Annotated in this window: 45 protein-coding genes and 2 tRNA genes; 15 read left to right on the forward strand and 32 right to left on the reverse strand. The window is 32.8% G+C overall.

Annotation, left to right across the window (positions count from 1 at the left end):
- Positions 1–6 precede the first annotated feature (6 nt).
- On the forward strand, positions 7–99 hold the full coding sequence (locus IU405_RS15860; protein ID WP_410896734.1) for an integrase core domain-containing protein: 93 nt from the start codon (positions 7–9) through the stop codon (positions 97–99).
- 261 nt (positions 100–360) lie between these two features.
- Here the strand turns inward: IU405_RS15860 and IU405_RS01625 are convergent, their stop codons facing one another.
- The 11 genes from IU405_RS01625 to IU405_RS01675 all read right to left on the reverse strand — a co-directional run bounded on the left by IU405_RS01625 (position 361) and on the right by IU405_RS01675 (position 10,381).
- Positions 361–1,611 carry a type II toxin-antitoxin system HipA family toxin gene (locus tag IU405_RS01625; RefSeq protein ID WP_197436883.1) on the reverse strand — a complete coding sequence of 417 codons (1,251 nt, stop codon included), beginning with the start codon at positions 1,609–1,611 and terminating at the stop codon, positions 361–363.
- A gap of 57 nt (positions 1,612–1,668) precedes the next feature.
- A complete protein-coding gene (locus tag IU405_RS01630; protein WP_197436884.1) occupies positions 1,669–1,959 on the reverse strand; it encodes a helix-turn-helix domain-containing protein in 291 nt (96 codons plus the stop codon).
- Positions 1,960–2,290: 331 nt separating this feature from the next.
- Positions 2,291–2,545, reverse strand: a complete 255-nt coding sequence (locus tag IU405_RS01635) for a GIY-YIG nuclease family protein (RefSeq protein ID WP_197436885.1) — start codon at positions 2,543–2,545, stop codon at positions 2,291–2,293.
- A gap of 45 nt (positions 2,546–2,590) precedes the next feature.
- A tRNA-Val gene (locus IU405_RS01640) sits at positions 2,591–2,668 on the reverse strand.
- Between the two features lie 259 nt (positions 2,669–2,927).
- Entirely contained in the window at positions 2,928–4,136 is a 1,209-nt protein-coding gene (locus tag IU405_RS01645; protein ID WP_197436886.1) for a bifunctional folylpolyglutamate synthase/dihydrofolate synthase, read from the reverse strand.
- A 42-nt stretch (positions 4,137–4,178) separates the two neighbouring features.
- Positions 4,179–4,994: an energy transducer TonB gene (locus IU405_RS01650; RefSeq protein WP_197436887.1), complete on the reverse strand. Its 816-nt coding sequence runs from the start codon at positions 4,992–4,994 to the stop codon at positions 4,179–4,181.
- Positions 4,994–5,386, reverse strand: a complete 393-nt coding sequence (locus IU405_RS01655) for an ExbD/TolR family protein (RefSeq protein ID WP_197436888.1) — start codon at positions 5,384–5,386, stop codon at positions 4,994–4,996. The genes IU405_RS01650 and IU405_RS01655 overlap by 1 nt, the downstream gene beginning before the upstream one ends.
- Before the next feature lie 87 nt (positions 5,387–5,473).
- Entirely contained in the window at positions 5,474–6,163 is a 690-nt protein-coding gene (locus IU405_RS01660) for a MotA/TolQ/ExbB proton channel family protein (protein WP_197436889.1), read from the reverse strand.
- Between the two features lie 346 nt (positions 6,164–6,509).
- Positions 6,510–7,907 carry a sodium:proton antiporter NhaD gene (nhaD, locus tag IU405_RS01665; RefSeq protein ID WP_197436890.1) on the reverse strand — a complete coding sequence of 466 codons (1,398 nt, stop codon included), beginning with the start codon at positions 7,905–7,907 and terminating at the stop codon, positions 6,510–6,512.
- Between the two features lie 12 nt (positions 7,908–7,919).
- Positions 7,920–9,152: a Glu/Leu/Phe/Val dehydrogenase dimerization domain-containing protein gene (locus IU405_RS01670; protein ID WP_197436891.1), complete on the reverse strand. Its 1,233-nt coding sequence runs from the start codon at positions 9,150–9,152 to the stop codon at positions 7,920–7,922.
- A gap of 164 nt (positions 9,153–9,316) precedes the next feature.
- Entirely contained in the window at positions 9,317–10,381 is a 1,065-nt protein-coding gene (locus IU405_RS01675; protein WP_197436892.1) for an anhydro-N-acetylmuramic acid kinase, read from the reverse strand.
- Positions 10,382–10,565: 184 nt separating this feature from the next.
- Here IU405_RS01675 and IU405_RS01680 point away from each other — a divergent pair, with 184 nt between their 5' ends.
- The 8 genes from IU405_RS01680 to IU405_RS01715 all read left to right on the forward strand — a co-directional run bounded on the left by IU405_RS01680 (position 10,566) and on the right by IU405_RS01715 (position 23,921).
- On the forward strand, positions 10,566–11,708 hold the full coding sequence (locus tag IU405_RS01680; protein WP_197436893.1) for an acyl-CoA dehydrogenase: 1,143 nt from the start codon (positions 10,566–10,568) through the stop codon (positions 11,706–11,708).
- 456 nt (positions 11,709–12,164) lie between these two features.
- Entirely contained in the window at positions 12,165–13,160 is a 996-nt protein-coding gene (locus IU405_RS01685; RefSeq protein ID WP_197436894.1) for an outer membrane beta-barrel protein, read from the forward strand.
- Positions 13,161–13,205: 45 nt separating this feature from the next.
- Positions 13,206–14,516, forward strand: a complete 1,311-nt coding sequence (locus IU405_RS01690; RefSeq protein WP_197436895.1) for an ammonium transporter — start codon at positions 13,206–13,208, stop codon at positions 14,514–14,516.
- 109 nt (positions 14,517–14,625) lie between these two features.
- Entirely contained in the window at positions 14,626–14,964 is a 339-nt protein-coding gene (locus tag IU405_RS01695) for a P-II family nitrogen regulator (RefSeq protein ID WP_197436896.1), read from the forward strand.
- 9 nt (positions 14,965–14,973) lie between these two features.
- Positions 14,974–16,206 carry an ammonium transporter gene (locus tag IU405_RS01700; RefSeq protein ID WP_197436897.1) on the forward strand — a complete coding sequence of 411 codons (1,233 nt, stop codon included), beginning with the start codon at positions 14,974–14,976 and terminating at the stop codon, positions 16,204–16,206.
- 216 nt (positions 16,207–16,422) lie between these two features.
- Entirely contained in the window at positions 16,423–20,934 is a 4,512-nt protein-coding gene (gene gltB / locus IU405_RS01705) for a glutamate synthase large subunit (protein WP_197436898.1), read from the forward strand.
- 4 nt (positions 20,935–20,938) lie between these two features.
- Entirely contained in the window at positions 20,939–22,402 is a 1,464-nt protein-coding gene (locus tag IU405_RS01710) for a glutamate synthase subunit beta (protein ID WP_197436899.1), read from the forward strand.
- A gap of 238 nt (positions 22,403–22,640) precedes the next feature.
- Positions 22,641–23,921 carry an FAD-dependent oxidoreductase gene (locus IU405_RS01715; RefSeq protein WP_197436900.1) on the forward strand — a complete coding sequence of 427 codons (1,281 nt, stop codon included), beginning with the start codon at positions 22,641–22,643 and terminating at the stop codon, positions 23,919–23,921.
- Positions 23,922–23,967: 46 nt separating this feature from the next.
- Here the strand turns inward: IU405_RS01715 and IU405_RS01720 are convergent, their stop codons facing one another.
- The 5 genes from IU405_RS01720 to IU405_RS01740 all read right to left on the reverse strand — a co-directional run bounded on the left by IU405_RS01720 (position 23,968) and on the right by IU405_RS01740 (position 25,868).
- Positions 23,968–24,384: a CBS domain-containing protein gene (locus IU405_RS01720; RefSeq protein WP_197436901.1), complete on the reverse strand. Its 417-nt coding sequence runs from the start codon at positions 24,382–24,384 to the stop codon at positions 23,968–23,970.
- A gap of 132 nt (positions 24,385–24,516) precedes the next feature.
- A tRNA-Arg gene (locus tag IU405_RS01725) sits at positions 24,517–24,590 on the reverse strand.
- Entirely contained in the window at positions 24,581–24,829 is a 249-nt protein-coding gene (locus tag IU405_RS01730; RefSeq protein ID WP_197436902.1) for a GIY-YIG nuclease family protein, read from the reverse strand. The genes IU405_RS01725 and IU405_RS01730 overlap by 10 nt, the downstream gene beginning before the upstream one ends.
- Before the next feature lie 122 nt (positions 24,830–24,951).
- Positions 24,952–25,401 carry a GatB/YqeY domain-containing protein gene (locus IU405_RS01735; protein WP_197436903.1) on the reverse strand — a complete coding sequence of 150 codons (450 nt, stop codon included), beginning with the start codon at positions 25,399–25,401 and terminating at the stop codon, positions 24,952–24,954.
- A gap of 17 nt (positions 25,402–25,418) precedes the next feature.
- On the reverse strand, positions 25,419–25,868 hold the full coding sequence (locus IU405_RS01740; protein WP_197436904.1) for a retropepsin-like aspartic protease: 450 nt from the start codon (positions 25,866–25,868) through the stop codon (positions 25,419–25,421).
- Positions 25,869–26,020: 152 nt separating this feature from the next.
- On the opposite strand from IU405_RS01740, the gene IU405_RS01745 reads away from it, so the two are divergent.
- On the forward strand, positions 26,021–26,482 hold the full coding sequence (locus tag IU405_RS01745; RefSeq protein ID WP_197436905.1) for a Na(+)-translocating NADH-quinone reductase subunit F: 462 nt from the start codon (positions 26,021–26,023) through the stop codon (positions 26,480–26,482).
- Positions 26,483–26,542: 60 nt separating this feature from the next.
- On the opposite strand, the gene nqrF is transcribed toward IU405_RS01745, so the two are convergent.
- The 6 genes from nqrF to IU405_RS01775 all read right to left on the reverse strand — a co-directional run bounded on the left by nqrF (position 26,543) and on the right by IU405_RS01775 (position 32,659).
- A complete protein-coding gene (gene nqrF, locus IU405_RS01750) occupies positions 26,543–27,850 on the reverse strand; it encodes an NADH:ubiquinone reductase (Na(+)-transporting) subunit F (RefSeq protein ID WP_197436906.1) in 1,308 nt (435 codons plus the stop codon).
- 4 nt (positions 27,851–27,854) lie between these two features.
- Entirely contained in the window at positions 27,855–28,583 is a 729-nt protein-coding gene (gene nqrE, locus IU405_RS01755) for an NADH:ubiquinone reductase (Na(+)-transporting) subunit E (protein ID WP_197436907.1), read from the reverse strand.
- Positions 28,584–28,663: 80 nt separating this feature from the next.
- Entirely contained in the window at positions 28,664–29,311 is a 648-nt protein-coding gene (locus IU405_RS01760; RefSeq protein WP_197436908.1) for an NADH:ubiquinone reductase (Na(+)-transporting) subunit D, read from the reverse strand.
- A gap of 3 nt (positions 29,312–29,314) precedes the next feature.
- On the reverse strand, positions 29,315–30,103 hold the full coding sequence (locus tag IU405_RS01765; RefSeq protein WP_197436909.1) for a Na(+)-translocating NADH-quinone reductase subunit C: 789 nt from the start codon (positions 30,101–30,103) through the stop codon (positions 29,315–29,317).
- Between the two features lie 2 nt (positions 30,104–30,105).
- Positions 30,106–31,305, reverse strand: a complete 1,200-nt coding sequence (locus IU405_RS01770; protein ID WP_197436910.1) for an NADH:ubiquinone reductase (Na(+)-transporting) subunit B — start codon at positions 31,303–31,305, stop codon at positions 30,106–30,108.
- A gap of 4 nt (positions 31,306–31,309) precedes the next feature.
- Complete coding sequence (locus IU405_RS01775; RefSeq protein ID WP_197436911.1) at positions 31,310–32,659, reverse strand: Na(+)-translocating NADH-quinone reductase subunit A; 1,350 nt, start codon at positions 32,657–32,659, stop codon at positions 31,310–31,312.
- Positions 32,660–32,859: 200 nt separating this feature from the next.
- Here IU405_RS01775 and IU405_RS01780 point away from each other — a divergent pair, with 200 nt between their 5' ends.
- The 3 genes from IU405_RS01780 to IU405_RS01790 are packed head-to-tail and all read left to right on the forward strand — an operon-like array spanning position 32,860 to position 35,622.
- Positions 32,860–34,077: a DUF5103 domain-containing protein gene (locus IU405_RS01780; RefSeq protein WP_197436912.1), complete on the forward strand. Its 1,218-nt coding sequence runs from the start codon at positions 32,860–32,862 to the stop codon at positions 34,075–34,077.
- A gap of 46 nt (positions 34,078–34,123) precedes the next feature.
- On the forward strand, positions 34,124–34,510 hold the full coding sequence (gene apaG, locus IU405_RS01785; RefSeq protein ID WP_197436913.1) for a Co2+/Mg2+ efflux protein ApaG: 387 nt from the start codon (positions 34,124–34,126) through the stop codon (positions 34,508–34,510).
- 44 nt (positions 34,511–34,554) lie between these two features.
- Positions 34,555–35,622 (forward strand): DUF3667 domain-containing protein, encoded by a 1,068-nt coding sequence (locus tag IU405_RS01790; protein ID WP_197436914.1) that lies wholly within the window; start codon positions 34,555–34,557, stop codon positions 35,620–35,622.
- Here the strand turns inward: IU405_RS01790 and IU405_RS01795 are convergent.
- Complete coding sequence (locus tag IU405_RS01795; protein ID WP_197436915.1) at positions 35,597–36,307, reverse strand: NRDE family protein; 711 nt, start codon at positions 36,305–36,307, stop codon at positions 35,597–35,599. The genes IU405_RS01790 and IU405_RS01795 overlap by 26 nt on opposite strands.
- 369 nt (positions 36,308–36,676) lie before the next feature.
- Here IU405_RS01795 and pruA point away from each other — a divergent pair, with 369 nt between their 5' ends.
- The gene (gene pruA, locus IU405_RS01800; protein ID WP_197436916.1) at positions 36,677–38,302 is read left to right on the forward strand and encodes an L-glutamate gamma-semialdehyde dehydrogenase; all 1,626 of its coding nucleotides are present in this window, start codon (positions 36,677–36,679) and stop codon (positions 38,300–38,302) included.
- Positions 38,303–38,534: 232 nt separating this feature from the next.
- Here pruA and IU405_RS01805 read toward each other — a convergent pair whose 3' ends face one another.
- Positions 38,535–41,834, reverse strand: coding sequence for a reprolysin-like metallopeptidase (locus IU405_RS01805; RefSeq protein WP_197436917.1), 3,300 nt, complete (start codon positions 41,832–41,834; stop codon positions 38,535–38,537).
- A gap of 65 nt (positions 41,835–41,899) precedes the next feature.
- Here IU405_RS01805 and lipB point away from each other — a divergent pair, with 65 nt between their 5' ends.
- Complete coding sequence (gene lipB / locus IU405_RS01810; RefSeq protein ID WP_197436918.1) at positions 41,900–42,601, forward strand: lipoyl(octanoyl) transferase LipB; 702 nt, start codon at positions 41,900–41,902, stop codon at positions 42,599–42,601.
- Between the two features lie 283 nt (positions 42,602–42,884).
- On the opposite strand, the gene IU405_RS01815 is transcribed toward lipB, so the two are convergent.
- From IU405_RS01815 to IU405_RS01850, 8 genes are all read right to left on the reverse strand, one after another.
- On the reverse strand, positions 42,885–43,871 hold the full coding sequence (locus IU405_RS01815) for a hypothetical protein (RefSeq protein WP_197436919.1): 987 nt from the start codon (positions 43,869–43,871) through the stop codon (positions 42,885–42,887).
- An 18-nt stretch (positions 43,872–43,889) separates the two neighbouring features.
- The gene (locus IU405_RS01820) at positions 43,890–45,155 is read right to left on the reverse strand and encodes a hypothetical protein (RefSeq protein ID WP_197436920.1); all 1,266 of its coding nucleotides are present in this window, start codon (positions 45,153–45,155) and stop codon (positions 43,890–43,892) included.
- A gap of 45 nt (positions 45,156–45,200) precedes the next feature.
- The gene (locus tag IU405_RS15865) at positions 45,201–45,920 is read right to left on the reverse strand and encodes a toxin-antitoxin system YwqK family antitoxin (protein ID WP_410896736.1); all 720 of its coding nucleotides are present in this window, start codon (positions 45,918–45,920) and stop codon (positions 45,201–45,203) included.
- Entirely contained in the window at positions 45,824–46,099 is a 276-nt protein-coding gene (locus IU405_RS15600; RefSeq protein WP_231749452.1) for a hypothetical protein, read from the reverse strand. The genes IU405_RS15865 and IU405_RS15600 overlap by 97 nt, the downstream gene beginning before the upstream one ends.
- Positions 46,100–46,822: 723 nt before the next feature.
- The gene (locus IU405_RS01835; RefSeq protein ID WP_197436921.1) at positions 46,823–49,321 is read right to left on the reverse strand and encodes a beta strand repeat-containing protein; all 2,499 of its coding nucleotides are present in this window, start codon (positions 49,319–49,321) and stop codon (positions 46,823–46,825) included.
- 28 nt (positions 49,322–49,349) lie between these two features.
- Positions 49,350–50,144: a DUF3050 domain-containing protein gene (locus IU405_RS01840; protein WP_197436922.1), complete on the reverse strand. Its 795-nt coding sequence runs from the start codon at positions 50,142–50,144 to the stop codon at positions 49,350–49,352.
- A gap of 2,703 nt (positions 50,145–52,847) precedes the next feature.
- Positions 52,848–53,591 (reverse strand): LytR/AlgR family response regulator transcription factor, encoded by a 744-nt coding sequence (locus tag IU405_RS01845; RefSeq protein ID WP_197436923.1) that lies wholly within the window; start codon positions 53,589–53,591, stop codon positions 52,848–52,850.
- Between the two features lie 69 nt (positions 53,592–53,660).
- Entirely contained in the window at positions 53,661–57,281 is a 3,621-nt protein-coding gene (locus tag IU405_RS01850) for a response regulator (RefSeq protein ID WP_197436924.1), read from the reverse strand.
- Positions 57,282–57,671 lie beyond the last annotated feature (390 nt).

Genomic DNA, 57,671 nt, shown 5'->3' on the forward strand with positions numbered 1-57,671 from the left:
AAAGATATAAGTCAAGAGTGGATAAACGATTACAATTACAATAGACCACATAAATCACTTAAAAATAAATCACCAATTGAATACAGATTAAATGAATAAAAATTCTATTTTTGAATGGATCGAATTTAAGGGAAGCTTACAATTGACCGAACGAATCCTTTCGTGTGGTTTATAAAATTACAACAGAAATTTCTATATTTACAATATCTAAAATTGCAATGATGAGTAGAAATTATAAATTTCATAATCCAGATGGTTTGTATTTTATTTCTTTTGCAGTTGTAGGTTGGCTGGATGCCTGCCTGCCGCAGGCAGGTTCAATAATTTATCAATCGAACTCCCATTAAAATAAATTATTTTTTAAAAATTAAATGCTTTTTCCATTAGTTCTTGCTCGCTTCTTGGAATACCTATTTTGCTAGCTTCCTCTTTCCAATGTTTGACACTTTCCAGTACTTCATTAATTATGACATCCATTTGTTCTTTGTTTAATCTAAAATAATCACCGACTGTTTTAGCTAGATTAAAATCTAGAGCATTGTTATCTGTATCTATATTTAGCGCTAAACCGTCTTTGTCAATCGATGGGTTGAGATCGTAAGCTGGAGATAAAATCCAACCTCCATCTGTTAGAATAAAACCATGATTCCTTAAATGGTCGTCGGTATTGGAAATGGCTATATTGAAGATTATTCTACGCCATAACTGATGCAAGTTTTCTTCTATATGAACTCCATAATTACTTATGAATTCTGCTAAATCTAAATAACTTGCTGCATTGTCGCGAATGGTGTCTTCATTATTACTCGTCATGGTCATGGCTGATGCAAAATGGATGCGTTCGCCTTTTTCGCGATCAAACCGTTTGGTAAAAAAAGTATTGTAATTTCCTGCAACCTTTTCAATGCTACAAGGCGACATCTTGATTCCCCCTTTTGTGGCTAATATATAGGCAAGGTATTCCCAAGATGCTTTGTCAATGATATCGTTTTTTGATGGGAATTTAGCAATCCAAAGTTCTTTATTTTTGTCTAAAATGTTGGCTTTTGGTCTTGCTCCACCCAATGAAGAACCTGGAGCCATTAATATAGCCAACCATTTTTTTGCTTCGTCATTATTATCCCCATTTTCAAAGCTATTGGCCGCCTGTTGTAATTCTCTAATTGAGGACCATGGCGGTGTAGGTGTTTCATTATTATTGTCTAGAAAAGGTCCCTCTATAGCTGTTTTGAATCGTAAAGCTCCCATACGACTTTCATCGTATACCCCCAATAAATAGTCAATGTCGTATAATGTTGGTATTTTTTCATTTTTCTCTTTGGCTAATTGTGCTACCCGTCGTTTCATTAGTGTACGCCCCCAAGTGTCGGGCATACTGTCTAGGAAGACACCGAAATTTTCTTTACCATTTGGGTATTGTTGTCCGCTATACAATTGAATGTTGGGATCTAATAGGAAGTGATTTCCGGAAGTAAGCCATTGTTTGTCGTATTCAAAACTAAAGGCTTTCTTTCCTTTTGCAAAATGAGCAGCGAGTGTACCAATACATTGAGGTTCGGTCATTCCTACCCAATGTGCGTAAACGTATATGTCGAATTTATTTTGTGCCATTTGCTCTCCTCTATCAATGGTCTAGGCTTCAACAAGCTCAGCCTGACCAATGATTTCTTATTTTAATAATTCTAAATCTTGTAATTTTCTACCTAATTCATCATCTGCAGCTAGTTTTAGAAAATCATCTTGAAGTCCTAATACTCTTAGCACATTAAAATATGCACCAATTGCTACACTAGAATTTCCTTTTTCTATTTGGTATAAAGTAGTTCTAACAATATCTGCTCTTTCAGCTACTTGTACAGCTGTTAACTTACGCCTTTTTCTAGCCAATTTTATATTCTCACCCATTTGTTCTAATATGATGAGATACTTTGGAAATATTGTTTGTTTTTTTCTGCTCATTTTTACAAATGTTCATTAATATGAACAAAAATAATGTTTTTGTATAAAATAACAAACATTTTTGTAAGTTATTTTTGCTTTGTGCTATTACCATCAATTGTATCTACTATTCTTTTATCTATAATTTTAGATAGTAGAAGTTAGATAGTAGAGGTTAGATATAAAATTGTTTTTTAGAAATAAAAAAACCTCAACAAATTGTTGAGGTTTTTTGGTGGGCAATAGCTTGTTCCGAATGAAATTCGGAAAGGGATTCAGCTTGTCCAGCATTTATTTCGGGAACCCCCCGAACTCTCCCGAGTTTAACTGGGGATGCTCTGAACAAACCGAACTAATTACCCTTAGATTGTATCAACTTTTCTAAAAGCGCTCTACTTTTCCAACTCTTTAACTGTCGTTCACGAACTAAACCTTCATTTTTTGATGCGTAGGTTTCCGAATAACAAACCTCCCAATCTTTCGCTCTTGATGTAAAACCTGTATGATTAGACAAATGACTTTTCAGTCGTTCTTCTATATTTTGGGTACTACCAATGTAAAATTTATCTAATTTAGTTGAATAAAGAATGTAGACATAATAACTCATAGCGTTTTAGAAATAAAAAAACCTCAACAAATTGTTGAGGTTTTGTGGTGGGCAATGAGGGATTCGAACCCCCGACCCTCTCGGTGTAAACGAGATGCTCTGAACCAACTGAGCTAATTGCCCTTTTTATTTTGATTCCTAAGGTAAGGAATTTTAATTGCTATTTGATCCCGACTTCTCCCGATGGAATAGGGATGATATGAACCAACTGAGCTAATTGCCCTTTTTATTTTGATTCCTAAGGTAAGGAATTTTAATTGCTATTTGATCCCGACTTCTCCCGATAGAATCGGGATGCTCTGAACTAACTGAGCTAATTGCCCTAAGCGGATGCAAATATAATACAGATTTTAATTCTACCAAAAGAAAAAGTAAATTTATTTTACACTACTTCTGCAACTACAAAGGTGCTCCCTCCTACATAAATGATATCTTGTTGATTTGCAGATTTTAAGGCAGCATTCAAGGCTTTCTTTACAGAAGAAAAAGTTTTTCCTTGTAAGCCAAAAGTTGCTGCTTGTTGTTGTAAAACAACTTCCGAAAGTCCTCTTGGGATGTTGGGTTTGCAAAAATAATACTGTGCGTTCTTAGGGAAAAAGGGGAAAATATCTGCTACTTTTTTATCAGAAACCACCCCTAAAACAATGTGTAATATTTCATACTCTTGACGAACTAGTTGATTCAGTGCTATTTGCAATCCTTCTTTGTTGTGAGCTGTATCGCAAATTACTGTTGGGTGTTGCTGTAAAATTTGCCATCTCCCTTTCAGTTGCGTATTGTTTACGACATTTTGCAAGCCTGCTTTGATGTTTTCATCAGAAATTGAAAACCCTTGTAGTTTTTTGATGGCAGCAAAAGCTGTTTTGGTATTTGATTGCTGATAATCGCCCAACAAATCAGACGTGTACATGGTGGTATCTTCAGAAGCAAATTGAATACTTGCCTTCATTTCAGCAGCTTTCTTTAGAAATACAGAGGCTACTTCTTCTTGATATTCCCCAATCACTACAGGGATATGTTCTTTGATAATGCCCGCTTTTTCACCTGCAATTTCAGGCAATGTTTCTCCCAAAAACTGCATATGGTCATAGCCAATATTCGTAATAACAGCTACCAGTGGCGTGATGATATTGGTGGAATCCAATCTGCCCCCTAATCCTACTTCAACAACAGCAATATCTACTTTTTCATTGGCAAAATAATCAAAGGCCATGCCTACAGTCATCTCAAAAAAAGATAGTTTTTGCGATTCTAAAAAATCTTTGTGAGTGTTGACAAATGCTGTCACTGATCTTTTCGGAATTTCTTTGCCATTGATGCGTATCCGTTCTGTAAAATTCTTTAAATGCGGAGAAGTGTACAAACCCACTTTATAGCCTGCTTCTTGTAAGATGGATGCCAACATGTGACTTGTAGAGCCTTTTCCATTGGTGCCACCTACGTGAATGGACTTGAATTTTTTCTCAGGAAAACCCAATTCTTTTGAAAAAGCAAGGGTATTCGTCAAGTCTTTTTTAAAAGCACTTTCTCCCACTCTTTGAAACATGGGCAATTGTGCAAACATCCATTGTAAGGTTTCTTGATAGTTCATAAAATGATTGCAAATTTTGGAATATATCGCAAAGATACTAGATTATTTAGACAGAGTAAACTTGTAAATAATGGTGCCTATTTGTTTGATAGGTGCATTGCTATCTGGATTCCATGTAGTTTTTAGCGCTGCTTCTTTGGCTGCTTTCATCAGACATGGAGCTGTGTTTGTGGTGTCTTTAAAACCTGGCTCTGCATTGAAAACCTTGCCTTTTCTATCCACTTCAATTCTTACGACCACAGTTCCTTCTTCTTGGCAATCAGGTTGCACAGTAGGTTTTGATTCCGCTTTTCTTCCTGATAAATTATAATTCCCCCCATCAGAATTGTTATTTCCATAGTATTTACTGGAATTTGGGTCGCCTTTATCAGTTCCTTTGACACCGTCTTTGGTATCATCTCCTTCGCCTTTTTGCTTTCCATTAGTTGTATTGGGATTCAACAAACTGTTGAGGGCATCTTGTGCTTCTTTAGAGGGTTTTTTAGGTTCTTCATTTTGAACTTCCTTTTTCACCACCTCTTTTACAGGGGCTGTTTTGGTTTCTTTTTTTTCAACCACCATGACTTCTTTCGAAGTTTCATCCGAAATTATTTTTTCTTGAATCACTTCTTTGGGAGTTTCTGTTACTTCCTCCTGTTCTTTGTCTAGGGTTTCATTTTCTGTAGGATTTTGCTTCACATCTTCTACAGGTTCGCCAAAACCAACATTGCTATCTCCAAAATTAATTGCCAAACCATATTCTTCAGGAGGATCCAAATAGTTCATTCCGAAATTGAATACGATGAAAAGCAAAGAAGTCACTAAAAGTAGCGTGATTGCTGCTGATTTTTGTTTGTGTTTGGTATCTAACAATGGCATTAGTTTCCTTTTACGGCTAAAATCATTTTTAGCTTGTTTTTATTGGCAATATCAATCACTTTCATCACATTTTCATACGCTGCCTCTTTGTCTCCACGAATGATGATGGTTTTCTTTTTATCTGCCCCTACACTTTTCAAAATTTCGCTCTCTAACTCAGTTTCCAATACATTGGTTTTATCAATATAAAACAACGCATCACTTGAAATGGAAACAGCCACAGCAGTATTGTTTTCTGTTTTTCCGCCTGCTTTTGGGAGCAACACATCAATAGCACTTACCGTAACTAAAGTTGATGTGAGCATGAAGAATATCAGTAATAAAAATACAATATCCGTCATGGATGACATGCTGAAAGAAGGATCTATTTTATTTCTGCCTCTTAGGTTCATAATCTATATTCAAGATTTAAAATTTAAAATTCAAAGTTTTTTTGAGATGATGTCAACTTTTAACTTTGAATTTAAAATTTTGAATTATTACACTGGTTCATTCAGCAAATCTAAAAACTCCACTGATTTTGCTTCCATTTGATACACCACTTTATTGGTTCTGACCACCAAATGATTATAGGTTACATAGGCAATAATCCCTACAATCAATCCTGCAACTGTCGTTGTCATAGCTGTATACAATCCGTCAGAAAGCATTTTGATGTCAATTTGCCCACCTGCATTCGCAATTTCGTGAATAGCAATAATCATACCAATCACGGTTCCTAAAAACCCAATCATGGGTGCTGCTCCAGAAATGGTCGCCAATACACTCACATTTTTTTCCAGTTGATAAATCTCTAGTTTTCCTGCAGTTTCAATGGCGGTATTGATGTCGTCCAATGGTTTCCCAATTCTTGAAATTCCTTTATCAATCAACCGTGCAGTAGGAGTATTTTTACTTTTACACAAATCTCTGGCACCCTCTAAATTTCCTTTTAAAATGGCGTCTTTGATTTGGTTCATGAAATTTTTATCCTCTTTAGAGGCTGCTTTGATCGCGAAAAAGCGTTCAAAATAAATGTAAAGCGCTACAATCAATAAAACAAAAAGAATACCAATGATGATTTGTCCGCCCAAACCACCACTTACAATAAGATCGTATATGGAAAGTGTTTTTTCTACGGAAACAGGCTCTGCAATTTCTTGTAAATTATCTTGAAAAAATGAATTCATGTATTTTTTGATTTGTGTATTGTAATAACGATATGTTGTTTTTTAAATTGTTTGAGAGTGATTGTTTTTAGGTTTTAGGTTTGATGTATAAAAAAATTCAAGAATTTAACTTGTTGGGTATGGCTATTTTATTGAAAGATTTTTTTTTTGCCACGAATTCACAAATTTTACATAATTCATAAAAATAATTGTTTTCATCTTTGATGAAAATTCGAATTTATTGAATTGGTAGTCATAAAAAATTCGTGAATTCGTGGCAAATTAATTTTGAAATTCAATTACACCCACTAGATTCAAGAATTGAATAGTTCAATATACATTCTTGAATCTTTCAAACCATTCCTATTTAAAACAAGGTTCTTGTGATCATGAACGTTGCTGAACCGACTACAAAACCTATGAGCGCCAACCAAGCAATATTTTTCAAATACCAGAAAAAATCTATTTTTTCCATTCCCATAGCTACTACTCCAGCAGCAGAACCAATGATCAACATGCTTCCTCCTGTACCTGCAGCAAATGCAATGAAGTGCCACAACTCGTTGTCTAAAGGCTCAGAAAACATTCCTAAACTGGCTGCTACTAAAGGCACATTGTCAATAACCGCTGAACCAACACCTAATAACATCACCACCAAATCAGAAACACCTTCACCATGCAATTCTGTTCCTAGCATAGGTACTGTTTGTTTTAAAGTCGTAGCGAAGTTGAATAAAATTCCCAATGATTCCAACGCGGCAACTGCCATCAAAATACCTAAGAAAAATAAAATACTTGGCATTTCGATTTTTGACAACGAATGATGTACAGGGCCATGTGTGGCATGTTGATTGGATTCTTCTAACGTATTGAAATCAGTCAAGGAGAATTTTCTTCTACTGAAAATTTCGGCAAAGGTTGCTACAACTCCTAATGACAACATCATCCCAACATAAGGAGGTAAATGTGTAATGGTTTTAAATATGGGAACAAAAATAATTGCACCCAAACCTATGAATAGCATTTTACCACTAAACTTACTTTTCGGTTTGTCTTCTTCATTTTCATCAAACTCAATTTCACCTTTGAAAGCTGGCATAAAAGAAGCGATGAATGCTGGCACAGCCATACATAATAATGAAGGAAGAAATAAATATTCTATTAATTTTAAGGTACTCACTTTATCACCAATCCAAAGCATAGTGGTCGTTACATCCCCAATTGGAGACCAAGCTCCACCAGCATTTGCCGCAATGATGATCAAGCCTGCAAACCAAATGCGTTCGTCTCTACTTTTTACGATTTTTTGCAAGATGGAAATCAGTACAATCGTTGCTGTTAAATTATCAATAATTGCGGATAATAAAAAAGCCAATCCAGAGAACATCCATAATAATTTCTTTTTACTTTTAAATCCTACATAGCCTTTGATGGTTGAAAATCCGTCAAAATAATCAATGATTTCTACAATTGTCATGGCACCTAACAAAAACACTAAAATTTCGGCTGTTTTTCCTAAATGATGCAACAAGGTTTCCTCTACCAAATGGACTTTTTCGTCATGCAGTAAAGCCCCAAAACCTTCTACCAAACTATGGTTGCTAGAATCAAACCATGTTGAAAATGAATCAATTCCAAGCGAAACAACTGCCCAAATAACAGCCATCATCACTAAAGCTGGAATTAATTTGTCTAATTTTAAATTGTGCTCGAGGGTAATGGCTAAATATCCGATGATAAATACTCCAATAATTAATGACTCCATAGGTACGTGTGTTTAAATTTTAATCAATTCTTTTAATGCTATTTCAAAAGCGGTTTCGCTAATGCTTGTTTTTGAAGCGCTTTTAGCAAAGGTTTTTTGCAACGCTTTTTTAATTATTTTTGAGGTATCCTCAAAAATAGCTTTGTCTGTCATTTCCACTTTTCGTTCCATAAAGTAGGCGAAAACTCTTGCCATGCCACAATTGGAAATAAAATCGGGAATCAAACTTACTTTCTTATCGGTATCTTCCATGATAGAGCCAAAGAAAATTTCTTTGTCTGCAAAAGGTACGTTTGCTCCGCAAGAAATCACTTCCAATCCCGATGTAATCATTTGATTGATTTGAGATTGCGTAATCAATCTTGATGCGGCGCAAGGTGCGAAAATCTCACAAGGAATTTGCCAAATTTGCTCATTGATTTCTTGAAAAGGAATCATATTTTCTGCTACTAAGGTATTTCCTTTTTTGGCTAAAAAGAGTGCTTTGATTTCTTCGAATGTAAATCCTTCCTCTTTAACCAATCCTCCATCTCTATCAATAATCCCCACAACTTTTACGCCCATTTGCGATAAATAAAAAGCGGCGGCTGAACCAACGTTCCCATAACCTTGCACAACTGCTCTTTTTCCTTTTACAGTTCCGCCATAAATAGCATAATAATGTTTTACTGCTTCTGCGACACCAAAACCAGTAATCATATCTGCCACTGTATATTTTCTTGCAATATTTGGAGACAGTTTTGCATCTTCAATCACTTTGATGACGCCATGACGTAACTGTCCAATTCTATTGATTTTATCAGCTTCTGTTGGTTTAAAATGCCCGTTGAAAACACCTTCTTGCGGATGCCAAACTCCACTTTCTTCAGTAATCGGAATTACTTCGTGAATTTCATCTACATTGAGGTCACCTCCTGTACCGTAATAACTTTTTAGCAAAGGCGCCACAGCTTTGTACCAACGTTCTAAAACACCTTTTTTTCTAGGATCGTGAGGATTGAAATTGATGCCTGATTTTGCACCACCTATAGCAGGTCCTGAAACGGTAAATTTCACTTCCATGGTTTTTGCGAGCGATACTACTTCGTTCATATCTAAGCCTTCACGCATTCGTGTACCACCACCTGCTGCACCACCTCTTAGAGAGTTGATGACTGTCCAACCTTCAGCCTCTGTTTCAGCATCTTTCCAGTGAAAAACGATTTCTGGTTGTTTGTTTTCGTATATTTTTAATAAATCTTTCATGTTGACGTTTCTAAAATTCCATTTTACATTGTTTGTTTTTCTGAAGCATTTTTTTATCTCAGGAAAAGCTAACGTTGATTCATTGTCTCTTTTTAAAAAATTTATTAATTCTACACTTTACGCACAAACTTACAGTAAAAAAAATGATTGCTAAAATTTTTTATTTATTGGTTTGGATAAAAAATAACTCCCGAAGAATGGTTTTTTCGAGCACCCGTAACAGAACTCAAACAATTAATCTGATTATCAACACGTAACAATCCTAGAAATGCAAAAATGAGTGCTTCTTTGAATTCGATGAGTTTCTTGTCAGGTATGATGAATTCACATTTCTTTAAGAATTGTATTCTTTCTACGATGTAAGAATTGTAAGTTCCACCACCTGTGCAAAGTATTTTTTTTCCATCAGCAATTGTTTGAGAGATTTGCCAAGCAATATGATCAGAAAACGTCCGTAAAATAGTTTCTGGAGGTGCGTTTGATTTTTTAAGCAAAGGAAAAATTAGGGATTGAACCCATTCTATTCCCAATGATTTTGGCGGATTTTTTGCATAAAATTCCAGGGTATTTAAGGCGTTGAAAAGCGATTCATCAAAAGTCCCTGATGCAGCAATACTGCCTTCAGCATCATACTCAAACCCCAATTGTTGCGCATAAAAATTCAACACCACATTGACAGGACAAATATCAAAAGCCATTCTTTTTCCTTGATTGTTGAATGAAATATTGGCAAAACCGCCTAAATTGAGGCAATAATCAAATCCTGAAAATAATAATTCGTCGCCAATAGGAACCAAAGGTGCTCCTTGACCACCCAAAGCCACATCTTGCGAACGAAAATCACAGACTATTTTTTGGCGCGTTTTGTTAGCAATCGTTTGTCCATCACCAATTTGAAGGGTGATTCCTTTTTCAGGTTGGTGCAAAATAGTATGCCCATGAGAAGCTATAAAATCGATATGTTGTATCTGAAACTTTGTCAAAAATGCATTGCTATTTTCTGCCAAATAAGCACCATAATTTACAGAAAGAAGTTGAAGCTCTACTTGGGAAAAATGGATGGCGTTTGACAACATTTCCTTCCAATGACTGGGATAAGGAATCGTCTCTACTGAATGAATTTCAAAATTTTGATAATTTTGTTTTTCAAAAGTTACATGCGCGAAATCAATGCCATCCAAGGAAGTGCCTGACATGAGTCCTAGAATGGAAATGGTATTGTTATCCATTGAATTGAGAATGCGTTTTGTTGATTACAAATATAATTGCTGATATCTACAATTGAGTATCCATTTGCAAACTAATTTTCTATCAATTTCATATCTGTAAAAATCATAAAATTTTATTCCATAAATGTTACGAAATCGATATCTTTGAGGGCTTAAATTACGAATATAATAAAAAAATATACAAATGAACTTTAGTTTAACAGAAGAACACCTACTCATTCGTGATGCTGCAAGAGAATTTGCACAAACAGAATTGTTACCAGGTGTGATTGAAAGAGACAACAAACAAGAATTCCCGCAAGAATTGGTCAGAAAAATGGGCGAGTTGGGATTTATGGGAATTATGGTGGACCCAAAATATGGCGGAAGTGGCATGGATACCATATCCTATGTATTGATTATGGAAGAATTGTCAAAAATTGATGCTTCTGCATCTGTAATGGTTTCTGTCAATAATTCGTTGGTTTGCTATGGATTAGAAGCCTATGGAACAGAGACTCAAAAACAAAAATACTTGACAAAATTAGCCACTGGCGAATTCATAGGTGCTTTTTGCTTAAGTGAGCCTGAAGCAGGATCTGATGCCACATCACAAGCTACAACAGCTATTGATATGGGAGATTATTACCTTTTAAATGGCACAAAAAACTGGATTACTAATGGTGGACGTTCAGATGTATATTTGGTCATTGCACAAACTGATAGAGCCAAAGGACACAGAGGAATCAACGCATTTATTGTTGAAAAAGGTATGGAAGGATTTCATATTGGCCCTAAAGAAGATAAATTAGGAATTCGTGGTTCAGACACGCATACATTGCAATTTAATGAAGTAAAAGTTCCGAAAGAAAACAGAATTGGCGAAGACGGATTTGGATTTAAATTTGCCATGAAAACACTTTCAGGAGGAAGAATTGGTATTGCAGCTCAAGCCCTAGGAATTGCTTCAGGTGGGTATGAATTGGCATTGAAATACTCGAAAGAACGCAAAGCTTTTGGAACTGAAATTTGCAATCATCAAGTAATTGCATTCAAATTGGCAGATATGTATACTGAAATTGAAGCCGCAAGAATGCTAGTGATGAAAGCAGCTTGGCTAAAAGACCAAAAAGAAAATTATGACATGGCTTCAGCAATGGCAAAATTATACGCTTCGAAAGTAGCCATGGAACAAACTGTAGAAGCCGTTCAAATTCACGGCGGTAATGGTTTTGTAAAAGACTATCATGTAGAACGTTTAATGCGTGATGCAAAAATTACTCAAATTTACGAAGGCACTTCCGAAATCCAAAAAATAGTCATTTCAAGAGGACTGATTAACGGATAAGGTTCGTTTTTTTACTTTTTTACACAAAATCCACCATTTTTAGGTGGATTTTTTTATTCCTAAACATTAGCAACTTTTCATATTGTTTGTTTTCCAAACAATCCCTTATACCTCTTGGATTTTACTGCAATCAAAATCGATAAAAATGCAAATAATTTGAATTTTTATTGAATTTTTAATAGGTAAGTGATTCTAATTATTGCATTATTTTTTAGAAACCCCTCATTTTTATGAATATCTTAAAATAATATGCCAATTTTTTACAAACATCCTATTTTACATCCTTCACTTACCAAAAAATACATTTATCTTAATTTAACCCCTATTTTTTTGAGGGGTCATCTCATAATTACATCGTTTTCGGAAATTGACCCCCTTGTTTTTTAGGATTAACTATATATATTTGACCCGTTCAAATAACTAAAATCAATTTAAAAACTAAAAAGAACAAACATTATGAAGAAAATTATTTTTACTTTATTATTAACAAGTAGTTTAATAGTAATTGGACAAGAAAAAGACGACAAAGGAACATTTACGTTGAGTGGAACAGTAGATGTTTATGGTACAACAAACTTTACGAGCGGATCAGGTACACCTGGTATTTTAATTGCAAATCCAGAAAATGCAAACGCTTTTGGTTTGGGATTTGCGAATACTATTTTTGCTTATGAAAAAGGAAAAGCTGGAGTTGTAGCTGATTTAGCATTTGGTCCTAGAGCAGATGATGCAAATTTAGCAGGCGCCATCAATCAATTATATGTTTATTATAATTTGAGTGATAAAGTTACAATTACAGCTGGTCAATTCAATACTTTTTTAGGGTATGAAGTAATTTCACCATCTGCTAATTTTCATTACACAGTATCTTATCTATTTAATGCAGGACCTTTTTCACACACAGGTGTAAAATTGAACTATGCTGCATCAGAAGATTTATCTTTTATGTTAGCAGTAACAAATGCACATGCACTAACAAGTGCTGATGGTAACTTTGCTGATGCTACTCAATTAGGTGCTCAAATTGGCTACAAAGGACAATATTTGAATTTTATTTCTGGAGCTATTGACGCAACATCTGCGAAAGATTGGTTGTTTTTAGATTATACTGGGGGATTTGATTTGTCTGATACATTTTATTTAGGAATCAATGGTGCTTATGCAAATTCTAGTGATGATGATGCAGGCTATAAAGGTGTTGCTTTATACTTACAAAACAAATTTTCTGATAAATTCGCATTAGGTTTAAGACCTGAGTTTTTTACATCAACCTCTGGAGGTGTTGACTCAAATGTTTCAGCTTTCACTTTAACTTCTAATGTTAGCTTAACAGAAAACTTAAAATTCATCACTGATTTAAGATTTGATTCATCAAAAGATGGAATTATTGAAGCTTTTCCAATGAAAGACAACACGTCTACATTGACACTTGCTGCAGTATATTCTTTCTAAAAAATATAGTACCAAAAAACAAAAAACTAACTAAAAATTTACACAATGGGTTTATTATTATCAATGATTCAAGAAACAACTGCAACAGTGGATATTGCTGCTGAGGTTGAGAAAATAAACGGAGACATGGGAATGCTTTGGATGCTTTTAGCAGGTATCTTAGTATTCTTTATGCAAGCAGGATTCTTCTTAGTAGAATCTGGAATGACAGATTCGAAAAATGCGGTTAATATTGCTATGAAAAACTTCTTAGACATTGCTGTAGGATCTTTAGCATTTTGGTTTGTAGGATACTCTTTAATGTATGGTTCTGATGCTTTTATGGGAGTTTTCCATTGGAGTGGATTTACCTTCTCTCAAGGAGCAGCAGATTTATTTTTCCAAACTGTTTTTGCTGCAACTGCTGCAACTATTGTATCAGGAGCAATTGCTGGAAGAACAAAATATACAACGTATGCTATTTTCAGCATTGTAGTAACAGCAATTATTTATCCAATTGCAGGTGGTTGGGAATGGAATGGCGGATGGCTAAACAATACTGATGGCATTATGCCAGCCGAGTTTATCGACTTTGCAGGTTCATCAATTGTACACTCTGTAGGAGGATGGGCAGCTTTGGTTGCTGCATGGATGGTAGGTCCAAGAATTGGAAAATACTTAGATGGCAAACCTGTTGAAATGCATGGACACAACCAAATGTATGCTACGTTAGGGGTATTTATCCTTTGGTTAGGATGGTTTGGTTTTAACGGCGGATCGCAATTAGCTTGGGGTGGTGATGATGCAGTTGCAGCTTCACAAGTAGTATTGGTTACCAATTTAGCCGCTTCAGCTGGTGCCATTGCAGCATTGGTATTCACTTGGATTAAAAATGGAAAACCAAACTTAGGAATGACCTTGAATGGTGCTCTTGCAGGGTTGGTAAGTATCACAGCAGGTTGTGGTAACATGACCGAAAGCGGTTCTATTTTAGCTGGTTTGATAGGAGGTGTCTTGGTAGTATTGTCCATCGGTTTTATTGAAAAAACATTGAAAATCGATGACGCAGTTGGTGCCATCTCTGTTCATGGAGTTGCAGGTGCTTGGGGTACATTAGCTATCGGACTTTGGGGTGTTGATGGTGATAAAGGAATTGGATTGTTCAATGGTGGTGGTGCTGCACAATTAGGTGCGCAAGCTATTGGAGTTGTTGCTTATGCAGTTTGGGCAATTGTACTTTCGTTTGTATTCTTATACATTATCAAAGTAATATTTGGTGGATTGAGAGTAACAGAAGATGAAGAAATACAAGGACTTGACATTTCAGAACACGGATCAATTGCGTATCCAGGAAAAAGAGTAAGAGAAATTGAATAGAAAATTAGTTTAGTTATTATTTTTATGAGAATCACATGGCTTCAATGCCATGTGATTTTTGATGAAAAAAAACTATTTTCACACCGTTAAAAATTATAATAATTATACAATGAAGAAAATTGAAGCAATCATTAGAAAATCAAAGTATCGTGAAGTAAAAGAAGCATTACACGAAGTAGGTGTAAATTTTTTCTCTTATTGGGATGTCACTGGTTTGGGCAATGAAAAAGAAGGCCATGTTTACAGAGGCGTAAGTTATAGTACTAGCGACATCCAAAGACGTTATTTATCCATTGTGGTAAATGACGATTTTGAAGAAGTTACTATAAAAGCCATTTTAAAATCTGCAGGAACTGGAGAAGTAGGTGATGGAAAAATTTTTGTAAGCGACATCAATGAAGCATACAGAATTAGAACAGGTGAAAAAGGAGGACAAACGTTAAACTAAAATTAAAAAATGGAATTACTTACAACAAATAATGTATGGATGATGATCTGTACAGCACTCGTATTCTTTATGCATCTTGGATTTTCTCTTTTAGAAATTGGATTAACAAGACAAAAGAATACATTAAACATTTTATTTAAAAATATTTTTATCATCACAATAGGCTTATTATTGTATTGCTTGGTAGGCTTTAACTTGATGTATCCTGGAGCATTTAATGGCTTTATTGGATTCTCAGGGTTTGGATTGAGCGCTCCACTTACCGCTGAAGGCACTTTAGATTTGGCATATAATGCAGGCTATACTTACTGGACAGATTTTTTATTTCAAGGAATGTTTGCAGCCACTGCTGCTACCATCGTTTCTGGAGCAGTTGCTGAGCGCATTAAAATTGTTCCCTTTATGATATTTACCATATTCTATGTAGGATTGGTATACCCAATTGCAGGTTCTTGGCTTTGGGGTGGTGGTTTTTTAAAGACAATGACTACTCCATTTTATGATTTCGCAGGGTCAACCTTAGTACATTCAGTAGGCGGTTGGGCTGCAGTTTTAGCGGTTTGTTTGTTGGGCCCTCGTATCGGAAAATTCAAAAATGGAAAACCACAAGCAATTCCTGGACATAATATTCCATTGGCAACAGCAGGAGTTTTGATATTATGGTTGGGTTGGGTTGGTTTTAATGGCGGATCTGTCCTGTCTGCTGACCCAGGTTTAACGTCCTTAACTTTAGTTACAACCTGTTTAGCTGCAGCTGCAGGTGGAGTAGTAGCAATGTTGGTTTCGGCAACTATGTATAAAAATTTGGATTTAACCATGTTTTTAAATGGTATTTTAGGTGGGTTAGTTGGTATCACTGCAGGTGCAGATCAAATGAGCCCTACTGATGCTATTTTAATCGGTGCAATTGCAGGGGCTTTAATCGTTTTTGCTGTTACCTTAATTGATAAGTTAAAATTAGACGATCCAGTTGGCGCTATTGCAGTTCACTTGGTATGTGGAATTTGGGGAACCCTTGCAGTTGGGATTTTCGGAGCAAAAGCAGGCGTTGATCAATTTGTAAGTCAATTAATAGGTGTGGGTTCGTATGCTGTTTTTTGTAGCACTACTGCATTTATCATCATATTTACCCTAAAGAAAACTATGGGTATTAGAGTTAGTGAAAAAGAAGAATTAGAAGGTTTAGATGCACACGAACACGGAATGGATGCCTATCCAGATTTCCGATTGAACGAGCAATAAACCGAAAATTAGCTATTTTAAACATCCTTAAAAGTATATTTTTAAGGATGTTTCCTTGTTTTTGTGAATTTGATAATTAATCCTTCTTAAAATACAAATTATACATTTTTAATAGTGATATTTTGATTTCACTGTAAAAGTTATACCAAACAATCAAAAACACTACATTTTATTTAATTAAATATATATTTTTGTGCAAATAATTTAATTAAATACATGGAGAAACAAGGCTTATATTCACCTGAATTTGAACATGAAAATTGTGGTGCGGGATTCATTTGTAACCTTAATGGAGAGCGCACAAATCAAATCATTCATGATGCTTTAGAGATACTCGTAAAACTAGAGCACAGAGGAGGTGTGAGTGCAGACGGAAAAACAGGAGATGGTGCAGGATTACTGATAGATATTCCTCATGATTATTTTAAAAGAGTGTGTGACTTCACACTTCCAAATCCTAGAGAATATGCAGTTGGTATGGTTTTTTTACCAAAAATCAAAAACCAATATGATTTCTGTAAAAACATTTTTGAAAAAGAAATAAAAGCGCAAGGATTGACCGTTTTAGGATGGAGAAAAGTTCCTGTAGATTCTTCTCAATTAGGAGAAATAGCCTTAGCATCAGAACCTATCATTGAACAAATTTTCGTTGGGAAAGCGACTGAAATTTCGGAAGCTGTTTTCAAAGCAAAACTATATGCTGGTAGAAAAATTGCGGAACATGAAATTATCAATTCCAAAATTTCTGAAAGCCACTATTTTTATATTTCAAGTTTTTCGATCACCACCATTATCTATAAAGGCATTATCATGCCCGAAGATATTGGTCCTTATTATTTAGACCTTCAAGAAATAGATTTGGTGACGCGTTTGGCATTAGTGCACCAACGCTTTTCAACAAACACTATGCCTACTTGGGAATTGGCGCAACCTTTTCGTTTGCTTTGTCAAAATGGCGAAATCAATACATTGAAAGGAAATGTGAGCAGAATGCGTGTGCGTGAAGAAATCATGAAAAGCGAAGTCTTTGGTGCTCAAATGGAAAAATTATTTCCCATTATTTTACCGGGAAAATCAGATTCTGCTTCTATGGACATGGTGGTTGAACTGCTTACTCATACAGAACGTTCACTCCCAGAAATCATGATGATGATGATTCCTGAAGCTTGGGAAAAACACCAAACCATGTCTCCAGAAAAAAAAGCATTTTATGAATACAATGCTTGTATTATGGAACCTTGGGATGGTCCTGCTTCTGTACCATTTACAGATGGTGATTATGTGGGCGCTTTATTAGACAGAAATGGATTGAGACCTTCAAGATATACCATCACCAAAAGTGGAAAACTCATCATGTCATCTGAAATTGGTGTGGTGGATATTGAACCTGCTGATATTCTGAAACACGGACGTTTAGAACCAGGAAGAATGTTTTTGGTAGACATGAACGAAGGAAGAATTATTGAAGATGAAGAAATTAAAAACAAAATTGTTTCAGAAAGACCTTATAAAGAATGGTTGGATAAAACGCGTTTGCATTTAAGAGATGTTCCTTACACCAACGAAACGTGCCCAATTGAAACCATTGATATCAAAACCAGACAGCGTTTATTCAATTATACTTTTGAAGATATTCAAGAAGTAATTACGCCTATGGCTCAAAAAGCAAATGAAGCTTTGGGTTCCATGGGAACAGATACTCCTCTGGCTGTTTTATCAGACAGACCTCAATTAATTTATAATTATTTTAAACAATTGTTCGCGCAAGTAACCAATCCTCCTTTGGATGGAATTCGTGAGCAAATTGTAACAGATATCAGTTTAAACCTAGGTAAAGACCGAAATATTTTCAGCATTACACAAAGACAATGTAGAAAACTTCGCATTCAAAATCCTGTGATTTCCAATGCGGATTTAGAAAAAATACGCACCATCAACATTGAAAGTTTCAAAGCTGAAACCATCAAAATATTGTATCCAAAAGCAGAAGGATTGAATGGTTTGGAGGATGCACTCGAGAATATGATTTCACAAGTTGAAAAAGCGTTAGCAAGAAAAACAAACATCATCATTCTTTCAGATAGAGGTGTTTGCCAAGAATTCGCTCCAATTCCTGCTTTGTTAGCTTGTTCTTATGTAAATCATCAAATGAATCGTTTACGTAAACGTTCTTATTTTGACATCATTATTGAATCTGCTGAGCCTCGTGAACCACATCATTTTGCCACTTTATTTGGATATGGTGCAAGTGCTATCAATCCGTATATGGTAAATGAAATCATCAGAATGCAAGTAAAAGAAGGGTTTATCACTGAAATTGATGAACAAAAAGCCGTTGATAATTTCAATAAAGCGATTGGAAAAGGGATTTTAAAAATTATGAACAAAATCGGAATTTCTACATTACATTCCTATAGAGGTTCTCAAATTTTTGAAATTGTGGGATTCAACTCTCAATTTGTTGAAAAATACTTTCCTTATACCACCTCAAGAATTGAAGGAATTGGCTTGTATGAAATTGAAAAAGAAATTCATGAACGCTACAAACAAGCATATCCTAATAATACAATTGATAAAAAATTAGGTTTAAATATTGGGGGAGATTATAGATGGAGACGAAATGGTGAGCGCCATTTATTCAATCCAACTACCATCTCTAAATTACAACAAGCTGTAAGATTGAGTGATCAAGCAAGTTATGATGTGTATGCAAAAGCGATTAACGAGCAAGCTGAAAACTTAATGACAATCAGAGGTTTGTTTGAATTTACAAACCTTGATCCCATTCCAATTGATGAAGTGGAACCTTGGACCGAAATTGTAAAACGTTTCAAAACAGGTGCCATGTCTTATGGGTCCATTTCCAAAGAAGCGCATGAAAATTTAGCCATTGCCATGAACAGAATTGGAGGAAAATCCAATTCAGGGGAAGGTGGTGAGCACAGAGAACGCTTTCAAAAAGACGCAAATGGTGATAGTAGAAACTCTGCCATTAAACAAGTTGCCTCTGGGCGATTTGGAGTAACCTCTCACTATTTGACCAATGCCAGAGAAATTCAAATCAAAATGGCACAAGGTGCAAAACCAGGTGAAGGAGGACAATTGCCAGGTGAAAAAGTATTGCCATGGATAGCAAAAGCTCGTAATTCAACTCCTTTTGTAGGATTGATTTCTCCTCCTCCTCATCATGATATTTACTCTATTGAAGATTTGGCACAACTTATTTTCGATTTGAAAAATGCCAATCGTGAAGCAAGAATCAATGTAAAATTGGTTTCTGAAGTGGGAGTTGGAACGATTGCAGCTGGAGTTGCCAAAGCAAAAGCAGATGTAGTGTTGATATCAGGCTATGATGGTGGAACAGGAGCTTCTCCCCTAACCTCTTTAAAACATGCAGGTTTGCCTTGGGAACTTGGTTTGGCGGAAGCACAACAAACTTTAGTACTCAATAATCTGAGAAGTAGAATTGTAGTAGAATGTGATGGACAGCTAAAAACAGGACGTGATGTAGCTATTGCAGCATTGCTAGGAGCTGAAGAGTTTGGTTTTGCAACAGCACCTTTGGTTGCTTCAGGTTGCATCATGATGCGTAAATGTCATTTAAATACGTGTCCTGTTGGAATTGCTACTCAAGATAAAGAGTTGCGAAAAAACTTTAAAGGAACTCCTGAACATGTGATCAATTTCTTCTATTATATTGCTGAAGAATTGCGTGGAATCATGGCGCAATTAGGTTTCAGAACGTTAGAAGAAATGGTAGGACAAACTCACAAAATCAACGCGAATAAGGTCATCAAACATTACAAAGCAAAAGGATTGGATTTGTCAAGCATCTTGCACAGACCTTCTTCGTATAGAACTAGAATTGTCAGAAATACCGAACAACAAAATCATAACTTAGACAACGTCTTAGATTTTACCATTTTGAAAGACTCTCACAGAGCGCTTTACAGAAAAGAGAAAATGACATTGTCCTATCAAATCAAAAACATCAATAGAGCTGTTGGAGCAATTGTAAGTAATGAAATCTCTAAGATTTATGGATTTCAAGGGCTTCCAGAAGACACCTTGAACATCCATTTTACAGGTTCTGCAGGACAAAGTTTTGGAGCATTCAGTACTTTCGGACTTACTTTTACGCTGGAAGGAAATACGAATGATTACCTTGGAAAAGGATTGTCAGGTGCAAAACTGATTATTAAAAAACCCTCTAAGGCTGATTTTATTGCTGAAGAAAATATCATTGTTGGAAACGTGTGTTTATTTGGAGCTGTGAATGGTCAGGCATATATCAATGGAATTGCAGGCGAACGTTTTGCTGTTAGAAATTCAGGTGCTATTGCAGTTGTAGAAGGTGTTGGAGATCACTGTTGTGAATATATGACTGGAGGAAAAGTAGTCGTTTTAGGAAAAACAGGCCGAAATTTTGCAGCTGGAATGAGTGGTGGAATTGCCTATGTTTTTGATTCAGAAAATAAATTTGTGAATGGATTGTGCAACACAGAAAGCATTGAATTTGAAACAATTGCTGACGATGATGCCAATGATTTGAAAATGTTGATTGAAAAACATTATGTATACACCAACAGTCAAAGAGCTAAATACTTGCTAGAAAATTGGGAAAATACCCTTTCTAAATTCGTGAAAGTGATGCCAACAGAATACAAAAAAGCATTGAAACGATTAGAAACAGAAGAAGAACTATTTGAAGAACTAACAATCGCATAATGTCATGGGAAAAGTAACCGGATTTAAAGAATTTGAAAGACAGGATGAAACCTATGTTCCCGTAGAAGAACGTGTAAAACATTATAAAGAATTTACTGTTCCTTTATCTGAAGAACAAATAAAAAAACAAGGATCTCGTTGCATGGATTGTGGGATTCCTTTTTGCCATAGTGGATGTCCGTTAGGAAATCTCATTCCTGATTTTAATCACATGGTACATCAAGGAGAATGGCAAAAAGCTTCGTGGATATTACATTCCACGAATAATTTTCCTGAATTTACTGGACGTTTATGTCCTGCTCCTTGTGAAAAATCCTGCGTTTTAGGATTGATTGAAGACCCTGTTTCTATTGAAAATATTGAAAAAAATATTGTTGAAAGGGCTTTCAAAGAAGGATGGATCAAACCACAACCACCAAAAAGCAGAACTGGTAAAACCATAGCAATTATAGGTTCAGGACCTGCTGGTTTAGCAGCTGCACAACAATTAAATAGAGCTGGACATTTGGTTACCGTTTTTGAAAGAGATGATGAAGTGGGTGGTTTACTTCGCTATGGAATTCCAAATTTTAAAATGGAAAAGGAAATCATTGATAGACGAATCGCAATTTTAAAAGCCGAAGGCATTGAGTTTAAAACCAATATCAATGTTGGAGTAAATTATAGCGTAAAAGAATTAAAATCTTTTGATGCCATCGTTCTTTGTGGTGGTGCCACAGAAAAAAGAAGTTTACCAACTCCAGGCATTGACGCTGATGGTGTTGTACAAGCCATGGATTTCTTGACACAACAAACCAAAGTTTTGTTTGGCAAAAAAGTAGAAAATCAAATCATGGCTACTGACAAACATGTCATTGTAATTGGTGGTGGAGACACAGGATCTGATTGTATTGGAACCTCCAATAGACATGGTGCTAAATCAGTAGTGAATTTTGAAATCATGCCAAAACCTCCAGGTCATCGTTCACCAGCAACACCTTGGCCATTTTGGCCTTTGCAGTTAAAAACCTCTACTTCTCATGAAGAAGGTGTTGAGAGAAATTGGCTAATCAATACCAAAGAGTTTATAAAAGATGAAAATAACAAGCTTATTGCGTTAAAAACTGTGAATGTAGAATGGAAAATGATTCCAGGGGAAAGACCGCAATTGATAGAAGTTGAAGGTACTGAAAAAACATGGCCTTGCGATTTGGCACTATTAGCTTTAGGTTTTACAGGACCAGAAAAAACGTTGGCTGAAAAACTCGGAATTGAAATAGACAGTAGGTCAAATTACAAAGCTGACTATGGAAAATATCAAACGAATGTTCCTAATATTTTCACAGCTGGAGATATGAGAAGAGGACAATCGTTAATTGTGTGGGCCATTTCTGAAGGAAGAGAAGCTGCAAGACAAGTGGATTTATACTTGATGGGAAAATCTGAATTACCCTCTAAAGACATTGCAGGTGATTTGGTCGCTATGTAATTCCATTTTACAAAAAATTCCACCTCTAAAATTTAAAGGTAATTAATATAAAAGGGACTATAAGTCCCTTTTATATTTTGCATAGCCAAAATACTATTGATATGCATAGAAAAAATATCCTTAAAAAACTGCAACTAAATTCAACCAACGAATTAATAGGATTCGCTTACGAAAATTATATTTGATTCGATTACTAAGCAGTATATTTGTAATTATTTTTTAAAAATCGCTCTATTCAATGAAAAAATCCGAATATAAAATTCACATCATTGGCGCAGGAATTAGTGGCTTGATTGCAGCAAAAGTGTTAGAAGAGCATGGCTATCATCCTACTATTTTGGAAACAACAGCTACTGTTGGAGGTCGTGTAAAATCAGATGTTTTTGAAGGATTTACTTTAGACCATGGTTTTCAAGTTTTACTGACTTCGTATCCTGCTGCAAAAAAATACTTGGATTTTAAAGCGCTTGATTTACAGGTATTAATGCCTGGAGCAACTATTTTTAAGGAAGGAAAATCGCAAACAATTGGAGATCCCATTAGAAATATGTCACTGCTATTTTCTACGATATTTTCAACAGTTGGTAGTTTTTCTGATAAAATCAAAATCCTTCAACTCAATGCAGTTTTAAAGAAAAAAGATTTGAAAAAAATCTTTGCCACTCCAGAAAAAACAACCTTACACTATTTGCAAGATGTTGGTTTTTCTAACACTATGATTACCCAATTTTTCAAACCCTTTTTCAGTGGAATTTTCTTAGAACCGAATTTGGAAACTTCCAGCAGAATGTTTGAATTTGTCTATAAAATGTTTGGAAATGGTTTTGCTGCCATTCCAAAAAAAGGAATGCAAGCCATTTCAAATCAATTGTTTGATTCTCTTGAAAACACCAACATAGCATTTCAATCTCGTGTAAAAGAAATAAAAAACAACTCCATTATAATGGCTGATGGAACAACAATTGAATCCAATTTTATCATCATTGCCACTGAAGCTAGCTCCTTAATTTCCAATTTGAACAATCAGGAAATTGAATGGAAAAGTTGTGATACGCTCTATTTTGAAACCAAAAAACGAAGTATTCAAAAACCCATCATAGGATTGATTGCTGATGAAAATACACTAATCAATAATATTTTTTATCATACAAGTGTGGCGACTTCAAACACTACAAAAAATGAATTGTTATCGGTAACAGTTGTGAAAAACCATCAGTTGAACGAACAAAGTTTGATTGAAAAAGTTCAAAAAGAATTGGAAATTTTTTGTGGAATTAGAGATACTACATTCTTACAAAGATATGAAATCAAAAAAGCGTTGCCCAAGCTAACAAATCTACAATACAAACTTTCTCATACAGAAACTCAACTCAATTCAGCTGTATTTTTAGCGGGTGATGTATTGCTCAATGGTTCTTTGAATGCTGCAATGATTGCTGGTGAAAAGGCTGCTCTTGGCGTTATAAAAACGTTGGAAGATGGATTAATTGTTGACGAATTGACCTCAGAATATCAATAAAGAAGAGGAGAATTTTATCGGAAATCTTCCTCTTCTTTATAAAGTATTACATATGTTTTACTAGGAATTTAATCAAATCGGTAGTGGTGACAATGCCTACTAATTCATCATCTTCCACCACTGGCAATGCATGAAATGCTTTTTCAGCCAATAACATTCCTACTTCTTTGATGGTCGAATTTGGTGGCACCATAAACAAGTTTTTAGTCATAACTTGTTCAATAGAAAACATATCATATACATAAGCTTCAATGTTTTTTTCATCCAAAGTAACATCAGGAAAACTCACTTTTAGAAAATCAACATAACTCAACATCCCAATGATTGCTTTATCCGAAACTATGGGAATGTGTCTAATTAATTTTTCTTCAAAAATCTTTTTTGCGTCACCTAATTGATCATTGATATTGAGGGTAATTAGATTTCTTGTCATAATCTCAGAAACAAAGTATTCTCTTTTCATGTGTAATTATAATTATTTTTATGAGATTCAAAGGTGATGAATTTGCTTCTTGGAAATAATGATATTTATCAGTTATTGAAATTTTACATCATAAAAAAACCTCCAACTTAAATAAAGCTGAAGGTTAATTTGTGACTCCAGAAGGATTCGAACCTTCAACCGTCAGAGCCGAAATCTGATATTCTATCCAATTGAACTATGGAGCCTTTTTAATTATTTTTTTTAGATATTCTCTTCCTATTCCTGATTTTAAATATTTTTCTCTTTCCCTTGCAGCTGTTCTATCGGTCACTTCTTCGAAATAAACTAAAACCCAAGGAGTATATGCTTTTGTTGAAGCTGTCTTTTTCGAATTATGTTCTTTTATTCTTTTCTCTAAATCATTTGTAAAACCTTTATAAAGCCTTTTATCTCTTTCACTTTGTATTACGTAAACAACATACATATTGTAATCCTTTAAATTTAGAAATCTGATATTCCCTGCCTACGGCAGGCGAGTATCCAATTGAACCCTGCCTGCCGCAGGCAGCCCTACCTGCGGCAGGCAGGTATGGAGCCAAATATATACTACGCTAAATGTTTTTTTACCAAATCAGCAATCATTTTACCATCTGCTTGACCCGCTAATTTTTTAGAAACAACACCCATTACTTTTCCCATATCTTGCATTCCTGACGCACCAAGCTCACTGATTGTTGCTAAAACCACATTCGAAACTTCGTCCTCTGAAAGTGCTTTTGGTAAAAATTGCTCTAAAACAGCAATTTCAGCTTGCTCAGGTGTTGCTAAATCTTCTCTCCCTTGTTGTAAGTATATGGCTACACTGTCTTTTCGCTGTTTTACTTGCTTTTGAATAATTTTTATTTCTTGCTCCTCAGTCAATTCTGATTGCGCTCCTGTTTCGGTTTTTGCTAATAAAAAGGCAGCTTTTACAGCTCTTAAGGCTTGTAAAGCAACAGTATCTTTTGCTTTCATAGCCTCTTTCATTTTATCCATCACTTGTACTTGCAAACTCATATTCAATCGTTTTTATATTATTTTTTTATTTTTTTTAAATACAATACATTTTTATTGTAGTCAATAAATGCTTTTCCTTGTCGTAAAATATCTGCTCCAATGATACCATGAACTTCTTTCGCATTGTGCTGCACCAATGCCGTATTTACATGCGATAAATTGAACAATACTAAATGACAATCCTTGGTTTTCCAATCGCCAATTTTTAAAGAATTATGTTTAGATTCTTGCGTTTCCATATCAATTGCTCCTGCACCAGCCGCTTTTGTATCACTTTCTGTCGCATCCAACTTAAAAAATTCAATCCTATCCAATCCAACACAAGAGTTGGAAGCTCCTGTATCTAAAATAAAACGCCCTTTGATATCATTGATTTTCGCCTTCAATTCCAGATGGTTTGTGGCAATATTTTTGAGTTTTATTTTGACGTATTTTTCTTTGAATAATATTTTTTGAATCTTTTTCATTCAGATGATTTTGGGAATCAAAAATACAATTTAATCATTTCAGAAAAAAACCTTACGAGAGTATAATTTAATTTTATTCTAAATACAATGATAAATTTTTCTTAATATGATTTCTAAATCTTATTTCTTAAATTAGTAAAAATTTTGAACACATGAAAACAACGAAAAGATTAGAACAAGCTCTCATCAAATTATACAATGCGTATCACAAAAACTTGCTGAATCCTGAGGATTGCAAAGCATGTGCAGTGGGTAATATCTTGGACAATCATGATAGTTGGAAAATTCTAACGGAAGGGCATGGTTCGTTAAAACTGAGTTATGTTGGGAGAGTTCATGAAAATTTGGGTAGAAAATTTAATGGATATTCTCCTTCTGAAATTTTACACATTGAAAAAGTATTTTTGGAAGCTTGTGGGTTTAAAACTCCTTTATGTCATTACAATAAAAGACCATTATTCCCAACATCCAAAGAGGTTTTGTTTGATGGATTAGTGGCTGTTGTAGGTTTGCTCTGTCAATTTGACAATATTGAAAATGTCATGGATTATTCAAAACTTTTTGAACAAGAAAATGGCGAGCCAACCTATCATCTTGAAACTTTATTGGCATAAAAAAAAATCGGTTTAAGGATTCTTAAACCGATTTTTTTTATTTTAAATTGGATTGATTTCTTATCCACCAAAATCATCAAAACGAATATTTTCATCTGGGATTCCAAAATCTTCACCCATTTTTTGAACAGCTTTGTTCATCAATGGTGGTCCACAAAAATACAATTCGATATCTTCTGGAGAATCGTGTTTGCTTAAATAATTGTCAATCACACAATTGTGGATAAATCCAACAAATCCATCTCCTTCATCATTGATGTCTTTTTTCACTTTCCAATTATCTTCTGGCAAAGGCTCAGATAAGGCTAAATAGAATTTAAAGTTTGGAAAATCTCTTTCTAAAGATTTGAAGTGATCAATATAGAACAACTCTCTTTTTGAACGACCTCCATACCAATAGGTAACTTTTCTACCCGTTTTCAATGTTTTGAACAAGTGGTATAAGTGAGAACGCATTGGAGCCATTCCTGCACCACCACCAACATATAACATTTCTGAGTCTGACTCATTGATGAAAAATTCACCATAAGGACCTGAAATGGTCACTTTATCTCCTGGTTTTTGAGCAAAGATAAATGACGATGCTACTCCTGGATTTACGTCCATCCAACCATTTTTTGCTCTATCCCAAGGTGGTGTTGCAATACGAACATTCAACATGATTTCTCTTCCTTCTGCTGGAAAAGACGCCATAGAATAAGCACGTTCTACAGTTTCATTATTTTTCATCACTAAAGACCACAACCCAAATTTATCCCATTCTGCTTGAAATTTATCAGGAGTTTCATGTTCTTCTGGATGTGCAGTAATGTCAATATCTGAGTATTTTATTTCGCACTGAGGAATTTCAATTTGAATATATCCTCCTGCTTTATATCCCATGTCTTCAGGAATTTCTACTACAAATTCTTTGATAAAGGAAGCAACATTGTAATTTCTAACAACGGTTCCTGCCCATTTTTTAATCCCAAAAACTTCTTCAGGAATGGTGATATTCATGTCTTGTTTTACTTTTACTTGACATGCCAAACGTGCTCCAGATTTCAATTCTTTTTTGGTAAAATGAGGCGTTTCTGTTGGTAATGCTTCTCCTCCACCTTCTAAAACGTGACATTCACATTGAATGCATGAACCTCCACCACCACAAGCTGAAGGTAAAAATATTTTTTCATTTCCTAAGGTAGTCAAAAGTGTGCTCCCTGAAGCAACTTGAATTTTCTTTTCACCATTGATGGTAATAGTTACTGGACCAGAAGGTGATAACTTTTGTTTTACAAATAATAACAATGCTATTAAAATCAAAGATATGATTAAAAAAGCTGTTACTGTTGCAAAAATAGTTCCTGTTATGCCTGTTGCTAATATCATGCTACTATTCGTTTAAAGTTGTGTTTTTAGCTACGATGTCTTTCGTGTCTTCTTTTTTAATTTCTTGCTTTTTAATGACTGCTTTTACTGCAGGTTTTTCAGCAGGTTTTTCATCACCACCTGTAAGCATACCTCCAAAACTCATAAATCCAATGGCCATCAATCCAGTAATGATAAAGGTGATTCCCAATCCTCTCAATGCGGGTGGAACACTTGAATATCTGATTTTTTCACGAATGGCAGCAATCGCTAATATCGCTAAAAACCACCCAATTCCTGAACCTACTCCATAAGTTAACGCCAATCCTAATGTAGGAATTTCACGTGATTGCATGAATAAACTTCCTCCTAAAATGGCACAGTTTACAGCAATTAGCGGTAAGAAAATTCCCAATGAATTGTATAAAGCAGGTGAAAATTTTTCTACAATGATTTCTACCAATTGCACCATGGTTGCAATCGTTGCAATAAACATGATGAAGGATAAGAAACTCAAATCATAACTTGCAAATTCTGGACCTAACCAAACCAATGCTCCTTCTTTCAAGATGTATTGATCTAACAACCAGTTCAATGGAACTGTAACTGCCAATACGAAAATTACTGCAGCACCCAATCCTACTGCTGTAGAAACTTTTTTGGAAACAGCAAGGTATGAACACATTCCTAAGAAAGTGGCAAAAACCATGTTGTCTATAAATATCGATTTAAAAAATAATTCTATGTGTTCCATATTATTTAGTTTTCAGTTTTCGGTTTTCAGTTTTTAGTGAACATTTACATGTAAACTGTGACTGAGTACTGTTAACTTTATTAATTTTCCTCTATTAATGCTTTATTTCTTGAACGTTGAATCCAAATGATGACTCCTACAACTATCAATGCCATTGGAGATAACAACATAAATCCGTTGTTTTCATAACCAATTGCATACAATCCTGATTTTTCTATTGGGTCTCCTAAAACTTTAAATCCTAATAAGGTTCCTGAGCCTAATAATTCTCTGAAAAAACCAACAATTATAAGAATTAACCCATATCCTGCAGCATTTCCAATTCCGTCTAAGAAAGATCTCCAAGGACTATTTCCCAAAGCAAAAGCTTCAAAACGTCCCATGATGATACAGTTGGTAATAATCAATCCTACAAAAACAGAAAGTGTTTTGCTCAATTCGTATGCAAAGGCTTTTAAAACCAAATCCACAATGATTACCAAAGCTGCTACAACAACTAATTGAACAATAATTCTGATTTTTGATGGAATGATATTTCTCATTAAAGAAATTACCACGTTTCCTAAAGCCAATACAAACATTACAGAAATCGCCATTACAATAGAAGCTTTCAATTCAGCTGTGATTGCTAATGCCGAACAAATTCCTAAAACTTGAATCGTAATTGGATTATTATCTGCTAACGGGTCTATAAGTAATGCTGTATCTTTTTTTGATAAAAGTCCCATAATTTAATTTTTTAATGATTGAAAATAAGGTACATATAATTGTAAATCAGATTTTATCATTGCAGTAACACCATCGCCTGTAATGGTTGCACCAGCTATTGCATCTACTTTATAATCTGTTTTTCGTTCGTTTTTTGGATCGTTATTTCCTTTAGCAACAGTAACTCCTTTAAAGTCTCCTTCATCTGTCAACAAATGTTCACCAATAAAATCATCCATAAAATAACGTTGTGTGATGTTTGCACCCAAACCTGGAGTTTCTCCTTTATGATCAAAATAAGCTCCTTGAATGACCATGTTTTGGTCCAAGGCTACATATCCCCAAATGGCATCCCAAAGTCCTTTTCCATAAATAGGAGCAACATAAAATGTTTTTCCCTCTTTTTCTCCAACAAACAAAGGTAATTTTCTTGTTTTTCCCTCTTTTGCTAAAGATTGTTGTTTTTTTACATCAATCAAATAGGGTTCTTGCCCACTATTTTCATCCATGTATTCTTTTCTGGTTTGTAACTTGATGACTTTATCATCTTTTACTTCAAGTACGAATTGTTCTTTTACAAACTTAGAAAACTCTTTTCCTGCAACAGAAGCAGCTACAAAGTTGGCACTGGATTCATCATTTTCATTGATACCCATTGCATACAAAATATTTTGTTGCTTTTCTATTCGCTTATTTTCATCAATATTTGGCTTTAATGATGTTGCAAAATACGCCAATACTGAACCCACAATGACTACCATGATAATGGCAAAAATTACGGTATATACATTACTATCTGTTTTCTTACTCATGATTAGGCAGTTTTAACTTTAGCACGTTTCAATCTATTTTTTACATTCGCTTGCACTACATAATGATCTATGGTTGGTGCAAAAACGTTCATCAATAAGATTGCTAAAAATACTCCTTCTGGATAGGCTGGATTGAATACTCGAATCATAATGGAAATAAACCCAATTAAAAATCCGTAAATCCATTTTCCTTTGTTGGTTTGTGAAGCAGTTACAGGATCTGTTGCCATGTAAACAGCACCAAATGCCAAACCACCAATCATTAAATGTTCCCACCAAGCTGTGCTCATCAATCCATAAAACTTGCTTGATGACGTAATGATATCTGCCGCAACTACTTGATTAAAAATCATTCCCATGGCTGCAGCTCCTAAGAATGTGGAAACGATAATTCTCCAACTTCCTATTTTAGTAAAAATCAAAAATGCAGCACCTAAAAGGATTAAAAAGGTAGAAGTTTCTCCTACTGAACCTGGAATAAATCCAAAGAATTTATCAAAAGTCGAATAAATTACTTCTTGGTTTTGTGCATAACTTCCTAAAATAGTTTCACCTGAAATCGCATCAGGAGTTCCTGCTCTATTGACTGCATCATAAACCCAAACCTTATCTCCAGACATCCATGTTGGATAGGCAAAAAACAAGAATGCTCTGATGGTTAATGCAGGATTTAGAATGTTCATTCCTGTTCCTCCAAAAACTTCTTTTCCTATTACTACTCCAAAAACTACAGCAACTGATAACATCCAAAGTGGTGTATCAACAGGTACAATTAATGGGACTAACATTCCAGTTACTAAATATCCTTCTTCTACTTCATGACCTTTGATGATGGCAAAAATAAATTCCACTCCAAGTCCTACTGCATAAGAAACAATGACTAGAGGCAACACTTTTATGATTCCAATCCAAAGATTATCAAACGTAAAAAAGTTTGCTAAAACATCTGTTCTTAGTGATGGATCAATTGCTGCATAATGTTGATATCCAGCATTGAACATTCCGAAAATCAAACAAGGAATCAAAGAAAGGATTACCATGTTCATCGTTCGTTTCAAATCATCTGCCGCTTTTATATGAGTTCCTCCATGAGTCACATCATTTGGCATGTATAAAAAAGTATGAATGGCATTAAAAGCAGGAGCCATTTTGGTGCCTTTATACTTTTCTTTTAAATTGTGTAAATTTTGTTTTAAGCTCATATTCTTATCCTAATTCTTGTCTCATTAAATCTAAACCTTCGCGAATTATTTTTTGATGTGGCTGTTTTGACACACAAATAAATTCGGTCAACGCAAAATCTTCAGGAGCTACTTCATAACCCCCTAACGCTTCCATTTCATCTAAATCTTTATACATAAATGCTTTCAATAATTGCATTGGATAAATGTCTAAAGGAAAAACGGCTTCGTAAGAACCTGTAACTACAAAGGCTCTGTGTTCACCATTGGTATTGGTCGTTAAATCGTACTTTTTATTGGGATTCAACCATGAAAAAGTAAACGCTCTTGTTGTTGAAACTTTGTCAAAAACAGGTTTGTTCCAACCAAAAAATTCATAATCATTTCCTTCAGGAATGGCTGTGATTTGGTTGTCATAATATCTTAAAAATCCTGTTTCTTTTATTTTGGTTCCTGATAAAACGTTTCCAGAAACAATTCTTGTGTTATCCGTATCTAAATTTCCTTTCGTAAAATCAGCAACTGATGCTCCAATAATAGCAGAAACATACTGTGGTTTTGAGAATTTAGACCCTGTCAATGCAACAATTCTGGTAGCATTGAATTTTCCGGTCAATAATAATTCTCCTATTATTACCAAATCTTGAGGTGTTACCACCCAAACAACTTCTCCTTTATTAATCGGATCAATTTTTGCAATTTGAGTCCCAACATTTCCTGATGGATGTGGTCCTGAAACCTTGTGCAATTCAAAACCCGTCAATTTTGCAAAAGGCGAATTGCTATTTTCTCCTACAGAAACATGTACTTTGCCAGTTGTCAATTTTGAGATTGCAGTAATAGCGGCTTGTAATTCAGCTTCTTTACCTGCCAAAGTATAATCTAAGTCAGCTGCCAAAGGCGCACTTGCGTAGGCTGAAATAAAAATTGCTTTGGGCGCTTGATTTGGATTTGCCACAACATCATAAGGACGTTGTTTGATAAATGGCCAACAACCTGCTGCAAAAAGATGTGTTTTCACTTCTTCTGCGGTCATTCCTGAAACCTCTTTTTTTCCAAAATCTTTGAAATCTTGTTGAGCGTCAGCAGCAATTTTAACAGTTAATACTTTTCTTCTTTCACCACGAACCACCTCAGTTACTGTGCCAGAAACAGGACTTGGAAATAAAATTCGCTCATCACTTTTAGAATAAAAAAGTGCTTCACCAGCTTTTACTTTTGCGCCTTCTCTAGCAATTAATTTGGGTGTAATTCCGTGGAAATCTTCTGGTTTAATTGCATACACACTACTTAAAGAAGATTGAGTAGTGGTCTTTTCTGCAACACCAACAAGCTTAATATCTAAGCCTTTTTTAATACGAATGTCCTTTGACATAGTAAATTGGAATTTTAGTTATCTAAAAAAATCATGCAAATTTAAGGCTTTACACATCATTTATTAAATAAATTTTTACATAAATTTTCTTAAATTTATTATTTATAATAATTCTAAATTATGATTTTTAGCACCTATCCAATTGGCTATTTTTGGCTCAAAATTTGATATTTATGAGAATTCAATGTTATATTTGTATCATGAAGTCACAAGTATTCTCAATCTTTTTTACTTTTTTTTGCGTGACTATTTTCTCGCAAAACATCAAATCTATTCAATTAAGACCTTTGCAAGAAAATAATTTTTCGGCAATTGTACCTCTAGGAACGGTGCTTGAATTGTCTTTTGATGATTTGGATAATGACAATAAAGAATATCAATACAAAATTCAACACATGACGCATGACTGGCAACCAAGCAGATTGCTTTCAAGCCAATATATTAACGGTTTTGATCAAAATAACATCAACACAATCACCAATTCTTTCAATACTTTTCAGAACTATACGCATTATTCCGTACAAATTCCGAATCAAAATTCGGTGATTACCAAAAGTGGCAATTACTTGTTATCGGTTTTAAATGATGATGACGAAGTTGTTTTTTCAAGACGATTTGTACTGTATGAAAATGAAGTTACTGTGGGTGTAAATGTGTCAAGAAGTAGAAATGCAAAAGCATTGCAAACACAACAAACTGTTGAATTTGTAGTGAGCCATCCCAAATTACGCATCAATAATCCTTCTCAAGAGGTGAATGTTGTCATCCTAAAAAATGAAAATTGGAACGAAACAATTACAGGTTTGCAACCTACATTTTTTCAACAAAATGTGTTGCGATATTCCTATAATAACAATACCAATTTTTGGGGAGGAAATGAATATTTGAATTTCGATACAAAAATCATCAGAAATAATAGTTTGAATGTTGTCAAAGTGGAAAGAAGAGATATTTTTCATCATTATTTGTATCCAACTGATGTAAAAACATTCCAAACATATAAATACAATCCTGATATCAATGGGCAATTTGCCATCAGAACTTTGGAAGGAAGTGACACTGCCACAGAAGCAGATTATGCCATGATGCATTTTACTTTGTTAACAGAGGAGCCTTATGCAAACAAAGATGTTTATGTGTTTGGTGCCTTTAATAATTTCCAAATAGAAGAAGAAAATAAACTATATTATAGTCCAAATACAAATAGCTATTTAGGAGAAATCCTTTTAAAACAAGGGTTTTACAATTATGCTTACGTAACTGTTGACAAAAATAATGTCATTGATAAAAATGAAATTATGGGTTCGTTTTTCGAAACAGAAAACGAATACAAAGTGCTTTTTTATTTCAAAGCTTTTGGTGCTTTGTATGACAGAGTTGTTGGTGTTGGCATGAGTAGTTTCAGTCAAAATAGGTAGCGAAAAAAAACTTGTTTTTAATGATAAAAAAACTATATTTACGTTTATGGTAGAACAAATCACAAAAGGGATAAAAATTACTGTAAGAACTGATTTCAATGGTTCTAGTTACAGAAATAATCGTTTGTATTATATTTTTGCCTACCACATCACTATCGAAAATAATTCTCCTCAAACGGTTCAACTAAAAGAAAGATATTGGAATATTTATGATTCTTTACAAAAAATTGAAATTGTAACAGGGGAAGGTGTTATTGGACAAACGCCTTTATTAAGACCAAGTGAATCCTATTCTTACAGTTCTGGTTGCTTTTTAGAATCAACAATTGGTGCCATGAAAGGACATTATGTAATGATTGATGTTCATACTTTAGAAGAATTCAAAGTTTACATACCTACGTTTCAACTCATAATTCCTACGTTATCAAACTAGTAAAAAGAAAAAATACTGCCCTAAAAATTCAAGATGCTTCTTGTTTGAATTGCGGTCATCCATTCTCTGGGCACGAAAATTTTTGTCCTGAATGTGGTCAAGAAAACAAAGGAAGTAAAATTACTTTCAAAAGTTTTGTTCACGAACTTTTTAATGGATTTTTCAATTTTGATGCAAAGTTTTGGCGCACTTTAATTCCACTTTTAATAAAACCAGGCAAAGTTTCTAGAGATTATATTGAAGGAAAAAGACAGCGTTACACCAATCCTTTTCGGTTTTATTTAGCGGTTTCTATCATCTTTTTTTTATTGGTGGGATTGTCTATCACCAAGAAAAAATACGAATCATTTGCAAAAGAAAGTAAAACTACTTTTACAAAAAAAACAGTAAAGAAATCAGAAAAAGCTACTAAAAAGAATATTGATTCAATCATTAAAAAGACCAATGCACAACTAGACAAACCTTTTATTCCTGATGTAGTAAAGAAAACAGCACTTGAAGAAATAGAAAAAGAAGCTAAAGACACCACAAAATCAAACAAAGAAGATGTAATAATTCAATTTGGTGGAGTTACAAGATTGGATAAATTTGGCGTATTTAATCAAAAAAATCCAGATATGCCTATGGATGACGCTTTAGATTCTTTAAAATTTGAGAAAAATTTTACGAATCGATTTTTGTATACAAGAGTAAAAGCTGTCAACTCGTTTAACGAAAGTGAAGAAAATAGAGAACGATTTTTTAGTCAAATGCTTTCTTATGGTTCAGTTGCCTTGTTCATTCTTTTACCTTTTTTCACCTTATTTTTAAAGTTTTTTTACATCCGTAGAAAATACACCTATGTAGATCATTTGATTTTTGTTTTTCATACGCAAACTGTATTTTTTATGCTGTTTACCATTTTTATACTGCTAGAAATTTTTGGATTAAATCCTACTGAGTGGATTTTTATCATCCTTTTTTTATTGTATTTGATTTTAGCTATGAAAAATTTTTATCAGCAAGGATATATCAAAACCTTTGCAAAATTTATTTTATTGAATCTAAGTTTTTTGATAGTTGCTTCAATAGGAGTTGCTTTACTTTTTATATTTTCATTTGCACTTGCATAACAGCGTCATCAAGCAAATCTAGATAAGTCATTTTAAGAATTTTATCTCTTTTTTTGATGGATGTAATACTTACAGTTTCTACAAAAGTGCGCTTCATTTTTAGGGCAATTTCTTGAGTTCCTTTGGTAGCATCTTGATGAAACGTCAAAATTTTATCTTGCGAAAATACCTTATTTTCTTGCAACCATTCTGCAAACCAAACTTCTCTTTCTGATGTCATTTCTTGATTGTATAAAGTTGCTGAAGACCAAATTTTGGGTGTTAAATCCAACTGCTGAAAGTGTTTTTTTTCACCATCCCAAATCAATTCAAAAACCTTTAATTCTTTTTTAAAATCAATTAAAACCAACGTAAAAGGTTCAATATCTAAAAAATGAGTTTGATGAATTTCCGAAACTGCATCCTCAACAGCTAATAATTCTGTTACAATAATTCCCCTACTTTTTCTATAAAATTCCTTTCGATGATGTTTTTCAAAAGCGCCATTCAGCAAACAAACTAATCTTTTACGATTGCTTGCACCAATCCAAGTTCCACCTGCAAATGCATCTTTTGGATAGAGCAACTCAACATCATTTTCTTGATATATTTTTGGAGAAATCGTTTTACGCAAAGGCGTTTCATCACGATTGGACGTCAAGATAAAGTTGTCATTCTCAAGAGGCAAAAAACTTACAGTACACATTTAAAAAACATATTTTTTATTACTTTGACACTTATTTTTAGAATAAAATTAGACACAAATTTCACGAATTTCACCAATGCTATTCAACAATCTTTCGTGAAATTAAAAACTCCACCATTCGTGAAATTTGTGCAATTCGTGTCTTAAAAATCACAAAAAAAGAGACACTAATTTCTCAAATTTCACAAATTCTAATCAATTATAATCAGTGAAATTAGAAGCTATCATTGTTCGTGAAATTTGTGTAATTCGTGTCTACTATATTTCAAATAATTATGATTTTAAGCCCGAAAAGTACGAAAACGTTTGATAAAAATTGTACCTTTACGACTTCAAAATTTGTCGTACAAAACCTAAAAAACATACAAAATGACAAGAGGATTTTTTAATGTTCCAAAAGCAGTAAACGAACCTGTAAAAGGCTATGCTCCTGGTTCAAAAGAAAGAGAAGAATTATTAGCCACGTACAAAAAAATGATTTCAACAACAGTGGATGTGCCAATGCATATCAATGGTGAAGAAATTAGAACTGGAAACACCAAAAAAATAAGACCTCCTCATGATCATCAACAGGTTGTTGGGCAATTTCATAACGCAGACAAAAGTCATGTAGAACAAGCAATTGCAACAGCTTTGGCTGCCAGACAAGCTTGGTCAAGCGTCAGTTGGATGGAACGTGCTTCTATTTTTTTAAAAGCCGCTGAATTGTTAGCAGGTCCTTATAGAAACCGCATGAATGCTGCAACAATGATTGCACAATCTAAAAATGTACATCAAGCAGAAATTGATGCTGCCTGCGAAATGATAGATTTTTTCCGATTCAATGTGGAATATATGACCGATATTTTCAAAGATCAACCTGCTTCTGCACCTGGAATTTGGAACCGAGTTGAATACAGACCTTTGGAAGGTTTTGTGTATGCAATAACGCCTTTCAACTTTACATCCATTGCTGCAAATTTGTGTGCAGCTCCAGCTTTAATGGGAAATGTGGTGGTTTGGAAACCTTCTGATCATCAAGCGTATTCTGCTCAAGTCATTGTTGATTTGTTCAAAGAAGCTGGTTTGCCAGAGGGCGTTATCAATGTCATTTATGGTGATCCCGTAATGATTACAGATACTATTTTGGCTTCTCCAGATTTTGCTGGATTGCATTTTACGGGTTCAACTACGGTTTTCAAAAACTTGTGGAAACAAATTGGAAACAACATTCATACCTATAAAACCTATCCAAGAATTGTTGGAGAAACTGGAGGAAAAGATTTCATTTGGGCACACAATTCTGCAAATCCATTGCAAGTAGCCACTGCCATTACCAGAGGTGCTTTTGAATATCAAGGTCAAAAATGTTCAGCGGCTTCAAGAGCGTATATTCCTACTTCCATTTGGGATGAAGTAAAAAAACAGTTGATTTCCCAATCCAATGAACTGAAAATGGGTTCTCCTGAAGACCCTTCAAACTTTGTAAATGCAGTTATTCACGAAGGTTCTTTTGACAAAATTGCAAGTTATATTGACGCTGCAAAAAAGGATGCAGATGCCGAAATTATCATTGGTGGAAATTATGACAAATCAAAAGGTTATTTTATTGAACCTACTGTGATTGTTGCAAAATCTCCAACCTATCCAACCATGACTACAGAGTTATTTGGACCCGTAATTACCATTTATATTTATGAAGATGCTGATTGGGAACAATCCTTGCAATTGGTGGATGAATCTACTGAATATGCTTTGACAGGTGCTATTTTTTCAAAAGACAGATACATCGTTGAAAAAGCATCCAAAGCATTAGAAAATGCTGCTGGGAATTTTTACATCAATGACAAACCAACAGGTGCTGTTGTGGGTCAGCAACCATTTGGAGGTGCAAGAGCTTCAGGAACCAATGACAAAGCAGGTTCTGCTCAAAACTTATTGCGTTGGACATCTGTAAGATTGATTAAAGAAACGTTTGTAACTCCAGAAGATTATAAATATCCTTTTTTAGGGTAATCTAAAATTATAAAAAAAGCCTTATAAATATGTATTTATGAGGCTTTTTTTATTCTCTTAATCCTAGTATGCAATTATTTTATTCAATACCTACTTGGATTTTTCGCCACGAATTCACAAATTTTTAAAAATTTATCATCAAAATTGTTTTCATCTTTGATGAAAATTCGAATTTAATGAATTCATAGTCATCATAAATTCGTGAATTCGTGGCAAAATACTCTTAAAACACCTATTCCACCATCAATTTTCTTGTGGTTTGTTTTGTTCCGTTTTTGACTTTTACCAAATACATTCCTGAAGAAAGATTGTCGAAATTAATATTTTCAGAAAAGTATAAAGAACTATTTTGATAGTTTTTCTCTCCGATAAATCTTCCTGTAATGTCATATAATTGAACACTTACTTTTTGAGAATCATCTGCATCAAACTGAACTTTAAAAGTGCCTTTTGTAGGATTGGGAAATAAGTTAAAGTTACTAAAAGCAACATCTCCAATAGAAGCTGTATTGTCAACAATCACTGTATAATCTTCAGTTTCTCCCCATTCTGTCAAATGATCAGCATCGCAAGCACCTTCTCCAAATCCATCATCAGGATCATTATATTCAATAATAACGCGCATTCTTGTAGGGCCAAAACGAGCATCATTTGGCACTGTAATAGAACCAGTTGCAGTCCCAATAAGCCCAGAAATTGTTCCTAAAGAATATCTTTCAGTAGCATTGTCAAAAACAAAATCTTGATTCCAATCAATAAATACAAAGACATGATCTTGAAATCCATCAGGGTCTAAGGTTACAGAAATGGGATGTGAATCTCCTCTTTTTACATTGGTTGAAATGGCAGTAAAATTCTCATAGCCTCCAGTTGTATTATTTCCTGAATTATTATTAATAGTATTGAAAGTAACATTGGATATATACTCTTTTCCACCTACTTCATCCGTAAAAGTTGACGCGCAATAGGATGGAATGAGAGTCGTAAAGGAAAACGGATTTGAAAAACTCCCTTCACCACAATCATTTTTAGGTTTTATACGCCAATAATAGGTAGTATTTCCTGATAAATTAGTAGATGTATAAGAATTGGTAGTCACATTTCCTGAAGATACAATTGTTGAAAAATTGATATCTGAGGCAATTTGAACATCATACGAAGTGGCATTGGCATCCAAATTCCATTGCAATTGCTGACTCAGTATAGCATTCACAGCATTATTTTGAGGTGAAAACAACATCATTTTACCAAATTCGGAAGAAGTTACTTTTAGCGTCACGTCAACATTTTTAGTAATAGATGCACTTGTTGCTTGCACACTAATGGTATAATCTTGTGCGGAAACACCATTCAAATTAGAGATTGTTAGGGTCACATTTCCATCTGAATTGATGGTGTTGGGACTAAAGTTAGCCACGGAACCTGAAGGCAAACCTGTAGCTGAAAGCGTTGCAGTTTCGGTAAATCCATTGACAAAATCGAAATTTAACACAAAACTTGCTGTTAAATTTCCAATATTACATACCGATTGAACACCACTTGTATCAGTCAAGACAAAAGTGGGAGTGGTTGATTTGATTTCAAAATTTATAGGATTTATTTGATAGAATATATTGTCTGCGGCTTCTACCATAATTCTTGCAGAACGTGTTGCATTGTCTGGAATAACAATAGTTTCTGAACCGTCATTAGATGTCGTTGATTTTAATGTTATGGGAAATGTCAAGCCTCCATCAATAGACAATTTGATATTTACATTTTGACAATTGATTGGAGCAGCTTTAGTGGTGCCAACTGTCCATGTTACAGTTTGTGTAGTCCCAGTATCATAGGAAACAAAACTGCTTTGTGAAGTAACAGCAAACGGAGTGGCATTCACAACAGTAACTTTGACATCATCTCTTGCCAAACTTGCTCCTCCAGCGTTATTGTCTCTTACTGTAAACGAGAAATTCAATTCTCTTGCAACAGATGGAATGCGTTCCCAAGTACTTCCTATGCTGCCATTTCCGGCAATTACCGTCGTTATATCAGGAAAAAATCGTGTAGGTGTTGTTTTTGAGGGCAATGAGCGAAACATGGGTCCAACAGCATTTGTTTCAATTGGTGGCATTGTAGCTGATTCTTTGTCTAATTGTTCCCAATTATACGTCAATGATTGCAAACCATTGGCATCTGTAGCAATTCCTGACAACTTAAAAGGGGTTGAAGCTGGAATGCTATAATCAGCACCTGCATTGGCTGTAGGCGCAGCATTATTGGTATTGGTAATTGCTGCACAAGTACCAGAGGTTATAATGATGTTCCACATTTCAGCAATACTCACTGCATGAAAATAATCATCACTTTGGTTTTGAACATTGGGAGCACAAATTCCTGCATATCCCATAATGGTAGAGGCGCTTCCTGGTTCTATAGCTGTTGAATTATTTCGATTACAATTGTTGTTTTGTGTATGATTTGCACCAAACTGATGTCCCATTTCATGAATCACAAAATCTATATCATAGGCATCCCCAACAGGTGATGATCTTCCTGTAACTCCTCTTCCCTTTTGACCAGTAATACAAACCACTCCCAAACCTGCCAAACCATCTCCTCCAACACTAAATATGTGCCCAATATCATAGTTGGCATTGCCAATGATATTGTCACATTTTGTTTGCACTTCACTGATCATCGTATCTGGATCTCCATCCGTAATTCCATCGGTATTTTTATCTAAAAAAATAAGCTGGTCATTATTGCTTACCAATACCATTTTGACAGCTAAATCCTTTTCAAAAACACCATTTACTCTGGTCATGGAAGTATTCATTGCCGATAAAATAGCTGCCTTTTTTACTTGGTCAGTTGCTGTTGACGGAATATTTTGTTGATTGGGTCCCAAATGAAAATCGGCATATTCTCCACTACAAACCAATGCCAATCTAAAAGTTCGTAATTTCCCGTCATTGGGATTTTTTGCAAATTCCAATGGAGAAAATGCTGTTTTTGAAGTGGTTTCCTCCACCAAACATTTAAAATCTTCCTCTTCTGGGGATAAACTGCTTCTTTTGTACACCAAATAGGATTTGTTGTCTTTCGTGTAGGGATCAATGTAAACTGTTTCTTGTTTTCCAGAAAAAATCACCGCATGAAAACCATCTGTTCCTATACTGATTTTTGCAACCGAAGTTGCGTCATCAATTCCTTGCGCAGTAAAAGATTGTATTTCTGGAAATTTACGTTGCAATTCCGCATCAAAATTAGACGTTTCTCTAATTGTAAATCGTTTTAATTGACCTGTTGCATCAGGCAATTCAATGATTTGTTGACTCGTTGATTTTTGTTGAGCTATTGATTTTTTAAAAAAATCAAACTCAAAAGTGACCACTTTATAGCTTTTCGGGAAATTATCTTTTTCATAGAGAGGCTTACTTTTGGGGATATATTCTAGTGATTTGAGCTCATTCCAAAGTTGTTGAGATTGAACAGAAAATCCAAAAAACAAAGTAAATATGGATAGAAAATAGGAGTGCTTGAATTTCATTATAACAATTTTAAGTCTTATTAAACCTCCAAATATAAGGAATTAATTAAATTTGCTTTCTAATTATGAACAGAAAAATACAATTACTTGACCTTGGTTTGAAAGACTACAAAGAAGTTTGGGAGTATCAATCCCAATTGCTTGAAGAAATCGTTGCTACAAAAACCGAAAACCGTAAAAATCAACTTCAAAAAAGTACCCAAAACCACTTTTTATTTGTTGAACATCCACATGTGTATACCCTTGGAAAAAGTGGGGATTTGAGTAATTTACTCCTAAATGAACAACAATTAGCGGCAAAAGGAGCTACTTTTTACAAGATAAATCGTGGTGGAGACATCACCTATCATGGACCTGGGCAAATTGTAGGCTATCCTATTTTAGATTTGGAAAATTTTTTCACAGACATTCACAAATACCTTCGGTTGTTAGAAGAAACCATCATTTTAACCCTTGCTGATTTTGGCTTAAAAAGCGAAAGAAGCCCAGGCGAAACAGGAGTTTGGCTAGATGTAGGCACGCCATTTGCACGAAAAATTTGTGCAATGGGCATTCGTTCCTCACGTTGGGTGACCATGCATGGTTTTGCCTTAAATGCCAATGTAGATTTGGGCTATTTTGACAACATCATTCCTTGTGGCATTCGTGGAAAAGCAGTGACCTCTATGGAAGCTGAATTGGGAAAAAAAGTGGATGTACAAGATGTAAAATCTAAAATTCTAACTCATTTTAAAGTGCTTTTTGAGGTGGAGGAATATTTCATGTAGTATTTTAGGTGACACTTTTGTTTGAGCAAAATTGTCAATTTCATTAAAATGTTTATTTTTTTTATTTTAAATAATTACACCCAATGGGTTTTCTATAACTAAATAAGTTGTGTTTTAATCAGTAGTAACTTTAACTGGAAGCTAAATTTGTATATCCATTCTATTGTTTATAACATCTTGTACCTTTTTAAAAAGAACTTTAGTGATTAATGATTCATGAATACCCTCTACGACTGTTTCTGCTGCCTCTTTATAACATTTAATAAAATTTTTATTTTAAATACTAGTCTTGTTTTATAGTATCCAAATATTTATTTTCACCAAACATTAATGTAAAACTATTCATGTTAGGTTCGTGAAAAATTCTTACCTCTTTATTTTCATTGGTTTTGGTGAAAAAATAAGTAAAAGTGAACCAACGACCTCCACCAAAAGAACTACTATGTTCTTCTGCTTCTTTATTTGTAAAATCATAACCTGATAATTTTAGTTCTTTTTTTAGTAAAGATAGGTCTTTTAACATATTAATTTCCTCTTTAGAGTTATAATCGTAGGGCACAATTGCCATCACAACTTTATTATCTTTTAATCCAACTGTATAAGTAGAAGCATATTCATTGTCTTTTTCGCTGGCTTTTACAAAATCCCATATTTCAAGACCCGTTTCTTTGTCTTTGTTATTGTCTTTATCCACCATACCATTGATTTTCAATATTTTTTTTGTGTTATCTAAGTTTTCTCCATTAAGAGAGGAAATTGTTTTCCATGTCGTGGCGTCTTTATATTCCGTTACTTGTGTTGAATTTTGATTACTTATATACTTATTTACTTGGTTTTCTTCAAATTCCTCAACTGCTTGCTTTACAGCTAGTATGTCTTTTTTAAAAATGAAACAAGATAAAATATTATATTTATCAGATGAATTTTCAGTAGTTTTTGTAAAATTAGTTTTAAATATAAAATCACATCGTGTGTATATTTTTGAATCTTCATAGTGTTCTATATATTCTGCATATTCAAAATCCTCCCATTTTATATTTTCATAATACTCTTTATAAACTTCACCATCATAAGTTTCGATTGAAGTAAATGTTTTTCCACTCAGTTTTTGAGATAATTTAACAAGCTCTTCATAACCCATGTCTATTTTGTTTATTTTATCTAAATACTTTTGAATTTGAGGAAATTCAGCGGATTTTTGACTATAAATATTAGTTATTGAAATAAAGGTAATTCCAATTATTGCAAAAATTGTTGTTAGTTTTTTCATGGTTTTTATTTTTAAATTTTATTTGTTTTTAACTATCCCTTCTATAAAAAAGGCAAATAATGTATCATCAGCAGATTCATAAACAACATTTTTATTTTTATCTAAAAGTTTGAATGAACCGAAGTCACTATTTTCAAATTTACTTTGAACCTTTTTATCTTTATCGAATATTTTGTAAAATTCGAACGTTAGTTTATTTGCTTTTCTTCTGTTTTCTGTATTGGATTCAAAAAAATTATTTTTTTCGTAATTGGCATCTACACCAGTAAATACAACAACTATTTCTAAATTCATGATTTTTGATTCTATATATTTTTCAACATTATTACAATCATTATATAACCTTCTTAAACGGCCTAGACTATCCGATGATTCGCTGTTGGATATATCACAAAAGTAAATAAGAGTAAAATCGGATTTAATATCATATAGGTTTGTTTCTCTATCTCGTAGTCCAACATTTCGATTTATTTCTAAATCCGGAGATTTGTAGGAAACAAATGGTTTCTTTTTTATATACATATTATCTTTAAAGTAGTAGTTTCCTTGTTTGGATTTAGTAAAGTTACACTCATAGTCAATTTGGTTAGTATTGGTTAGATAAACTTTTAAGTTTGTAACGCCATTGGATTCTGTAATTACTTGTTTAAAGGAAGCGTTGTTTTCTAGACATGGAACCATTTGATTTGTGTAGAATTTGGTTTGTGAAGGAATAATTTTTTTTAATTCTACCAAAGAAAGTAAACTTTCTATTTGATTTATAGTGATTCCGCTTGTAACTGTTGAACCAACTATTTTTAAATCTTTATCCAACCAAAACAACATTGGTGCAGCTTGTCTGTCTTCAAACGTTAATTCGCTTTGAAAATCAAACAAACTAATAAGGTTTTTGTCATATAACGGATTTTCGTTGCTAGTTTTTAGGATAAAATCTGAATCTTTTTCATAATTTCTTTTTGAATTACAATTTATTGCAACAATATTATATTTTTTAAAAACGGTACTTGTGGCTAATGAATCTAATATTTTTTTTCCTCTACGATCAAATGTAAACCAGGTAAATACTAATGTTGGCTTATTTTTAAATTTTCTATCTGTTCTTATATAATTGATAAAAGCTACTTCTTTATTAGCAGCTGTTTTTACCTTACATTCATTAAATGTTTGGTATAAATTATATTTGACCGGCATTCCTAGGCTAACACTATCAATTGTTCTTTGCGCTTTAATAGATAAAATACAAAAATAAAAACAAAGGATAAAAAATATGTTTTTTGATTTCATTTTTTTTCTTTTTTACAGGTTCACTTTAATTATAATTAAACTATATTAAAATCCTCTTTTGTCATACCAATCTTTTAAAATTTCAAGCACTTCTGTTTTGTCTTTAGGCCAAATTTTACAAATAAAAGATTCTACTTTTTTATTTTCTTTACCAAATTCTTCGTCTATAATTTCAAGATTTAATGTCTCGTAAAAAATAAATTCTATTACAATAAAATCTTTATATTCATTGAATTCATATCTATAAAGTTCATCCCATTTAATATTAGAATAAACTTCTTTCCAACTTATATCTTTAGATTTTAATGTTGAGATGAATGTGTTTACTGTGATTTTTTGGCTAACTTTTGTAGGACTTGTGTATTGATCTATGTTTACTACTTTATCTAAATACTTTTGGATTGGCGGTATATTATCTGATTGTTTTCCGTCAAAATATTTAATAGTTTCTACTAATTTACCGTTTTCATCATAGAATTTCCATTCACCAGCTTCATTCCCTTCGATATATTTCCCAATGGATTTTAGTTTTCCGGTTTCATAATAAGATTTCCATATACCGGTTGCATCATCATTCTCAAAATTTCCAATTTCTTTTAACTGACCATTTTCAAAATAATATTTCCATTCACCGGTTTTAACCCCATTAATTGATTTTCCTAAGTATTCTAATTTTCCATTTTCATAATATTCTTTTTTTTCATTTTCTTTGGTTTGACTAACTGCAAAAACCGAGATAAAAAAAAAAAAATTAACAGTAGAGATTTGTTTTTTTTCATGATTTTAAAGTTTAATTGTTTTTGTTTAGTTTTTATTAATTTTTGAAATGCTTTATTAACTTTAGTTTTATCAACTTCATCATCTACTTCATAATAAATATTTAAATTGTATTCTTTTGTCGCGCTTTTAATGACTAATCTACCACAAAGTAGTTTAAGAATCATTTGATAATTTACAGTTTTATCGCCAAAATTTTCTAAAATTTAGGCACCATTTGGGTAAATGCTAAACCTATACGCCATCTATTCTGAGTTTCAAGTGTGTCTATTTTTTTTTTTGAATTTTTCTTGAGCTTCAACTAGGTTTGTAATAAAAATAAATAGTGAAAATATTTTTTTTATGTTATCATAATTTAGATAATACCTAAATGTAAACTAGACTATTCCGTGAAATAAGTACTAATAGACAAGTGGACAATATTGCGCACAACCGTAATTATTATTAATGAATTATTAAAAAAATTAATTCACTTAATTTTAATTATGAAAAAAATCAAAATAAAAATGAGTTAAGATAGATGTTACTTTATAAACATGAACTTACTAGGTTCTTTAATAGGTGTTAGTACACAATATTTTCGCTTTAGTCTTCATTTACCAAGAAAATTAAAAAAGTAATAAACCAACTAAAATACAAAAGCATTAATTTTGCATATATCCACCACTCAAAAACATTAAAGCTATTTGTTACAAACATACTAATAAGGGTAATTGTTGTAAAAATACAGAGGTATAACAGCATGTACAAAATATACTTACCAATTACTCTTATAAAATTCATTCAAAATATTTAATTTATTGTTTATTTACTTTTTGAATTTCTTCTTTACAGTGCATTTTATATATACTAAAGTTAACTATACCACTAAGCTTAGCTTGTGGAGTTAGCTAAAAACTTTGTGCAGTAACAAGCGTTACGGTTTTTTCTACTACGTCTTCTACATATACATTGATATCAGAAGGCAATGTGTGATTCGCAATTCGTATTGCAAAAGGAGTTCCTGCTTCTTGGTTTATTACAAGTGGAACAGTGATACTGTTCATGTGATCTAAACTCATCGCGTTGATACCCATATTAATACCATTGTCTTGTGCTAAAAGTCTTGAACTTAACGCTGAACCTTGATTGAAAGCGCCTGCATCATACCCCGGGTCTAATCCTAATGTTAACCCTTCTTTAAAATAAAACTTCGTATCGCCAAGTTTCTTTGTATCCTGGTGCATTTCCAATACCAACTCATAACTTGTTGCTAAGGTTTTAGAGGCTATAAAATCATCTGTCCCTACTATTGTTTGCATTGCTTTTGTAAAACTAATAGTTTGGTCTTCACCACTTCCTGCTGCTGCAACAAAAAATCCTTGGCCTGGAGCAATATAAGTGGCTGAACTAGTATTGTTATATATTGTATACCCTGAAGAATTCCAACCATAAATAGCCTCAAAGTTATCATCTAAAGCTGCGGTATTGATGGTTAAAAAATTATGAGTTCCATCAGCATTGCTATTTCCATTTAGATACGACGCAAATGGATTGGCAATTAAATTCCAACGCCTTCCTGCACCCGAATTAGTAGCGTCGTTGTTATTTATTGTAACACTTTGATTTCCGTTGGCAATAGCTCCTGTAAAATTGAGGGTAGCTCCTGTACTAGTATCGTAAGTCGTAGTTACAGATCGATTGCCATTAGTAGTAAGACCATTAACGCGTGGATTTGGCGTTACACTGTAACGAATATAAGTTGCTGTCTCCACAAGACTTGTAACGGTATAGGTAACTCCTAAAATTTCTATTTTACCATTCAAATTATGTAAATTTGATTTTATTGAACTGTCTAGACTCCACTTGTCACTTCTAAGATTTAATTGATTTGTACCTGAAGTCACATAAACTTCAATATCAGTATGACTGTTATTTATTGTTATTGCTGTGGTTGCCATCTGGTATCCTTGGCCTAATTGTAAATTCCCTGAAGTTGCATTCGTAGCATTTGTCCAAGTATCATTAGTATTGTCATAAGAGCCTACAGCATAAAAGCTTCCGTTTGTTGCTATATTGGCATTTTGTATGAAAGTACTAAAAGGCAATCCTGATACTGGAGACCCTATCAAGTCCCACCCCCCACTAACGCTATTTACATAGCGGTTGTATGTAATATTCCCAGAGGTAGTGCCACTTACCAACAAGGATGAAAACTCATCTGAATCAGAGTTTAAAGTAACGGTACCCCCTGTATTTGTGAAATTACCAATTACTGATAGCGTAGTTCCTTTTGATAAAGTTAATGATGCACCACTTGCTATTGTAATGTTATTTACAGTAACATCTACACTCGCAGGAATTATTGGATAATTTGACAATCCAGAAGGTATTGAAACATCATCTATTGAGGTGGGCACTGATCCTAAACTCCAATTGCTGGCAGTGTTCCAAACAGTATTAGTAGTACCATTCCAGGTGAAAGTAAAAGAAGATAATGTGTAAGGATTTACATTTGTATTCCAAACTGTGCCATCTGTACCTATTAAATTGTTGTTTGCATCGGTTGTGTTAAAAGTTCCATTTGACACATAACAATTTGAAAAGATTGCACTTCCACTCTCCCAATCTGGTTCACATATACCATTGGCATTTACACCTGTTAGTAAACCATTGGCATAACAATTATTAATTTTACTTGCATCATAATTATTGGTAGCAGCAATTCCTGCAGCACTTTCTCCTGAGATATTTCCCAAACTATAACAATTAGAAATGGTGCCATTCATAAAAGCATTTCCAAGAATACCTCCTGAACGAGTATTTGTCATATCACCGGTAGAATAACAATTTGTAATAGAAAACCCCGCACCATTTCCATAACTCCTTTGACCAATCCAACCACAATACTCTTTTAATGAAGAATTATTACTGATTACTCCAATATTTCTAACAACAGATCCTGCATATCCGGCAATACCACTTTGACCTAAATAATCACCATTATTTACTAAGCCACTGTAATTAGTTATACCGTTTAATGTAATTGTTTTACCATTACCCTCAATTGTTACTCCTGTACCACGGATTGCAAAATACATATTTGCATCATTAAAAATTAAATTTTCAGCAATAGTTATAGTTACATTAGCATTTAATAATATGGGTAAATTATTGATGTGATTATCAATCCAAATTTGGTCAATAGTGGTATTTGTAGTAATTATAGTTGCGCTACTTCTTGATGAATCCCCTCTATTTACTCCCCCTGCATTCGGACCTATAGTGCCTCCATAAATAGTAACTGGCAACGAGTATGAATCCAAAAGACTCTGATGTATTGAAGTAGAAGTATTGATGATGGTTCCTGCATTAATTTCTTTTGAAATAAAAACTAGAGTAAGTATCAATATAAATTGATTTATTTTTATATGCATTTTAATTTATTTTTTTTGAGGGTTTATTTGATAAAATTTCATTGTAAATCCCATCCCAAAGCCCTATCCTTTTTTGTAAAGTGTCAACAATCGCATTTTCAGCTTCTAACCATAGTTTTTCATCAGTTCCACATAGATTTGCAGTCATTTCTAGAGCAAGATGGCTGTGTTGGCCTCCATCAACTTCAATATGTCTTTCTAAATAGTATTTAAAAGTTGAAATACTCTCAGGAGATTTCTCATGGAGTCTGTCAACAATTGATAAAAACATATCAGGAATTAAATCTTCTCGTCCAAATGTAAAAATTGCAGATAATAAATGATTTTTATTGGTTTCTATAATGTGGAATGTAGATCTAACAAAATCAGCAGCTTCCTTAGGTGCCTCAGAAACCGATAAAGCATAATCTAAAGCTGTTGTCATTTTTAGAATGCTTAACAAAGTTTCTATTTTGTTAGTATCTGCATTGCACTGTTTCATTGCGTCTAAATAGATTTCAAAATGACTTTTTCTAATGCCATGTTGATCAATATCTGATTCTTCTCCAATAACAATTTCATTTATAAGATACCTTGTATCTGCAGATCCTTTTGGATACCAAGGGATTGATGTGCATGTAAGGTTGTTTTGAAGTGATTTCAGCAATGACATAAAATCCCAAACTGCATACACATGATATTGCATGAAAATCTTTAAATCATCAACACTTTCAATTGATGAATACAGTTTGTGATTGATAATTTCATTGCGTAATGGTTCAATTCTTTTTTGAATGTTTTCAATATGATTATTCATGTTTTGAGTGAGTATGATTTTAAAAATGAATTTCTAAAAATTTCATATATAAATTTCATTGTTAGATTTTGGCTTTAAAGATTTACAAGTTAGAGTATGGGAGATAAATACACTTAAAGCAAAACAAATAAAATCTAAAATGAAAATATAATAACTATAAATTAATGATATCTCTTTTAATATTTTCTTGTTTCACAAGTTCTCCTTTCAACATATGTTCCTTGTAAATTTGGTAACTTACTTCTTTCCAATATGTAACGACACCAGTATAATAATCATAGTAACCTGGAACAGAAATGAAATATTTAAATTTTTTCATATTTATTGTAGAGTACTGGATGTAAATCTTATTTTTAGTTTGTAGCTTTAAGGATTAATGAGAAAAGAACTCATTGGGGGAAAATTCACTTAAAGCTACACCCCTAAAAAAATCTAAAAAAAAAATTAAGCACTCAAAATACTCATGGTAAAAATAATAATGTAAATATGCTTATTAAAGTGCAAATAGATAAATGGGCTTATGTAAGAACAATCGGGGTTCTTTTAGTAATTATATAATTTATTCTATGTGGAGTAGCCAATAAAAATAATACATCATATTTAGTTTCACAGCAAGAACACTGTATTGGGGAACTAAATGGAAATATTTTAAAGGCATATTTTTTATTTTCAATAACTTCAAGAATATTCGAATTATGACAAACTAAACACTTCATTTTGTTTTTCTTTGAGGGCTTTTATAAAAATAACTTGTTTTATTTTTTTAAAACATGTTAAAGGTATACTGCTTTTAATCCATAAAAAGGAGGTAAGTAATAAGTGGACGTTTTATAGAATAATCGAAGATGATTTACTAGGAATTAAAAGTTAAAGTAATTTTTATTTTAAAATTTTTGTGTCGTTTAGTTTAATAAATTTATTGATTGATAAACAGTGATTTTAAGTTTAAATAGAAAATAAATTTTTTCTATTTAAACTAAATTATGGCTGGGTTGTAATTAATCGAGCAGATTTAATAAAGAAAAGTAAATAATAAATTTATATTTTTTAGAAATTTTGAATCCAGTTAATTTTTTGGATTAAAGAGTAACTCCATTTATAATTTTATATATAAAAAAAATTTAAATAATTTATAATTTTGAGAGTTTAGGATTAATAGTTCTTATCAAGTAAAAACTTAAAAGATAACTTTTATATAGGTTAATTATGAAAATTAACGTGATTTTAGGGTATGATAATTATTTAAAAATTTATTTGCTAAAAAAACAGATTTCTCTATGTTTTTTACTTCATCATAATTAATCAGTATTCTCGAACTTGAACCATCAGAGAAATGAACATTTAAATAATATTCTTTAATTTTAAATAATTTAAAAAAAAAATTTAAAAACCGTAATTGCCTGATCCAATGTTTTTGATATACAAATGAAAATCTTAATATATAATCAGTTGAAAGGTTTGGTAAATAGGTTCTTTTGATCGTATTAAAGGATTGTTTGGAAATATCAAGATTATTATTCATAAAGTAATTATTAATACATAAAAAAGATTTTTTTAATTAAAAATTATTAATAATAAGTTAGAATAAAAGCAAAATGCTTTTTTGTAGGTTACTGAATATTTAGTTTGTGGCTAAGAGAATGTACAGTAAAAACTACTGAGGGAAACAAACTCAAAGCCACACCCCTAAATGACAGTGAAACTAATTAGTGTACTGAATTTCCTTTTTCACTAAACGTCTTTTTAATTTATGTTTTAAATAAGTAAAGTATCCAATTTTTTTCCATTGTGTTACTGTACCATTCATTCTATCATAAGGACTACTACATTTAGCTACAAAGTATTCATAGGTAGTTTTTTGTTTAAATAAACTCATAATAAATTTACCAAAAGATTATATTTTTTTTAACTTAATAATAAGCATTTAAACAACCTATATAAATAAATTAAATTAACTGATTATTTCATAGTCCAATATTAGTTCTAAATTAAAAAAGGCATATTAAGAAAGTAATAAGTGAATTAATAGGAGAATAAACGTATGTGTTTTTTTATTTTTAATCTTGATATTTTTTAGAATAAGAATAAAACTTATGATAGAAAATTTTGAAATTGTGAATCAAATTTATTTTTCTAAAAAATGCTTTGAAAAAAAGTAAAAAAAATAGACAGAAAATGAAATTTTTAAAATTTGACTAAAGTCTTAAAAATAAAAAAAATCATGTTAAATTAAGTTAAATTATGAAAGTACATTAAATAAAAATTATAGACTATTTTTAAATAATCTTTAAAAACTGTTAATTGAACATTATAGACATATAGTTCAATTGTCACCTTTTTAAGAAACCTAAAATCCGATTTAACTTCAAAGTTTTAAAATAAGTGGTAGAAAAATAAAAAGATATTTTATAGAAAGTTATCTATGAGCATCATATTTTTAAGAAAAGCCTCTCTCTTTTTTTTTTAATTTAAAATCAACACTAAAATGATTAAAAAATCAAAAACTTCAGATAGACCAAAAATAACAATAATTTTAAAGCCAATTTAAACTTACTTTTTTATCTGTTAATTGGATTTGTATGATGTTACAACATACATACATATATTTTTCTTATGATATGTTTGTTAAGTTATAAATTGATGATTTTTTTTTAAAACCGACATTATCTGACATACAATAAATAGACTTAAACGCTTTGTTTATTACAAACATAAAAACTTCCGCAATTCTTGCATACGCCTTTTTGCAATTGGAAGATTTTTACCATTTTTAAGAACACAATAACTACCATCAGTTCTAAATACATTATCCGTTTTACTTATATTTAAAATGTATTTGTGATGTATTCTAAAAAACAAGTTTTTAGGTAGTATATTTTCATAAATTCCTATATTTTTTGATACTATCTTGGAGGATCCATCTTCCAAATGAAACTTAGTATACTTTCCATCAGCCTCTACATACAATATGTCATTTAGACTCACAATTTCTATCATAGTCAAACCAGGAATTGCAATCACATCTCTAGTAATAGTATCAAAATTTGGTGAAGTTTTAGATTCAATTGTCTCATTTAGTTTCTTACCTAATTTTTGAATGGTTTTTTGAAAATCTAAAAGATTTATAGGTTTTAAAAGATAGGAAGTAATCGTATGTTCATTTAACGCCTTTAGGGCATATTCCTCAGAGGAACTGATAATGATAATCTCGGAATCAATATTTTCAAATTCTTTCAAGATATCTAAAGAATTTTTTTTCTGACCAAGTTCTATATCTAAAAAAATAACATCCGCTTCATTTTGCATCAACAATTCTACGAATTCTTCAGTATTAGTTGCTTCCCCAACAATTGAAATACTTGGATAATACTTATCGATAAGTTCCTTCAGTATTTCAACATTCATGATGTTGTCTTCTACAATATAAGCTTTCAATTTACGTGACATTCAGTTTTTTTTAGTAAGCTACAATATGTTTTATTAATGTAAGCTATAATTAATTTTTATTTTTAGTTATTATTTTAAGTGATCGTATTTCAAACTTTCACTGGTTGCTCTTAAAATTTGGATGACTTTCTGAGTATTTAATGTAAACTGATAGTTCATCGCTGAGTCCATATCAAATGCCACAATTTCATTTATAGGTCCTTTCAAAGAAGTAATTCCCATCTGCTCTATGTTTGGTTTAATTTTATGTATTACTTTTTTAATGAGTGCAACATTTTCAGTTTCCAATGCTTCTTCTAAAATGATCGTATTATCATGAACTAGTTGAATAAAAAGTAGGATCATTTTTTTTATAAAGTCAACATTTGATCTACTTAATTTTCCAAATTCAGTTAAATCATACAAGGGTTTTTCAACGAAATTTGTATTTAACGAATTCAAATTCTTCAATCGTAAAGTATCTTTTTCAGTACTCAAAACAGTATTAATTTTTCTAAAAAAATCTTCTTCGTCAAAAGGTTTAGTAATAAAATCATTCATCCCTTTTTCCAAATACAATTCAATATCATGTTTAAATGCATTGGCAGTAAGCGCAATAATTGGCGTTTGAATCTGAAGATTTTCACGAATATAGGTGGTTGCCTCTACTCCGTCCATTATGGGCATTTGAATATCCATCAAAATAAGGTCAAATTGTTGCTTTTGTAAAAGCTTTATTGCAATAAGCCCGTTTTCAGCCTCGACTGTATCAAACCCCAGATAACTTAAGCTTTGTATGGCAATAAATCTATTCATATCATTATCCTCAACAAGGAGTACCCTTTTTCCCAAAAAAGTTCCTTCCTGAACTTCTTCATGTTTCGATTCTAAATTTTTGATATTTCCTTTTTCAAACGTTACTTGAAAAAAACATTGAGTTCCTTGATTTTTAATACTTTTTACAATCATTTCACCTCCCATAAGTTTGATCAAATCATTTGAGATTGTCATTCCCAAACCACTTCCTTCATAACTTCTATTTGACATATTTTGCTCTTGTGAAAATTTGTCAAATATTTTTAGAACAAAATCTTCAGACATTCCAATTCCAGTATCTGAAACCTCGAACCTCAATGTTTGAGTATGATCAGTATCATCAATTAGCTCTAAAATTAAATTGATAGTACCCTCATCAGTAAATTTGATTGAATTACCAAGAAGATTGATTAAAACCTGTTTCAATCTGGTATCATCACCTAACAGCACTGGATGAATTTTTGGGGAAAATTCTAATTTAAATTCTATATTTTTTTCCAGAGCCTGAGAATATAAAATAGAGTGGACATTGCATACCAATGCACTTGGGCTAAAGGTCTTTTTTACAAGCTCCATTTCACCAGATTCTATTTTTGCAATATCAAGAATATTATTCAATATAGTCATGAGATGCTTCGCAGAACTTTCAGACTGTTTCACATAAAATTGCTGATTTACATTTAAATTTTCCTTATTCAATTGTCTGATCATTCCTATAATTACATTCAAAGGTGTCCTTATTTCATGACTCATATTTGCCAAGAAAAGTTCTTTTGCTTTGGATGCAGCTTCTGCAGAGATTATTGCCCTTGCCAATTCTTGTTCTAGTTTCTTTTGTTTAGTAATATCCAAATGAATACAAATTCTTCCAATTAACTGACCTCTTTCATTATAATTTGGAGCACTGCTTACAAACCACCATTTTTTGTTTCCTTGTTCATCGGTTATATCAATTTCATAACTACCTGAAACTCTCTCTTCTCCTTTAAAATAAATAATATTTGATGCATTTGCATCTAAAAAAAGTTTTGTTGCCCTCTCTCCCTTTAACTTTTCCAGTTCGTAGCCAGACATGTCACAAAAACTCTGATTTGCAAATATGATAGTATCATTCAAATCAACTTCAAGCAATCCAAGATTCATGTTTGCTATGATATTTTGAAACTTTTCCCCCTGAATTCTTAACTGATTATTTAATTTTTGTCTGTTTCGGATATTGATCAACATCATTCCAAAAAGAGATAAAATTTTCTTCTCTTTTTCGCTATAAACATGATGTTTTTTTACAGAATCAAAACCCACAAATCCAATCAAATCCTCATTATTTAAAATGGGGATAGTCAATAAACTTTTAATTCCTTGAGGAGCTAAAATCTCCTTTAAGGCATTTTCTCCAGGTTCTTCCTCGTTCAGCAAAAAAACATCTGCAACATAAAATGGCTCACCTTTTTGATGTTTTTCTATCCATTGAGGGATGTATTCAATGGGTATTTGCTGCAGATTATCTATTTCAGGAGTAATATCATCCTTACACCATTCAAAAGTATTGGAGGTTGTATTAGTCTTAAAATCGTAATCAAAAATATATGCTCTGTCAGCATTCACAAAAAGACCCATTTTCTCCAAAGAACTATTGATAGTTAACTCTAAATCTTCTGGTTCTAGATTGATATAAGTAGAGGCAATATCAATCAATGCGTTTTGAAGTTCAATTTCATTATCTAACGATTTTTTAGCCAAATATTCTATAGTTCTATCTGAAACAACGCCATCCAACCTGATAGGATTTTGATGTTCATCATAAATATATTTGCCCTTATTTCGTATCCATTTGATTTTTCCTGAATTCGTTTTAATACGATACTTTACATTAAAATTGCCATTTTTTTCAAGACCTTCAACTAATTCTTTCGCAATATGTTTGTCCTCAGGAACCATGACTAAATTCCATAAATTATTATACTCAAGAAATACGGAATCCTCAACTTCGAAAATACATTTTACACTTGGTGTTACAAATAATATTTCTTTATCTGGTATTTTTATAGAATAGACAACATCCGTCATTTCATTAAAAATGCTCTCTAATTTTTGAGTAGTTTGCGCAAGCTTTAATTCTTGTTTTTTTCGATAACTAATATCCTTTGAGATTGCAATTATAAAATTTTTATCTTTGTAAGAAGTCATTGTCACGGTAACTTCAACAGGAAGTGTTTTTCCATTAATCTGATTAATATTTTCACCTTCTGTAATAAGTGGACTATTATCTTTTAGATCTGCAATATGCTTTTTCCAAGCAATGGGATTATTTTTAAAATTCTTCTCAAAATCTGATACAAAATACCTATTAGCCTCATGTTGAGGTATTCCTAATCGTAATGATGCTTCTTCGTTTATATGGTATAATCTTCCAGATTCCTCAGCTATTTGAACAGCATCAGAATGTTTATTAAAAAGCTCACTGAGAATATTAAATTTTTGTTGCTCTCGCTCTTGACATAAGTCTCTTCCCAACTGACTTACTACTTTTTCAAGCTCAAAAAACATCGTGTCAGAAAAAATATTCTTTCTTGCAACAACGAGCCATCCAAAGCCAAACAAGGGAAATCCATAAACAAATTTTTCTTTGATAATATCATAAAAGGCTTCATTGTCTCTTTTAGCTATTTTTTGAGAAAATTCAGTCAATATTCCATTCCATTCCTCATTTACTTTAATTGCTTTTGGTAGTATATGAGTCCATTTTGTTTGATCATATATAGCAACCACAAAACAACTCAATTTCCTTAAGTATGTTGAAAGAATTATAGGAAGATTTTTTTCAGAATCATTTTCAATTCTCTGATTCAGTAATATTTCAAGCAGTACTTGATTTTCTAATATTTCTCTATCCATTAAATTACAACAATTGTTTTATTACATATTTTAAAAAATGAGTTTTTAGCATTTACTATTTATACGACACTAAAAACTCCATAAATCTTTAATAATTATTTCTGTATACCTTTTCAGAGAGCAAATTGCGAGGTATTTTGCAAAATTTTGCTAAGGTTATCTTAAAATTCATCAAATTTTATATAAAAAATTCAAATAAATTTTCAACAAAACTAAAGTTTATCTTATTATTATATAGTTAAAAACAATAAGAGGTAATAAGTGGATGTTTTTCAAAAAATATACGTACTATAATTAGTACAAATGGTTTTTTTTAAATTTTAAAGAAAGTATTTACTAAATTCAAAAATTCCTCAACATTGATATTGATAGTAACTATTTAACTTTCTA

The sequence above is a fragment of the Polaribacter sp. BAL334 genome (assembly GCF_015767435.1).
Lineage (GTDB): Bacteria > Bacteroidota > Bacteroidia > Flavobacteriales > Flavobacteriaceae > Polaribacter.

What these genes read in the sequence shown, in the direction of transcription:
- IU405_RS01680 (WP_197436893.1), top strand. Translation starts at nt 10,566, where the DNA reads ATGAACTTTAGTTTAACAGAAGAACACCTACTCATTCGTGATGCTGCA.
- nhaD (WP_197436890.1), bottom strand. Translation starts at nt 7,907, where the DNA reads ATGGAGTCATTAATTATTGGAGTATTTATCATCGGATATTTAGCCATT.
- IU405_RS01735 (WP_197436903.1), bottom strand. Translation starts at nt 25,401, where the DNA reads ATGAGTTTGCAAGTACAAGTGATGGATAAAATGAAAGAGGCTATGAAA.
- IU405_RS01850 (WP_197436924.1), bottom strand. Translation starts at nt 57,281, where the DNA reads ATGGATAGAGAAATATTAGAAAATCAAGTACTGCTTGAAATATTACTG.
- IU405_RS01700 (WP_197436897.1), top strand. Translation starts at nt 14,974, where the DNA reads ATGGAATTACTTACAACAAATAATGTATGGATGATGATCTGTACAGCA.
- nqrE (WP_197436907.1), bottom strand. Translation starts at nt 28,583, where the DNA reads ATGGAACACATAGAATTATTTTTTAAATCGATATTTATAGACAACATG.
- IU405_RS01650 (WP_197436887.1), bottom strand. Translation starts at nt 4,994, where the DNA reads ATGCCATTGTTAGATACCAAACACAAACAAAAATCAGCAGCAATCACG.
- IU405_RS01745 (WP_197436905.1), top strand. Translation starts at nt 26,021, where the DNA reads ATGAAAACAACGAAAAGATTAGAACAAGCTCTCATCAAATTATACAAT.
- gltB (WP_197436898.1), top strand. Translation starts at nt 16,423, where the DNA reads ATGGAGAAACAAGGCTTATATTCACCTGAATTTGAACATGAAAATTGT.
- pruA (WP_197436916.1), top strand. Translation starts at nt 36,677, where the DNA reads ATGACAAGAGGATTTTTTAATGTTCCAAAAGCAGTAAACGAACCTGTA.
- IU405_RS01625 (WP_197436883.1), bottom strand. Translation starts at nt 1,611, where the DNA reads ATGGCACAAAATAAATTCGACATATACGTTTACGCACATTGGGTAGGA.
- IU405_RS01655 (WP_197436888.1), bottom strand. Translation starts at nt 5,386, where the DNA reads ATGAACCTAAGAGGCAGAAATAAAATAGATCCTTCTTTCAGCATGTCA.
- IU405_RS01710 (WP_197436899.1), top strand. Translation starts at nt 20,939, where the DNA reads ATGGGAAAAGTAACCGGATTTAAAGAATTTGAAAGACAGGATGAAACC.
- IU405_RS01645 (WP_197436886.1), bottom strand. Translation starts at nt 4,136, where the DNA reads ATGAACTATCAAGAAACCTTACAATGGATGTTTGCACAATTGCCCATG.
- IU405_RS01660 (WP_197436889.1), bottom strand. Translation starts at nt 6,163, where the DNA reads ATGAATTCATTTTTTCAAGATAATTTACAAGAAATTGCAGAGCCTGTT.
- IU405_RS01820 (WP_197436920.1), bottom strand. Translation starts at nt 45,155, where the DNA reads ATGAAATCAAAAAACATATTTTTTATCCTTTGTTTTTATTTTTGTATT.
- IU405_RS01695 (WP_197436896.1), top strand. Translation starts at nt 14,626, where the DNA reads ATGAAGAAAATTGAAGCAATCATTAGAAAATCAAAGTATCGTGAAGTA.
- IU405_RS01630 (WP_197436884.1), bottom strand. Translation starts at nt 1,959, where the DNA reads ATGAGCAGAAAAAAACAAACAATATTTCCAAAGTATCTCATCATATTA.
- IU405_RS01715 (WP_197436900.1), top strand. Translation starts at nt 22,641, where the DNA reads ATGAAAAAATCCGAATATAAAATTCACATCATTGGCGCAGGAATTAGT.
- IU405_RS01770 (WP_197436910.1), bottom strand. Translation starts at nt 31,305, where the DNA reads ATGAGCTTAAAACAAAATTTACACAATTTAAAAGAAAAGTATAAAGGC.
- IU405_RS01780 (WP_197436912.1), top strand. Translation starts at nt 32,860, where the DNA reads ATGAAGTCACAAGTATTCTCAATCTTTTTTACTTTTTTTTGCGTGACT.
- IU405_RS01635 (WP_197436885.1), bottom strand. Translation starts at nt 2,545, where the DNA reads ATGAGTTATTATGTCTACATTCTTTATTCAACTAAATTAGATAAATTT.
- IU405_RS01840 (WP_197436922.1), bottom strand. Translation starts at nt 50,144, where the DNA reads ATGAATAATCATATTGAAAACATTCAAAAAAGAATTGAACCATTACGC.
- lipB (WP_197436918.1), top strand. Translation starts at nt 41,900, where the DNA reads ATGAACAGAAAAATACAATTACTTGACCTTGGTTTGAAAGACTACAAA.
- IU405_RS01690 (WP_197436895.1), top strand. Translation starts at nt 13,206, where the DNA reads ATGGGTTTATTATTATCAATGATTCAAGAAACAACTGCAACAGTGGAT.
- apaG (WP_197436913.1), top strand. Translation starts at nt 34,124, where the DNA reads ATGGTAGAACAAATCACAAAAGGGATAAAAATTACTGTAAGAACTGAT.
- IU405_RS01805 (WP_197436917.1), bottom strand. Translation starts at nt 41,834, where the DNA reads ATGAAATTCAAGCACTCCTATTTTCTATCCATATTTACTTTGTTTTTT.
- IU405_RS01765 (WP_197436909.1), bottom strand. Translation starts at nt 30,103, where the DNA reads ATGAGTAAGAAAACAGATAGTAATGTATATACCGTAATTTTTGCCATT.
- IU405_RS01775 (WP_197436911.1), bottom strand. Translation starts at nt 32,659, where the DNA reads ATGTCAAAGGACATTCGTATTAAAAAAGGCTTAGATATTAAGCTTGTT.
- nqrF (WP_197436906.1), bottom strand. Translation starts at nt 27,850, where the DNA reads ATGATATTAGCAACAGGCATAACAGGAACTATTTTTGCAACAGTAACA.
- IU405_RS01670 (WP_197436891.1), bottom strand. Translation starts at nt 9,152, where the DNA reads ATGAAAGATTTATTAAAAATATACGAAAACAAACAACCAGAAATCGTT.
- IU405_RS01845 (WP_197436923.1), bottom strand. Translation starts at nt 53,591, where the DNA reads ATGTCACGTAAATTGAAAGCTTATATTGTAGAAGACAACATCATGAAT.
- IU405_RS01675 (WP_197436892.1), bottom strand. Translation starts at nt 10,381, where the DNA reads ATGGATAACAATACCATTTCCATTCTAGGACTCATGTCAGGCACTTCC.
- IU405_RS01815 (WP_197436919.1), bottom strand. Translation starts at nt 43,871, where the DNA reads ATGAAAAAACTAACAACAATTTTTGCAATAATTGGAATTACCTTTATT.
- IU405_RS01720 (WP_197436901.1), bottom strand. Translation starts at nt 24,384, where the DNA reads ATGAAAAGAGAATACTTTGTTTCTGAGATTATGACAAGAAATCTAATT.
- IU405_RS01685 (WP_197436894.1), top strand. Translation starts at nt 12,165, where the DNA reads ATGAAGAAAATTATTTTTACTTTATTATTAACAAGTAGTTTAATAGTA.
- IU405_RS01760 (WP_197436908.1), bottom strand. Translation starts at nt 29,311, where the DNA reads ATGGGACTTTTATCAAAAAAAGATACAGCATTACTTATAGACCCGTTA.
- IU405_RS01730 (WP_197436902.1), bottom strand. Translation starts at nt 24,829, where the DNA reads ATGTATGTTGTTTACGTAATACAAAGTGAAAGAGATAAAAGGCTTTAT.
- IU405_RS15600 (WP_231749452.1), bottom strand. Translation starts at nt 46,099, where the DNA reads ATGATTCTTAAACTACTTTGTGGTAGATTAGTCATTAAAAGCGCGACA.
- IU405_RS01795 (WP_197436915.1), bottom strand. Translation starts at nt 36,307, where the DNA reads ATGTGTACTGTAAGTTTTTTGCCTCTTGAGAATGACAACTTTATCTTG.
- IU405_RS01740 (WP_197436904.1), bottom strand. Translation starts at nt 25,868, where the DNA reads ATGAAAAAGATTCAAAAAATATTATTCAAAGAAAAATACGTCAAAATA.